Here is a 42,297-nt window from a genome sequence, read left to right as displayed (position 1 = left end):
GTTCCCGGTCAGTGGAGGCGCATTATAGGGAGTTCTCAGAAGGCCGCAACCCCTAAATGCAAAAAACTTTTCAAGCGTTCAAATATTCATCAACAAAGTCATTTTAGGATATTTATTAGACGAAATTGCGGGGTTTTAGCGCCATTGCCAGGGCAAACAGCTTAAACCCAACCAAAGCGGATAAAAAAAAGGGAGCGGTCGCCCGCTCCCTTTCATCGTAATCACTATATAGATAGTCGTTACTGTTTGGCGACGATATGTTCGTCTTCCACATCCAGCGTCACAGGGATACCCGGGATCAGCTTGCCGGAAAGGATTTGCTGCGCCAGCGGGTTTTCGATCTCCTGCTGAATAGCACGTTTCAATGGACGCGCCCCATACACAGGATCGAAACCGGTTTTGCCCAACAGCTCCAACGCCGGTTCGGTCATAGTCACTTCGTAACCACGTTCTTCCAGACGTTTGTACAGACGCGCCAACTGAATCTTGGCGATCTCGGCAATGTGTTTCTGGCCAAGCGGGTGGAACACCACCACCTCATCTATACGGTTGATGAATTCCGGACGGAAGTGATGTGTGACCATCTCCATGACCGATTCTTTCATCTGCGTATAGTTCATCTGACCAAAGTGTTCCTGGATCAGATCGGACCCCAGGTTAGAAGTCATGATCACCACAGTATTGCGGAAATCGACGGTACGGCCCTGCCCATCGGTCAGACGACCGTCATCCAATACCTGCAGCAGAATATTGAACACATCCGGGTGCGCCTTCTCCACTTCATCCAGCAGGATCACCGAATAAGGTCTGCGACGCACTGCCTCGGTCAGATAACCGCCCTCTTCATAACCCACATAGCCTGGAGGTGCCCCCACCAGCCGCGATACCGAATGTTTCTCCATAAACTCGGACATGTCGATACGCACCATAGCGTCGTCGCTGTCGAACAGGAACGAAGCCAGCGCTTTACACAGCTCGGTTTTCCCCACCCCGGTCGGGCCGAGGAACAGGAACGAACCGATAGGCCGGTTTGGATCTGAAAGCCCAGCACGGCTACGGCGGATTGCATTGGAAACCGCGCTCACCGCTTCATTCTGGCCAATGACCCGTGAATGCAGCTCTTGTTCCAGACGCAACAGCTTATCGCGTTCCCCTTCCAACATTCGGGCTACCGGAATGCCGGTGGCACGCGCCAACACTTCAGCAATTTCTGCGTCGGTCACCCGATTACGCAGCAGCTTCATGGTTTTGCCTTCGGCCAAGGTGGCCGCAGCCAGCTGTTTTTCCAGTTCCGGGATCTTGCCATACTGCAGCTCAGACATCCGCCCCAGATCGCCTACGCGACGCGCCTGCTCCAGGGTAATTTTGGCCTGCTCAAGATCCGCCTTAATATTCTGCGTACCGGAGAGGGAAGCTTTTTCCGCTTTCCACTCTTCTTCCAGCTCTGAATATTCACGTTCTTTCTGCTCCAGCTCACCGCTCAGCATTTCCAGGCGTTTCTTGCTGGCGTCGTCTGACTCTTTACTCAGCGCTTGCTGTTCCAGCTTGAGCTGAATAATGCGGCGCTCCAGGCGGTCGAGCGATTCCGGCTTAGAATCCATCTGCATACGGATGCTGGACGCCGCCTCATCGATCAGGTCAATGGCCTTATCCGGCAACTGACGATCGGAGATATAACGGTGCGACAGCGTCGCCGCAGCAACAATCGCCGGGTCAGTGATCTGCACATGGTGATGCAGTTCATAGCGTTCTTTCAGGCCGCGCAAGATAGCGATGGTGTCTTCAACACTGGGTTCTGCCACATAAACTTTCTGGAAACGACGTTCGAGCGCCGCATCCTTCTCTATATATTGGCGATATTCATCCAGCGTTGTAGCACCGACGCAGTGCAGCTCCCCGCGCGCCAGTGCCGGTTTCAACATATTACCGGCATCCATCGCACCATCGGCCTTACCCGCGCCGACCATAGTGTGCAATTCATCAATAAACAGAATGACGCTGCCTTCCTGTTTAGACAAATCGCTCAATACGGCTTTCAGACGCTCTTCGAATTCACCGCGATATTTAGCACCGGCGATCAATGCCCCCATATCGAGAGACAGTACGCGTTTATGCTTCAGGCCTTCCGGCACTTCACCATTGATAATACGTTGCGCCAAACCTTCGACGATGGCGGTTTTACCCACGCCAGGTTCACCGATCAATACCGGGTTGTTTTTGGTACGGCGTTGCAGTACCTGGATGGTACGACGGATCTCTTCATCACGGCCGATAACCGGGTCAAGTTTGCCCTGCTCAGCACGTTCGGTTAGATCGATAGTGTATTTCTTCAACGCCTGACGTTGATCTTCAGCACCCTGATCTTCCACGCTATCACCGCCTCGCATTTGCTCAATGGCCTTACTGATTTTATCTGTCGTCGCACCTGCAGCCTTCAACAGATCGGTCAAGTTACCGCGATCTTCAAGCACCGCCAGTACAAAGAGTTCGGATGAAATGAATTTGTCCGCCCGCTTTTGCGCCAGCTTGTCGCACAGGTTCAGGACACGCACCAGCTCATGGGACGGTTGAACGTCGCCACCGGTACCTTCAACTTGAGGCAGACGAGACAAGGCCTGTTCGATTTCGGTGCGCACGCGCCCGGCATCGATACCGGCAGAAGTTAATAATGGACGAACCGTGCCCCCATCCTGATTGAGCAGTGCGCTCATCAGATGTAACGGTTCAATAAATTGGTTGTCGCGCCCAAGGGCCAGAGATTGGGCATCGGCGAGGGCAAGCTGGAATTTGTTGGTAAGACGATCCAGACGCATAACACCTCCAAGATGGGTCGAAATTGCTACTGGAGATTAAATGAGGTCATCCCTCAAATTTTCAAGGTTATTTCGACTGTATATTTTCGGTACTACATCATGCGCCGTTGGACCGTCCTAATTCAATAGGTTATATCAGCCAGATTAAACTTGCCAGACGTCCGGTTATTCCATCGCGTCGATAGGAGAAAAAATGACTGATTTCGCTCACCGTACAGCGGTCGCCGCCGTAGATAGCCAGGACCCCGGCACGTTGCAGACGCTGGCGAGCCAATAGATAGATATCCGCCAGGTATTTATCGCCATGGGGAGTAAAAGCCAGTGCAGCGGCGGCATCGACGGCAATAAACGCCGTACGGACCTCCGGCCCCACTTCAAACTGTTGTGGGCCAATCGCCGGACCGAGCCAGGCGCTGATACCCGCAGGCTCAGCAGAAAACGCCGCCAGAGTTTGTTCCAACACACCGTTACACAGCCCGCGCCAACCGGCATGAGCAGCTGCGACCTCATCACCGGCCTGCGAGCAGAATAAAACCGGCAAGCAGTCCGCAGTCATCACGGCGCACACCTGCCCAGGCACATTACTGTAAACCGCATCCGCTTGCAGATCGGTCGGCATTTGCCCATCCAGCCGTACCACGCGAGTGCCATGCACTTGCTCCAGCCAAACCGGCATCTGCGGCAAGCCAGCGCCCACGACCAGACGTTGGCGGTTATCTTGCACCGTCTGAACCTCGTCACCCACATGAGTGCCGAGATTGAGCGAGTCATACGGCGGCAGGCTGACGCCGCCACTGCGCGTGGTGCTGCAGGCTTTTACCCCTGCAGGCAGGGGCCAATCGGGCAGGATGAGCGAATCCATTACCAGTTCATCTGATCTTTGAATTCTTCGGTATCGACCTTCAGCGCGTTAATCAAATCGACCATATCCTGAGGCAGCGGCGCATGCCACTCCATCTGAATACCGCTGATTGGATGATATAAACGCAGCATGGTGGCGTGCAGGGCCTGACGATCAAAGCCGCGCAACGCGGCAATAAATGCCTCCGATGCCCCTTTTGGCGGACGCGGACGGCCACCGTACAGCTGATCACCCACCAGCGGATGGTTAATGTGCGACATATGCACACGGATCTGGTGGGTACGGCCAGTTTCCAGACGCAGACGCAGACGGGTGTGCGCGCGGAAGTGCTCCATAATGCGGTAATGCGTCACCGCCGGTTTGCCCATTGGGTGCACCGCCATATGGGTGCGTTTGGTGGAATGGCGCGAAATGGGCTCTTCCACAGTGCCGCCTGCGGTCATGGTACCGATAGCGACGGCTTCGTATTCACGGGTAATTTCACGCGCCTGCAGCGCTTCTACCAGCCGGGTTTGCGCCGGAACGGTTTTCGCCACCACCATCAGACCGGTAGTGTCCTTATCCAAACGGTGCACAATGCCGGCTCGCGGCACGTCGGCAATTTCAGGATAGTAGTGCAGCAGCGCATTGAGCACCGTGCCGTCCGGGTTACCGGCGCCAGGGTGCACGACCAGGTCGCGCGGCTTGTTGATCACCAGAATGTCGCTGTCTTCGTAGACGATATTCAGCGCGATGTCCTGCGGTTCCCAACGGGCCTCTTCTTCTATCTGTGCATCAATGGCGACCGTCTCTCCCCCCAGCACCTTCTCTTTCGGTTTGTTTATCGTTTTGCCATTGACCTGCACCCGATTGTCCAGGATCCAATCTTTTATGCGAGATCGTGAATAATCAGGGAACAATTCGGCCAAAGCCTGATCTAAACGTTGTCCGAGTTGAGATTCGGCCACCGTTGCGGTGAGTTGTACTTGTTGTGCCATATGCAGCTTCTTCGTTAACGTTGGGTTTTCACGGCGATGCCGTTTAATATAATGTGCTATTGTAACTGGTCTTTGTCGGGAGCTTAACGGACAGTCTCCCGGAATAACACCCTGAGGATAATCAAAACGTCATGACGCGTATGAAATATCTGGTGGCGGCAGCCACGTTGAGCCTGGCGCTGGCAGGTTGCTCCACATCCAAGGATGCGGTTCCCGACAACCCACCTTCGGAAATCTATGCTACTGCCCAGCAAAAACTGCAGGACGGTAACTTTAAGGGCGCGATTACGCAACTCGAAGCGTTAGATAACCGCTATCCTTTCGGGCCGTACTCTCAGCAGGTTCAGTTGGACCTGATTTATGCTTACTACAAATCTGCCGATTTACCGCTGGCTCAGGCGTCTATCGATCGTTTCATGCGTCTGAACCCAACGCACCCGAACATCGACTACGTGATGTATATGCGTGGTCTGACCGATATGGCGTTGGATGACAGTGCACTGCAAGGCTTCTTCGGGGTCGATCGTTCAGACCGCGATCCACAGCATGCGCGCGCTGCATTTCGCGATTTCAGCCAGCTGATTCAGCAATACCCGAACAGCCAGTATGTGACCGATGCCAACAAGCGTCTGGTGTATCTGAAAGACCGCCTGGCCAAGTATGAGCTTTCGGTGGTGGAATACTACACTAAACGCGGTGCCTACGTCGCGGTCGTTAATCGTGCCGAACAGATGCTGCGTGAATTCCCGGATACCCAAGCGACGCGCGATGCGCTGCCGCTGATGGAAAATGCGTACAAACAGCTGCAACTGAACGGCCAGGCCGACAAAGTGGCTAAAGTGATTACCGCCAACCCGGCATAGTCCGATTGGCGATGGCAGGAAAACAAAACGGCAGCTTCGGCTGCCGTTTTTATTTGCTTAAGATTTAGCCTTTATCAGATAAATACACAAGCAAAAACACGATGTTAGCAAGACTGCGACACCGCTTATCCTTTCAATAATGCGCGTTCCGCTTCCAAGACTCAAGCGTTAGATGACCATTTCAAATCCTGAATCACAGATTGAACTAACTTTGCAAAAAGTGACAAAAAAACGTGATTTTCATCACGCATTTAAGCAAAAAGCGGGGTATGCTGAACTCATCCAAGACGGAAAGACAGAGAGGTAAGTTATATGACATTGAACATTACCAGCAAACAAATGGATATCACTCCCGCAATCCGCAGTCACGTCGAAGACCGTCTCACCAAACTGGAAAAATGGCAGGCCCAACTGATTAACCCGCATATCGTTTTATCCAAAGAACCGAAAGGGTTTGTTGCCGACGCCACCATTACCACCCCTAACGGCCCGCTGGTAGCCAGCGCCAAACATGAAGACATGTATACCGCCGTTAACGATCTGATCGCCAAGCTGGAGCGTCAGTTGAATAAAGTGCAGCACAAAGGCGAAGCACGCCGTGCCGCCACCAGCGTGAAAGACATCATTCCGGAAGTAGAGCCGGAACAGGAATAACCGTTTAGCGGCTGTTTCACATCAAACGCGCCTGAGGGCGCGTTTTTTGTCTGGTTTTTTTATTGACGAGACAAAAACCTGCGGTTACTTTAAAACCTGCCTCATACACTTTGGATAGCAAATGGTCCGTAAACCGTTTTTCTTCGCATTCTTTTTTACCTTCCCCTGATTGGGAGGCGTTTCGTCGTGTGATAAAGAATGCGAAGACGAACAGCAAAGCCTCCTGAAATCAGGGGGCTTTTTTTATGGCTATTTTACGACGTATAAAAATATAAGGCAGAAGCTGATTATGACCGATAACCCGTTACTCGTGCTGCGCAAACGCATCAGCGCACTGGATCTGAAACTGCTGTCTTTGCTGGCCGAGCGCCGTGAGCTGGCGATAGAAGTAGGAAAAACCAAGCTGCATTCTCATCGACCAATCCGTGATAAAGAGCGTGAACGGGATTTGCTGGACGCCCTGATCGCCGCAGCCAAGCCCTATGATCTGGACGGATTTTACGTCACGCGTCTGTTCCAATTGATTATCGAAGACTCCGTATTAACTCAGCAGGCGTTGCTGCAGCACCAGCTCAACCAAATCAGTCAACATTCGGCCCGCATCGCTTTCCTTGGCCCGAAAGGGTCTTACTCACACCTGGCGGCCCGCCAATACGCCGCTCGCCATTTCGATCAGTTGATCGAATGCGGTTGCCAAAAATTCCAGGACATTTTCACCCAGGTCGAAACCGGCCAGGCGGATTACGCCATCCTGCCAATCGAAAACACCAGCTCCGGCTCAATTAATGACGTTTACGATCTGCTGCAACACACCAGCCTGTCGATCGTCGGTGAACTGACCAACCCTATCGATCACTGTGTCCTGGTGGCCAGCGATACCGATCTTGCCCAGATCGAAACCGTGTATAGCCACCCGCAGCCGTTCCAGCAATGTAGCCAGTTCATTAATCGCTATCCGCACTGGAAAATCGAGTACTGCGAAAGCACCGCTGCGGCAATGGAAAAAGTCGCCAAATTGAACTCGCCAAAAGCGGCGGCATTGGGCAGCGAGGCCGGTGGTGCGCTCTACGGCCTGCAAGTGCTGGAACATAACCTGGCTAATCAACAACAGAACATTACCCGCTTCATCGTGCTGGCGCGCAAAGCTATCGAAGTTTCCGAGCAGGTACCGGCTAAAACCACGCTGATTATGGCCACCGGCCAACAATCAGGTGCGTTGGTTGAAGCGCTGCTGGTGCTGCGCGATAACGGCATCATCATGACCAAACTGGAATCTCGCCCGATTAACGGCAACCCTTGGGAAGAGATGTTTTATATCGATGTGCAGGCGAACCTGCGTTCTGAAGCGATGCAGAAAGCGTTGCGAGATCTGACGCCAATCACCCGCTCTCTGAAGGTCCTGGGCTGCTACCCCAGCGACACTGTGGTGCCGGTTAACCCGTCCTGAATGCAACAAAAAAGGGTTCGGCATGGCCGAACCCTCATAACTTATTGCCGACTGTCGTTCGCTTGACGCAACAGCGAGCGGCTTTCCACCAGGAAACGCTGCGCATAGTCGCCAAACCAATGCTCGACCTTCTGGAAGCTCTGGATAAACGCTTGTTTATCGCCCTGCTCCAGCAATTTTATCGCTTCGCCAAACCGCTGGTAGTAGCGTTTGATCAGCGCAATGTTCTCTTCGGACGACATGATGATATCCGCGTACAACTGCGGGTCCTGAGCGAACAACCGCCCGACCATCGCCAGTTCCAACCGATAGATCGGTGAAGAAAGTGCCAGCAACTGTTCCAACTGAACGTTTTCTTCCGCCAAATGCAAGCCATAGGCAAAGGTCGCAAAGTGGCGTAACGCCTGAATAAATGCCATGTTTTGATCGTGCTCAACCGCGCTGATACGGTGCAAACGTGCACCCCATACCTGCAGCTGTTCCAGCAACCATTGGTAAGCTTGTGGCTCGCGACCATCGCAATAGACCACCACCTGCTTGGCCACGCTGCCCACATCTGGACCAAACATCGGATGCAGCCCCACCACGGGACCGCTGTGCGCCGCCAACATGGCATTCAACGGGCGATTTTTTACCGAGGCCAGATCGACCAGAATACAATCTGCCGGCAGCGGGGGTAACCGTTCAATCACCTGTTCTGTCACGTGAATAGGTACGCTGACAATCACCATACCGGCATCGGCCAGCAAGGTGTCAGCCTGCGCCCAGTCTTCCTGATCCAATACTTTGACCTGGTAGCCGGACAACGTCAGCAAGCGATTAAACAACCGCCCCATTTGCCCATTGCCGCCGATAATGACAATCGGGCGCAGTTGCGGATGCAGGGTTTTAAAGCCTTTATCGTTCTCGCTGACGTAAGACTCACGCATCACCCGGCGCAACACGTCCTCGATCAGATCGGGCGGCACGCCGAGATTTTCCGCTTCTTTACGCCGTGAGGCCAGCATAGCCGCCTCACGCTCAGGAACATACACCGGTAAGCCGTGGTGGCTTTTAACCTCTCCTACTTCCGCCACCAGGTGCAGGCGTTTCGCCAGCAGCTCCAGCAGCGCTTTATCCACTTCGTCGATTTGATCGCGCAACGCGGTCAGTTCAGCCACCATAACTTACTACTCTCCAGTGCGTGCCGTCAGCGCGGCGCCGAGTTCCTGGTGCATATGACGCAACAACGTCTCTGTACTTTCCCAGTTAATGCAGGCGTCGGTAACAGAAACACCGTAGCGCATATCTGCACGCGGTTGCTCAGAAGACTGGCTGCCTTCGTGCAGGTGGCTTTCCAGCATGATGCCGGTGATCGAACGGTTACCCGCTTTGATCTGCTCAACCACGGACTCGGCAACCGCCGGCTGACGACGATAATCTTTATTCGAGTTGCCATGGCTGCAATCTATCATCAAGGACGGGTGGAGTCCCGCGTCCTGCATCTGTTTTTCACAGGCCGCCACGTCCTCGGCGCTATAATTTGGCGTTTTACCGCCACGCAGGATCACGTGGCCATCCGGGTTACCCTGCGTTTGCAGCAAACACACTTGCCCAGCCTGATTAATGCCGACAAAACGGTGCGGCATGGCCGCGGCGCGCATGGCGTTGATAGCCGTGCCCAGGCTGCCGTCGGTGCCGTTTTTGAAACCTACCGGCATTGACAGCCCTGAAGCCATCTCACGGTGAGTTTGTGATTCGGTGGTACGCGCACCAATCGCTGACCAACTGAACAAATCGCCCAGGTATTGCGGGCTGTTCGGATCCAACGCTTCTGTTGCCAACGGCAGCCCCATACCCACCAGATCCAGCAGCAGGCGACGCGCAATGTGCAGACCGGCCTCAACGTCAAACGAACCATCCATGTACGGGTCGTTAATCAGGCCTTTCCAGCCGACAGTGGTACGAGGTTTTTCAAAATAGACACGCATAACGATATACAGCTGATCGCTCAATTCAGCCGACAGGGTTTTCAAATGACGGGCGTAATCCAGTGCAGCATCCGGGTCATGAATAGAACAAGGCCCACACACCACCAGCAGGCGATGATCGCGGCCCTGCAGAATATCGGCGATGGTTTTGCGTGCAGTGGCGATTTCATTTTCGTCGCTGGCACTGAGCGGGAACTGGTTCTTCAGCTCTTCCGGAGTGATCAGAATTTGTTCTGCACTGATATGAACGTTATTGAGCGCGTCTTTTTGCATGATGCTATTCCTGTCGTTTGCCGTTATGCGTAAGCGTTGATAGAACATTGAGCGTTTCAGGTCCTTACCATATCATGCAATGTAAAGATTTCAATCCATTTACTGTAAATAAAAAATTACCATGAAAATTAAACTCTAAAAATACCGTAAAAATAAAAATCAACACATTGATTTAAAAGCATAATTTAAACATTAACGCCCAGAGCGTGCTGCGACAGACCCTCTCCCCGAAATCTCGCAAGATCGTAAACAATTCTATACACATAAGTTAAGGGTACGTCATCGGCAGCACTCAGCAAGCGCTGTAAAACGCTGTCACCTGATGTCTGGCGTACCGGACTACGCCTGACGGATAAATTAAATCACCGAAAAATTAAACAACTGAAATACAATTAACAAACAATTAATCGGTAATTCATTTTCAATTGCCTCGCCTTTATTTATTCAATACAGAAAGATGAAAAAAAACATTGAATAAATATTGCGGAATCTCACAGTTATCCCTCGCCAAATAAATAATTATGGTCTCATTCGTTCGCACCTCTTTAGGGGTAATCTGCGCAGACAGAGCCCGCACCACCTGCATTGAGAATGTATGAGCGTTAGCAGCCTTTCATTTCTTGACAAGGGACTATCATGATCACTTTGCAATTCTCAATTATTATTATCTGCTTATTAGTCGGTACCCGGTTTGGCGGTATGGGGCTGGGTCTAATAAGCGGTATTGGTTTATTCCTGCTGTGCTTTATATTTGGACTGGAGCCAGGAAAGCCCCCCGTTGAGGTTATGCTGACCATTCTTGCCGTCATCGGTTGTGCTTCGGTGTTACAAACCGCCGGCGGTTTGAACGTCATGATGCAATATGCCGAACGGCTATTGCGCCGTCACCCACAGCACATCACGCTGCTTGCCCCTTTCACCACCTGGACACTGACCTTCCTGTGCGGTACGGGTCATGTGGTGTACACCATGTTCCCGATCATTTCCGATATCGCCATCAAGAAAGGGATCCGGCCAGAACGCCCAATGGCCGTTGCTTCCGTCGCTTCTCAAATGGCCATCACCGCTTCACCGGTGTCCGTAGCCGTGGTGTCTCTGGTTTCCATCATTGCCGCAGGGCATGGGATTGGCAAAGCCTACACACTGGTAGAAATTCTCGCTGTCTCGATCCCTGCGTCCTTGGTCGGTGTATTGATGGCGGCATTGTGGAGCCTGCGCCGCGGAAAGGATCTGGATAAAGATGCTGAGTTCCAGGAGAAAATCAAAGATCCAGAGCAACGCGCCTATATTTTTGGCAGCACCGAAACCCTGCTCAATCAGACATTCCCCAAGCAAGCTTACTGGTCCACGGCTATCTTCTTCGCGGCTATCGCTATCGTCGTCCTATTAGGGGCTTTCGCCGACTTGCGCCCGTCCTTTGCAGACGCCAAAGGGGCACTGAAACCGCTGTCGATGAATCTGGTGATCCAGATGATGATGCTGATAGCCGGTGCCGTTATTCTGATGGGCTGCAGAGTCAAACCTGGTGATATTGCCAACGGTGCAGTATTCAAAGCCGGAATGGTGGCCATTTTTTCCGTATTCGGCGTGGCATGGATGAGTGATACCTTCTTCCAGGCACATATGGGAGATTTAAAGCTGCTGTTGGAAGATGTGGTCAAAAGCCAGCCGTGGACTTACGCGATCGTTCTGTTCCTGGTTTCCAAGTTGGTTAACAGCCAGGCAGCCGCACTGACCGCCATTGCCCCCATGGCTCTCCAATTGGGTGTCGACCCCAAAATGCTGCTGGCCTTCTTCCCTGCCGCTTACGGTTACTTCGTCTTGCCCACTTACCCGAGTGATTTAGCCTGTATCGGCTTTGACCGTTCCGGAACAACGCGCATCGGTAAATTTATCATCAACCATAGCTTCATTATTCCGGGCCTGATCGGCGTGCTGTGTTCTTGCATCACCGGGTATCTTCTGGTCACCACATTCCTGTAATTACTTTCCTAGCGGCAACGGGCCTCCCCCGTTGCCATCCATCCCCTTACCCCTGCAAATGGTGGTGACAATCAGCGTTTTATGCCGCTAACACGGTTAAAAATCAGTAGAAGAAAAGTGAATAAGTGAGGATGAAAAATTAAAAACTTAAGCTAATAGTCGCTATTTTGGTCGGAATGACGAACCGATATAATGTGACCGAAATCACTTATAATCACTCTTAACAACTGGATCAAAAATGCTCTCTTTACGCGCTCGCCGCGCTATTCCGCTGTTTATTAGCTGCTTAACGACTTTCACCAGTGTTTCAGCCCTTGCCGACAATACGCTTTTCACCGCGATGGACGATCCGGCCACCGCTAAAAAACCGTTTGAAGGCAACGTCCAGGCCGGTTACAACTCGCAGTCAGGTAACTCGCAAAGCTCGACCCTGTTGGCCAACACCAGCATGACCTGGTTCAACACCGATGCCGCTTACAGCCTGTGGGGAGCCGCCAATAACACCACGTCCTCCAACGTGCGCTCGTCAGAAAAGTACCAGGCCGGTGGCCGCACCCGTTATAACCTGTCCGATCGCAACTACCTGTTCGGTCAGGCGAGTTGGCTGAGCGACCGCTTCAACGGCTATGACTCCCGTTCCACGCTGACCGGCGGTTATGGTCGCCAGATCCTCAATGGGCCGCTCAGCGATCTGCGGGTTGAATTTGGTCCAGGTGTGCGTCACGACGAGTATCACGGCGGGGGGCGTTCAACCAAAGCGCTGGCTTATGGTGCCGCCAACTATTCGTACCAACTGACCGACAACACCAAATTCTCTGAAGGCGTTTCCGCGCTGGCTAACGAAGAAACTACGCTGAACTCCGAAACCGCATTGAGCGTTGCGATTAACGAAAAGTTTGCATTGCGCCTGGCTTACACCGTGACTTACAACAGCAAGCCACCAGCATCTGCACCGAAAAACACCGATACCACCACTTCGATCAGCCTGGTGTACGGTCTGTAATCGTTTCGCCGCTGCATGACGCGACTAAGCCCATCATTGATGGGCTCAGATTGCTGACAAAGTCCTTTGCGGTTAAAAGTCCCGATCTGAGGGTTAATAAAAACAAAGGATTATATCTTTTGATTTATCCCAAACATCCGAAAATCCCATTTTTCGGGTGTTTGTCATAAGACTAAGCCCATCATTGATGGGCTTTTTTTATTATGCCTGAGGTGTCAAGGTTAGCCAGACCATCCCCAAAGCTTTCAGCGCATCGGTAGAACATTGGAAATCCGCATTCCCCCCGCTGACCTGTACCTGGTTGCCCGGCAAACGCGCAATATCATAGACATCAAGGTTGCCGTCGATATCGATCAACCAACGGCCATTGGCAATGTGCGTCACCGCCAAATCCACCAGCCAAGAGACACGCCCGCCATCGACATAGGCCGGTTGCACCGTACCGGCCGGGATCAGCGAGCTGTCCGTCAGCCACTCTCCAGCCTCTTTCAACTGACCGGCGATAAGACGGTATTTCGGTAGTGTCTTCCCGCCCGCAGGTGCAGCCTCCGCCGTGCCGCCCCCCCACATTTCCCCCTGCCCGGTTGCCAGCCATAACAGAGAAACGCCGGTATCCAGAGCGCAGGTCACTACGATATCCCCTGGGAAATAGTTACGACGAACCCAGGTGCTCATGGTGCCTGATGAAATGCCCAGCAAATCCCCCAATTCTTTCTGCAAGCTGAATCCATAGGCATCGAGGATGCGGCGGAGAACACCTTTTCCACCGGAGGCCAGAACCCGATCGTAAAGCGCCTTGCCTTGAGCCGGCTGAATGGGCTTGCGTTCGTTTTTTGCTTTTGCGAGTTCACCTGTCATCAACCAGGCCAAATCAGCCCCCGTGGCCAGCGCACAGCTGATGATCACATAGCCGGGCACGCTGCCGCGCTGCTGCCAACTGCTGATGTTATTAGGGGCTATCCCTAAGATTTCACTCAGTTCTTTTTGCGTTCCAACACCATAAGATGAAAGGACTCTCTCAATCACTGCACCTACGGAGGCGTTATCGTTCACAGTCTCTTCACGCATATCATCACCGATTAAAATCAAAATCTGCATTTACAAGTCGCATTTTGCGATCTAAAGTGCCGTCATATCGTTACAGGAACGGTACCTATGTCACTTTAGTTAAGATGATGCGACATGATTGATGAAAATGCAAACACCATGGCGAGCCAATAGCGAGATTCACCGGCGGTTATCTGATGAAAAGAGAACAGATCCCGACGTTTCAGGATCAATCAGACGCCACTCCGGCTCGCTTTTGCAAGCCTGCTCATCAATCCGCATCCAGGGAGGTTGCCATGCTGCTGGCGAGTGAAGAGCAACGGGCTATCGGCCTGCGGCGCATTGCTGAAATCCGCCGTACGCTGTTCGCTCAACATAAAAATCAGGCCGAAGAGATTTACAACACGGCACCGCTGCATCTGCGTCATACGCTCTGTTTTCACGCCGGTCTGACTGAACATCACGTCATGCTGCGGTTCCACGAGATGAGCTATCCGCAACGGCAGAGGATTGTTGCAACGCTCAATGCATTCATTGAACTGGGTAAAGCGCTGCCTCGCTATATCAGCGAAGAAGACTGCCTGCTCAATCAGAAGAAATAGCCGTTCTGCGACTTATGGCGTGCAACCCGCCGAATGTCGCTCGGCCCAAATTCCCTCAATCAGGAGAACACACGATGGCTGATACCATTGATATGGCGCAAGAGCGCCAGGCGCTGATGCTTGAGAAGCAGATAGCGCATGCCAGACCCGTAGTCATCCAGGCTTCTGCGCTGTTTTGCGTAGAATGTGACGCAGCGATCCCGGAAGTACGGCGCAGAGCCATTGCCGGAGTCAGTCGCTGCGTAACCTGCCAGGAACTCGTCGAAGCTCAACAACGTCATTTTATCCGACGTTAAACGATGTCTGCTCCCCTCGCCATTGGCGGCAGTCAGCCCTCATCCTCCTTTGAAGGCACCTATCCCTGGAATGCTCCGCGGCCAGCCATTGGCCGCGAACCGGCGCTGAACCGTGACCGGCTGCGCCAGTGGCAGGCCGCACTGCAGCGCGTCAACACCCTGCCTTATTACCTGCGAACGCAGTTTATCGAGCGTCACCAGCACCTGCTGAGCCAACAGGGTCCGCAGGCCGCCTGGCGCTATCTGGTGCTGGTTTTCGAACGCCGAATGTGGCCGCGGATCCAGCAGGTAAACCTTAAATTCGGTCTGAAGCGGCAAACCTCAGAACGCTTTGGCAATGAGGCTGATTGTTATAACGCTTTGCCGGCACTGGGTGACAAGGCATTGGAGCAACTGGCAAAACGTATCGCAGGTCAGTTATTGGCGGTTTATCAAAGCGAGTGCGATACCCTCTTGGCGAGACATGCGGGGGATGTATCGGTGCTGCTGCAACCTGAAATTCAGACGCAGCTGTATGGCCAGATTGCTGGCATGGCACGCGCCTTCAACATTCAGCCCATGTATTGGCAGTGTTATCGCAAAGAGAGACTGGACAGCCACCGTGCAGTCGCGGCGCTGTCGAGACTGACCAGCGATCGCTGGTGGCTACGCCGTCTGAAGATGCAACGCATGCAGTGGAGAGAGGCGTTGCTGATTGCTATTGGCAACGTCAGTCGCAGCACTTCACCATACGCCAGCCGGCAAGCCATTCGCGACGTCAAGGCACGGCGCCAGTCAAACCTGGATTATCTACGCCGTTGTGATTTGGAAAATACCCTAACCGGCGAGCGAATTGATCTGATGGAAAAAGTGCTGGGCAGCATTGCCAACCCGGCGATTCGTCGTATGGAGCTAATGAACACCCTTGCAGGTATTGAAGCCTACGCTGCTCACAACCATCACGTCGGCCTGTTTGTCACTCTGACCCTCCCCGCCCGTTTTCATCCCACCCGCACAACTGGCGGCCATGGCAAGGCACGCTTTAATCACCGCTGGGATCGAGAGGATTTCACCCCTAAAGATGGTCAACGTTACCTGGTGGGACAATGGAGCAAAATGCGTACGGCCTTCAAGGATCGTCAACTCCAGGTCTACGGCATACGGGTGGTAGAACCGCACCACGACGGTACACCGCATTGGCATCTGCTGCTGTTTACTCCTCAGTCCCACCGCCAAGCGGTGATCGATATTCTGCTGCGCTACGCATTGCAGCAGGATGCCGAGGAACCCGGTGCGCAAGAGAATCGCTGCCACCACAAACACCTGAACCGCGGCGGCGCGGCAGCTTACATGGCCAAATACGTTGCCAAGAATCTCGATGGCTATGCGCTGGAAGGAGAGATCGACCACGAGACCGGTACCCCGTTGTGCGAAACCGCCTATGCGGTCAGCGCCTGGGCCAGCACCTGGCGTATTCCGCAATTTCACCCTTTTGGCCTGCCCAGCATAGGCGCGTATCGCGAATGCCGGCGCATTCGGGGACAAAGCTTGTCACAGCAGTTCGATGAACGGACAGAAGCCGTACGTGCGGCAGCCGATGCCGGGGATTTCGCCGGCTATATCGACGCTCAGGGCGGTGCCAACGTACCACGCAGCAACCAGTGGGTACGCGTAGCACGTGATGTTTCGCCAACGCTGAACAGCTACGACGAGCAGGTGCAAAAGGTAGTCGGCATTTATTCTCCCCATCTGGGTTCCGATCGGATATACCGCACTCGTACGCTGCAATGGCGAATTGTCGCCAAAAGTCACGCCCCATCGACACCTTGGAGTTCTGACAATAACTGTGGATCACTGATGATTAGCCGCCCACCTGCGGCGCCTTCCGCACGGCTAACCGCGACACAACAACAGCGTTGCCTGGTGATTGCTCGCGATTTACGGCAGCTAGGCATAGATCCTCAACGCTGGCAGCTAGAAGTACTGGTAAGGGGAGGAAAAATCACTTTCGACGGACGCCTTGTACAATTTCCGCTAATCAATGACTGGGCAAATTTTTACAGCACAAATGATAAATCCAATCATTGACGCCTTTAGCGTTTTGCTTAATACTGTATAAATAAACAGTATACTTATGAGAGGGCAAGAACAGTGGAAATTATGGATAAACAACAGGTAACACTGTCCCGCATCCAGTTCATCGCCGATGTTTCGCAGGCAGCACAGTGCAACGCCGCCGAGTTTCTGATCGCCATGTCGTTGATCTCGGATCTGGCCAGCCAGGTGCTGCCAGACAATGATTATCAAGAAATATTTTACCAGGCGGGCGGCCAGGACTCCCGCTAAGCCAGCGTCTGCTTGCGCTAAAAACCCATTCCGACACCCGCTCCCGGCGGGTGTTCTCGTTTCTGCCAGCGGCATTTCCTTCTCCCTCGGTTGTGCCAGCCCATCCACAACCTCATCGCGTTGTCGATGCCTGCACCGCGCGGGAAACTGGTTCCTATCCTGGGCCGTCATGCCTATATCACTCAATCACATCGCCGGAAGGTAACGATGAAAATTTATGCACAACAAGGTGACACCATTGACGCGATTTGCTGGCGCTATTACGGCAGCACGCAGCGCCTGGTGGAACAGGTTTATAGCGCGAATCGCGGCCTGGCCGACGTAGGCCCGCTACTGCCCCATGGTCATCCGGTCGAACTGCCGGACCTGCCGGCGGCCGCTCAACGAGAAACAGTAAAACTGTGGGACTAAGCGATGGAGAAACTCACCTCAACGCTTGCCTACCTCGTGGCAGCCTGTCTGGCCTGGATGGGACGACACTCCGCACAGGACATCGCCATTTTGGTCGGTGCGGCAGTCGGTGTCGGTACCTTCGCGGTGAATTGGTACTACCGACGTAAAAGTTACCAGCTGTTGAAATCGTTAAAAAAAAACGGTCTGAAACGCGGAGTCTACGATGAACTCACTCGCTAAACGCTGCAGCGTGGCGGCTATTTTAGCCCTCGTCGCCCTGCTGCCCCAGTTCAATACCCTGCACACTTCCGAACAGGGGTTACGTCTGATTGCCGATTTCGAAGGTTGCCAACTCGCCCCCTATCAGTGCAGCGCAGGTGTCTGGACCAACGGCATCGGCCATACCGCCGGCGTGAAACCGGGCTCCGTCATTAACCCACGTCAGGCGGCTGCCAATCTGCTCGAGGATGTCCGCGCCGTCGAACGTGGCATAGCGCGCTGTATGAACGTAGAGATGCCGCAACCGGTTTATGACGCGGTCAGCGCTTTTGCTTTCAATGTCGGCGTCAGCGCCGCCTGCAATTCCACGCTGGCCACCCTGATCAAACGCCAGCAGTGGCAAGCGGCTTGCGAACAATTGCCCCGTTGGATCTACGTCAACGGCGCCAAAAGCCAGGGGTTGGAACGCCGCCGCAACGCCGAACGAGCGCTGTGCCTGCAGGGCACCTAGCGCTACTCGCGGCTGCAGAAAACATCCCATGCGATTTAACCACCCAAACAGGCCCCACCTGCCAGGAGAGACACCATGTTAAAACCCGAACAATTACGTACGGCACTGATCAGTGCCCTGCCGGATCTGCAGGCACACCCCGACAAGCTCCACATCAGCCTCGATAATGGCCGCGTGGTTTCTACGTTGGGCCCCTCGTTGTCATTCGAATACCAATATCAGCTCAATCTGGCGCTAAGCGATCAATCAGCCGAGGAAGAGCTGGTGATGGTCACCGTACTGACTTGGTTGCGCAGCCACCAACCCGACATTCTCGCTAACGCGGAAAAACGTAAAAGCGGCTTTGCATTCAAGCGCGATGTCAGTGCTGCCGGCCAGCTTGATCTGCAGTTGCAATTGACCGAACGCATTCAGGTTGAACAACGCGAGGGGGCGTTGCACATCACGCCATTGGCAGAACCGCCAGAACCAGAAAACATCATTCGCTTCACTCAGGTGTATCTGCACGGCGAGCTGATCAGCCAATTTCAGCAGTCATAAACGGACTTTCGGGACGGCTTCGGTTGTGCTGGCGTCAGCTAAACGCCGCCACATTGTCGCTCCCCTCTTACGGCGGCATTCTTGAGAAATGAACACAGACAACTTCGATATTCAGCGCCTGGTGCGCAACCTGATACGTATCGGTACCGTCAGCGAGGTCGACCTTGACCGCGGACGCTGCCGCGTCGCCACCGGTGGCAACCTCACCGACTGGCTTAACTGGCTGACAGGCCGTGCCGGTGGCGCACGTTCCTGGTGGGCACCCAGCATTGGTGAGCAGGTTCTGGTGCTGTCGTTAGGTGGCGAACTCGAAACGGCCTTCGTCCTGCCCGGAGTTTTTTCCGATGCCCATCCAGCTCCGTCAGCCTCTGCCCAGGCGGCACACATCACCTTCCCTGACGGTGCCGTTATCGAATACGAGCCAGCAGAGGGAGCGCTGAAAGCGGTCGGCATCAAAAGCGCCACGATTGAAGCTACAGAGCAGGTCAATGTCATCGCACCGAGCATCACCTGCCGTGCAACAAGCAAGATCACGTTGGATGCGCCTGAAGTGGAATGCACCCAGCTGTTAACCACCGGCACCATCGCCATCCGTCAAGGCGGTTCGATGACCGGCGATCTCAACCACTCCGGCGGCAGCATCAGCTCGAACGGCATTGTGGTGCATACCCACACCCACGGCGGCGTGCAAAACGGCGGAGGCCAAACGGACAAACCAGCATGAATAACGCGAAATATCTTGGCATGAATCGCGGCTCGGGCCGCGCGCTCACCGACCTTGAACATATCCGTCAGTCAGTGAGCGACATTCTGATCACCCCGCTCGGCTCACGCATTATGCGCCGTAGTTATGGCTCACTGCTGTCCGAATTGCTGGATCAACCGCAAAACGATGTGCTGCGGCTGCAGATTATGGCCGCCTGCTACAGCGCATTGCTGCAGTGGGAACCACGCATTCGACTGAGCGGCATCACCTTTAACACCACCTTTGACGGAAAAATGGTGGTCGACATTACCGGCAATCGCACCGATACGCCGGATACCTTTTCTCTTTCTGTTTCTGTGAGCTGACACCATGGCAACCATTGACCTGAGCTTATTACCCGCCCCAACGGTGGTGGAACCCCTGGACTACGAGTCGCTGCTGGCCACTCGTAAAGCCACATTAATTTCCCTCTACCCGGAGGAACAACGAGAAGCTATCGCCCGTACGCTGACGTTGGACTCAGAGCCCATCGTCAAACTCCTGCAGGAGAACGCTTATCGCGAGTTGGTCCTGCGCCAACGCATTAACGAGGCCGCGCAGGCGGTGATGCTGGGTTATGCCGGCGGCGGCGATCTCGATCAACTTGGCGGCAATTTCCAGGTTGAACGCCTGGTGGTTCAGCAACCTGACGATACGGCCATTCCTCCGGTAGCGGCAATTATGGAGTCCGACAGTGATTTTCGCGTACGTATCCAGCAGGCTTTCGAAGGGCTGAGCGTCGCCGGTTCCAGCGGCTCCTACGAATACCACGGCCGTTCCGCCGACGGCCGAGTCGCCGACGTTTCCGCCACCAGTCCCAGCCCTGCCAACGTATTGATCTCGGTGCTGTCGCGTGAGGGCGATGGCACCGCCAGCGCCGAGTTGGTGGCTATCGTCGACAAGGCGCTGAACGATGAAGACGTACGCCCCGTGGCAGATCGCGTCAGCGTGCGTTCCGCCACCATCGTTAACTACAGTATCGATGCCGTGCTTTATCTCTACCCCGGCCCAGAAGCCGAGCCGATCCGCCGTGCCGCAGAAGCCAAGTTAAAAAGCTACATCAGCGCCCAACACCGTCTGGGGCGTGATATCCGCCTGTCGGCAATTTATGCGGCCCTGCATGCCGAGGGGGTTCAGCGAGTCGAGCTGAAAAGCCCACAGGCCGATATTGTGCTGGATAAAACCCAGGCGTCGTACTGCGCCAGCTATCTCCTGACCGTAGGGGGTTCCGATGAGTAACCGTCTGTTACCGGTCGGCTCCTCACCTCTTGAGGTCGCAGCAGCAGCGGCCTGCGCCGAGCTGGCCTCAATGCCGGTACCTCTGCGCGAGTTGTGGAACCCGGCCACCTGCCCGGTCAACCTGCTGCCGTATTTGGCCTGGGCATTTTCCGTCGATCATTGGGACGAGAGTTGGGCAGAGGAAGCCAAACGCAGCGTCGTTTCTTCTGCCTTCTTCGTGCATCGCCATAAAGGCACCATCGGCGCCATACGCCGCGTAGTGGAACCATTGGGCTATCTGATCAAACTGCGTGAATGGTGGGAAACCAATGCTGAACCCGGCACATTCTCTCTGGATATCGGCGTACTGGAGAGCGGTATCACCGAGGAAATGTACCTGGAAATGGAGCGGATGATCGCCGATGCCAAACCGGTTAGCCGTCACTTGAGCGGGTTGGCACTGAACCTGGAAGCCTCTGGCAGCATCGATGTAGCCGGCGGCAATTATGACGCAGAGATCACCACCGTCTACCCGGATTACGTCGAGTTTGCTCGCCAGATGTTGGACGGTCACTTCCAGTTTTTACAACGTAATACCGGCACCACTCTGGATTCGACCCAACAACATTTTGTCATCAACGAAGAGCATGTTCTTGCCGATTCACGACATGAACGTGAGCTCTCCCGCATGGCGGGATTGCCCAACGACGCCACCACCGAAGGGCAATCGCTGCAGATCCTCGGCTATGCCCACGCCTATCTGGCGACTCAGCAACAAAAGTACCTGGATCAGGCTATCGCCTGCTTCGATGCCTACGTGATGCATTTTTACGGCGGTGCCCCGATCCCGGAAAAACCTCAACGGTGGGTGGCCAACTGGATCGTCAATGCCAAGGAACCCGTGCCTGCCAACTGGCCGGTAGACAGCAAGGATCCGACGCACAGCGGTTTCAAAGGCATACCTATGACCTTTAATAAAGGTAGAACCCAGATCCCGCACGGCGCGCCTTATTGGGGGGAATATCTGGATATTGCGACCTTCGCTTTTGACGGTACGCTGGCATGGGACGCCATCAATGCGCAGGTACGGGCAGTTAACGCCGCCGGCAACGTGGATTGGAACAGCGACGGTAAACGCTACGATGTCGCGTGGGTCATTAATTGGCAGGGCTTTCAGATTAACGCCGACGGCGACATTATGGCCCGAGACCTTCCCGCCGAGCAGTTCGGTACCGTTCAACTGAAAGACGCTACGCTCAGCGGCAACCATAAATTGAACTTCGCCAATCGTCAGCCCGTTGAACACGGCGGCGTCATGATTGAACGTAATCAGATCCAGCACAATCGCCCACTGCACGTGCCGGTCCAGCACAATGCCATGGGCAATGCGGCAGATGCCGAGCTGTGGTTCGCCGATGCCTGCTATCTGCTGCACAAAATCACCCATGAAAAGCGCTATTACAACGCCTGGAAAAGCGTTGAATTCACCGCTATTGAATATACTGACATTGATGCACAGGATAAGTTTTTCCGCCAAAGCCTGCAGGCCAATACGCCGTTTACCGACGGTATCTCCTACGACTGGTCATATCCGGCCGATGCACCGGTCAACTATACGCGTAACGCCGATGGCATGATCGCCGTGCGCAAGGACGTTGCTTCACAGCAATCGCTGGAGCAGCAATCGGTGTGGTTTCGCATCAGCAATAAATCTAAAGTTCGCACCAGTTTCGGTGGCGTTGACGACCTAAACCAACCCATTTCCTGCAAATTGCAGCTGGCCATCTCGCCGGAGAAAAATGACACTCTGAGCTCCAACTGGGGGATCGGCCTACCGCAGTCCACCCAAGCTCAGGTAAAAACCTACGATATCGCGCTAACCAGTCTGGCGGCGTTGACTCGCAAGGACGGCAGCGATTATCTGCTGGCCGACCTGCGTGCAGTGACCGATTACGGCGGCTGCGTGATTAGCAGCCTGTTTGAGGAACAGGTTTACGATCAACGCAGTGCAACGGTGATTAACGCCCTTTTCCCCAATGATGACGCCGGAATGGTGATCGGTGCCTGGCTAACTGCCGAAGAGCGTTTTCCTGTCAACCAGCTGGTTTATCGTGCCGACGCCGACTTCAACCTGCGTATAGAGGATGACGATAAATGGCGCTGGTATTGGATGCTGCCCGCCACCGGCGATCAATGGATGCTGGCCACCTTCGATCCGGCTACAGCAGTACTAAGCGGCTATCAACCGGACCATCAGGATGGCGATGAGAAACCTGTCAGACCTAATTTCAGCTCGGTTGACCAGGTCACTGTTCTGCAAGATGCCGATACAACGAACGCCAACTTCAGTTACTACGTACTGAACGACATTCCGCCGACCTTCAGCGCCGACGACGGTTACACCATCAAATACCGCGTCACGCTACAAGCGGAGAATCCTTATACCGCACTGCTGGGTGATTGCACGATAGTGGGCCACCGCCAGGACAGTTTGTTCTGTGCTCCCGGCGTAATTCCCTTTTCCAATATCTACCAGGCAGATAGCCAACAGTTCGACGGCTGGCACGGCATGCCTTATCCGGGTTATCAGTATCCCTTTATTTTCGTGCACGCCGATGCCGATCCCGACGGTGTCATGCTCAACAACATGACCGAATTTCTATGGCAATCGCAGCAGTGGTATCAGCAGCAGTTTGGCGTGTTGGGTCCCGGAGCTTCCGCCTATATCTGGAATCGCTGGGACAACCTGAGCTATGGCAGCGCAGACAGCTGGACCATGTACCACTGGGGCGACAACACCGCCTGGTCCGGTTATCAGCCGCGAGCTTTCTTTGGCGCGGCTCGCGCCTGGCATGAGCTAACGCTGACGGGAAAAACACCGCCGCCCAAACTGGTCAACTATGTCGAAAATTGGCTGAATTGGTTGATTGGTTTTACCCAGGACTCCGGCGGTATTACACCCACTGACTTCCCGATGAGTGATCTCCCGCAACCCAACAAACATGACTTCACAGGCCATATGTGTGGCCTGTGGTTGGCAGGTGCCGTGATGGCGAAAATGGCCGGCAGCCATGTTATCGGTACAGAACACTTCATCGAGCAATGCGTTACAGAGTTACAGAAGAACTATCTCACCACCGGTGACGTAATGGATGGCGCCTGGTCCCCTGCCCCGCGTCCCGGTACCGACAACGGGATGTTCTTCGGTTTTTGGTCGGGTGAAATCCTGCGCGGATTGAGCCTGTATGTGATGTACAAGAACGGCCTCAACTATCTGGCCGACAAACAAAAGAGAGCAACGACATGACAGCAAAATACCGCGCCCTGCTCACCGAACAGGGCAAAGCGCTGCTGGCCAACGCCGCAGCAACCGGCCAGAAGCTGGAGATCACCCAGATGGCGGTCGGTGACGGCGGCGGCTCCGCAACCCAGCCCAGCGAAAACCAAACCAAACTGGTGAATGAAAAACGGCGCGCAGTGCTGAACTCCCTGCAGGTCAACGCAGATAGCAGCAACCAGGTGATCGCCGAACAGGTGATCCCCGAAGATACCGGCGGCTGGTGGATCCGTGAGCTGGGGCTGTACGATAAAAGCGGTGTGCTGGTGGCGGTGGCAAATACGCCCGACACCTACAAACCGCTACTGGCAGAAGGCGCCGGACGCACCCAAGTGGTACGCATGGTATTGTTGGTAAAAGGCGACGCCAGCGCAGTCATTGTGGCAGACAAAACTGCCGTGCTGGTTTCCCGCGATACGCTGGATGCCGCAATCGCCGAACATGCCCGCTCACGCAACCACCCAGACGCGACCCTACTCGCCAAGGGCTTTACCCAGTTAAGCAGTAACAGCAATAGCAGCAGCGAAACCCTGGCAGCTACGCCAAAAGCGGTGAAGGCGGTCAATGACACCTCATTGAAGATCGCCGCAAATTTGAAAGACCTGACGAATAAGTCCGTCGCCCGCGGCAACCTGGAATTGGGCACCGCCGCCACCCGTAACGTAGGGACTGAAGCTACAAATTTGATGGAGGTCGGCGCATTCGGCCTCGGCGCAGGCTCAAGACATCATGCAGATACCTACAGCAACCTTGGTGAAATTTATCGGGTCAACAGCACATCAAAAAATTCGCCAGGGGGTGGGGTCTATGGTGTACTGAATCTCCCTTGCGATGGGGGCCCTTCCAGCGGGTATCTGGCGGTGCAAAATAATGGAACGGCCTATATCGGCAATTCCAGTACCTCGGAGAAACCGCTGGCATGGTCCCGGATTTATACCACTGGTTTTAAACCCACAGCGGCAGATGTTGGGGCCTACAACAAGGCCGAGGCCGATGGCAAGTTTGTTAAACAGAGCGGCGACACCATTATCGGTGGCCTGACAGTTAATGGATCTATTGAAACCAAGTCAGGGCTGACCACGCCGTCATTATCGGTGAATGGTAACTCGGTTATTTCAGGTCAACTGACAGCTAAAGCCGGTGTTGAACTGTTTGGAACATCTCCTTATATAGACTTTCATTATGCAAATACCTCTGGGGATTATGACGTCCGTATTATCAATGAAAAACAGGGACAGCTAACCCTAGGAGCTAAAACTGTTCGAGTTAATGAGAACTTTTCTGTTGGTGTTGATGCTTATATTGATAGGAAATTATATGTAACAGGTGAATTCCATGCCGGAGATACATTATTTTCTGGCAGTGCCGCCTTTCAAACCAATGGCGATATCAATGGCAGCATTTGGGGGGGGTTCTTATATAACTACCTTAATCAAAACTTTGTAAGAGATATTCGCCTTGGAAATTTAGAAAGTGCAGCCTCGTGGAACGGACCTGGTTACTCTGATAGTGCAGGTTATGTACTTACTGGTGCAGCAAATAACAATCGCGATGAGTTGATAGATGTGATTTATCGTCGTCCGTTGCAAAAGAATATCAATGGTAACTGGGTTACCGTATGGAGCGTTTAAAATGAAGAACATAAAAAACTTCACTCTGACTGAGCCTGAAAGTTTAGAGCAAAAGTTACTGGCTGCCTCGCATGGTGTTTTATTTTTAAAGTCTGACGGCGGCGATGATTGGTATGAATGCCAAAAGACATTTCGCAATGACACAATCAAGATAATGTATGATCTGAATGGTATCATTCGCTCAATCTCCAACAAACCGAATACTGATGGTCATTTTGATGCATCTGGTTTTTTCCCGGAAAACATGAGCGTTGCCGAAATAGAGCAACTTCCGGAACATGCTGATATTGATGGCCGCTGGTTTTTTGACGGAACACAGGTTAAGCCTCGCACGTATTCAGTTACGGAATTACAGCAGCAAGCTACAAATAAAAAACAGGATCTGAGTAAACAGGCTTCACTGCAAATTGCAATGCTCAACGACGCCGTCGAGTTAGAAATGGCGAGTGAAGAGGAGCAAAAGCAATTAACCGCCTGGAAAACCTATCGCGTTTTGCTCAGCAGGGTCGATCCTGGCGCAGCCCCCGATATCGACTGGCCGCAGCCGCCTCAATAATCTTGCTAAACGCCCCGCCCGGGGCGTTTTTTTTATCTTGATTTTCCTGCTGTTGTACCAGTTCTGATACATACCCAATGAGATGCACGCCCCCATCGCGCAGGGCATTCTGTTATGACCAACCACAAACGGAGTAATGCTATGGGTGATTATCACCACGGCGTGCGTGTCCTCGAAATCAACGAAGGCACCCGCGTAATTTCCACCGTCTCGACGGCGATTGTCGGCATGGTTTGTACTGCAGAAGATGCCGATGCAACCCTGTTCCCCCTCAACACCCCCGTGTTGATCACTGACGTTTTGGCCGCCAGCGGCAAAGCCGGCAAGAAAGGTACCCTGGCGCGTTCGCTGCTGGCAATCGCCGAGCAGGCTAAACCGGTTACCGTCGTTGTACGCGTGGCAGAAGGTCAGGATGAGGCCGAAACCACCTCCAATATTATTGGCGGCGCGGATGAAAACGGCAAATACACCGGCATGAAAGCGTTGCTGGCGGCACAGGCCGAACTGGGTGTGAAACCACGCATCCTGGGTGTGCCGGGCCACGACAACCTGGAAGTGGCTACCGCACTGGCCAGCATTTGCCAGCAGCTGCGCGCCTTCGGGTATATCAGCGCTTACGGCTGCAAAACCGTATCCGACGCCATCAAATACCGCGAAGGTTTCAGCCAACGCGAATTGATGCTGATCTGGCCGGACTTTGTTAACTGGAACACCACCACCAACAGTAGCGATATCGCTTACGCCACCGCCCGTGCACTCGGCTTGCGAGCCAAGATTGACCAGGAAACCGGCTGGCATAAAACCCTGTCTAACGTCGGCGTCAACGGCGTCAGTGGCATCTCAGCCAGCGTATTCTGGGATTTGCAAACCGTCGGCACCGACGCTGACCTGCTGAACGAGGCTTGCGTCACCACCCTGATCCGCAAAGACGGTTTCAAATTCTGGGGCTCACGCACCTGCTCCGACGATCCGTTATTCCAGTTCGAGAACTACACCCGTACAGCCCAGGTATTGGCTGACACCATGGCCGAAGCGCATCTGTGGGCCGTTGACCGTCCGGTTACCCCTACGCTGATCCGCGACATGATCGACGGCATCAAAGCCAAGTTCCGCGAACTGAAGTCCGCCGGGCTGATCATTGACGGCGACTGCTGGTATGACGAAAGCGCCAACGACAAGGAAACCCTGAAGGCCGGCAAACTGTTTATCGACTACGACTTCACCCCGGTGCCACCGCTGGAAGATCTGACCCTGCGCCAGCGCATCACCGATCGTTACCTGGCGAACTTCGCCGCGTCCGTGAACAGCTAAGGAGACCTGAATCATGGCACTGCCAAAAAAACTGAAATACCTGAACCTGTTTAACGACGGCTTCAACTACATGGGCGTGGTCTCCGCCATGACCCTGCCAAAACTGACCCGCAAACTGGAGAAATTCCGTGGCGGCGGCATGAGCGGCGCAGCATCTGTGGACTTCGGCCTGGACGATGATGCGCTGGTAGTCGAATGGACCATGGGCGGCATCGATGAACTGGTGCTGAAACAATGGGGCCGTGTCGATGCGGTACCACTTCGCTTTACCGGTTCTTTCCAGCGTGATGACACCGGCGAAGTATCGGCACTCGAAGTCGTGATGCGCGGCCGCCACAAAGAAATCGACAGCGGCGACTTCAAGCAAGGCGAAGACACCGAGACCAAGGTTTCTACCGACTGCACCTACTTCAAATTGAGTATCGACGGTAAAGAACTGATCGAGATCGATACCGTCAACATGATCGAAAAAGTCGACGGTGTGGATCTGCTGGCAGCCCATCGCCGCGCCATCGGTCTGTAATTTATCACTTCAATGGCCAGCCGCTGTGCTGGCCCTCTTTCCCTGACAATAATTGGAATCCCCATGGAACTGAACACATCCCCAGAAAACACCGTAGTGCTGGAAACGCCGATCAAACGTGGCGATAGCGAGATCCGCGAAGTGCAAATCACCAAACCGAACGCAGGCAGCCTGCGCGGTATCGGTTTGGCCGCACTGGCTAACGCCGACGTCGATGCCTTGATCACCATCCTGCCGCGCGTCACCTATCCAAATCTGACCAAGGAAGAATGTGCACGCCTGGAGCTGCCGGATCTGATTGCTCTGGCTGGCCAGGTGATCGGTTTTTTGTCGCCGAAATCGGTCGGGTAAGCATCGACCCCGTTCTGACCGTGGACGATCTGATGGCGGATATCGCAGTGATTTTTCACTGGCCGCCATCGGAGATGAACGGCATGACGCTGACAGAGCTAATAGGCTGGCGCTACAGAGCGCTGCAACGCAGCGGAGTAAAAACAGATGAGTAATACCGACAGTAAAGAGGCGCTGGCAAATGCGAACACCACTGTCCGCAACCTCCGCCAGAAGCTTAAAACAGAACAGAAAAACCAGGCACAATTAACAAAGCTACTAAAAATAAGCACGGCACAGGCTGATGTGCTCGCGCAGTTGGATACAATTCAAAATACCCGTAAAACGTTGCCTGCGTTTTTGTCTTCACCTCAAGATATTGAAACGACACAACAGTCGAATCTCAATTACGTCGTGCAAAAGGCCCGCGGAACCTTGCTGTCTGCCCAACGGGGTCGTCTGGAAAAACGACTGCAGGGCCAAGGGATTGATACCGCCAATTTAAGCGGCGCCCAACAACAGGCCAAGCAAAAAATAGAGGCGACACAAGGCTATCTGGGCGCTGAGCAAGGTACCCGCCAAAAGCTGAGCCAGCAAAGGCGCACAGAAGTGATCGATGGTTTTCAAACCCGTCAGAACAAAATTGGAAAACTTGGCGGTGTCGCTTCACAAGGACTAACTCTGTCAGGCCAAGCTTTCAGCGCCGGCAAAAGTTTGTTCGCGCCGGGTATGGCGTTTGAACAGCAGATGTCCGATGTGCAAGCCCAGCTGGGATTGGACAATAACGACCCACGGCTACTTGCCCTACGCCAGCAGGCAACTGGCATGGCGGCCAAGGCGCAGTCCCCGCAGGACGCAGCTTTGGCTCAATCTGCCTTGGCGAACGCCGGTTACAACCCTCAGGAGGTTTTGACGGCAGCACCCGCCGCGCTAAATCTGGCCAAGGCCAGCGGTAGCAGCATCGACGAAACGGTCAAAACCTTGGCGGGGATCCAACAGGCCTTTCAGTTACCTGCCGATCAGGCAGGAAAGATCGCCGATGTGATGGCCAAAGCCAGCAGCAGCTATCAGCTGAGCCTGGGCGATCTCGATAAAAAACTGCAGGCCGCCGCACCTGCAGCCCTAAAAAATGGCATGGACCTGGAACAAACTGCTGCACAACTCGCCCCTCAGGGAAGTAGCTTGGGGAACGTCGATGGTGCGGCTCAGGCGATGGTTACCGTCAGGGGGGATAACCTGGATGGCGATATCCAAAAACTGTTCTCCTCTTGGGATAGCATTCGCATTGATCTGTTCGACGGTCAGAACTCATCCCTGCGCAAACTGACACAAACTGCGACCGGCTGGTTGACCACCCTCAGCCAATGGTCAACAGAAAACCCCGCGTTGGCCAATAGCCTGATGACAGTGGCCATAGCAATCACTGCGCTGATTGGCGGCCTATCAGCCATAGGAACCTTTATCGTGCCAGCGCTGAGTGCCATTAACATGCTGATGGCCGGTGCTGCCCTACTGGGCACCGTATTTACCGCCATTGGCGGAGTTATAGCCGGTGCCTTCGCCGCCCTGAGCCTGCCGATCATCGCGGTAGTCGCGGCGATTATCGGCGGTGCCGCCTTAATCTATAAATATTGGGAGCCTATCAGCGCCTTCATGGGTGGGGTAGCAGAGGGTTTTATTGCGGCTATCGCGCCGATAGTTGAAGGCTTCTCACCCTTGCTAAGCGTTTTTGACGCCATTATTGGCCTGGTTAAAAAGGGGTTCTCCGCCATTCAGGAGCTGCTGACTCCCGTCAAGATGACGCAGGAAGGACTAAACAGTGCCGCCAGCTACGGCAAAATCTTTGGCGAAGTCTTAACTACAGTGCTTACCTTGCCGATCGCGCTCTTCGCCAAACTGAGCGGCAGTATAGTGAAGTTGTTGAAAACGTTAGGTCTGCTAAGCACTACCCCCCCGGAGTTGGATGAGGATCAGATCAAGGCAGCCAAAAACGATCTGGCTTCATCGGCCTTGCAAGACAACGCCGCCGTGCAGAACTATCAACCGGCAATCGCCCCGGGCGCTGTCTCGACGGCGAATAACCGAAATATCACCAACCATATGACCATTAATACCACCCCTGGTATGGACCGTCAGGAAGTGGAGCAGATCATCGCCACTGTAAATCAAAGAAACCAGTTGGACAGCGAGAATGCGGCTTATTCCAACTATCACTTTACGTAAGGAGCCCAAACCATGATGCTAACGCTTGGGATGTTCGTCTTTATGCTGCGTACCGTCCCTTATCAGACCATGAACCGCCAGATTGGCTACCGCTGGCCGGAGAACAACCGCGTTGGCCAACGCGCAACCTCTCAATTTCTTGGTGTCGACGATGAAACCATAACGCTCAGTGGCCAATTGCTGCCCGAACTGACCGGTGGCCGCCTTTCGTTATTGTCACTGCAAACCATGGCGGAACAGGGGCGTGCCTGGCCCTTGATTGAGGGCAGTGGCACGATCTACGGCATGTTTGTGATCCAGAAGATCAGCCAAACCAGCACCAACTTCTTTCCAGATGGGCAACCCCGACAGATTAATTTCGACATTAGCCTCAAACGAGTAGATGAGTCTCTGCATGCCATGTTTGGTGATCTTCGCCAACAAACGGCGGAACTGATCGACAAAGCGCAGAAGACGATGGGGATAACGCTATGATCTCGGAGAACTACCAACCGATGGGGGCGAAACTCGCCCCTGATTTTATTCTCACGCTGGGCGAAAAGGACATTACCGAAAACATTCGCGATCGATTGATTACCTTAAAGATGGAGGATTTTAGCGGTTTCACGGCCGATACGCTGAACCTCACCCTGGATGACAGCGATGGACAATTGCGTATGCCCGAACGGGGGGCCGTCGTCGAATTGTTCCTCGGCTGGCAAGGATCGGCTCTGATTGGCCAGGGCAAATTTATCGTTGATACCATTACTCACAGCGGCGCTCCTGATACATTGCAAATTACCGCCCGCAGCGCTGATTTTCGCAATTCAATGACACTGCTGCGCAATAACTCTTACCACGATAAAACCGTCGGGCATATCGTGCAGCAAATTGCGGATCGCAATGGCTTCCCCGCCCCTTCTCTTGTTCCGGAAATTGCCGCCATCAAGGTTCCGCATATCGATCAGACCAATGAATCGGATTTGCAATTCCTGACTCGCCTGGCGAGCTTGAATGGCGCCCAGGCAAGTATTAAATATCAGCGGATCCTCTTCCTTACGCCAGGCATGGGACGCACTTCCTCCGGCGATCCCATCCCCATGATGACGCTGACTCGTGGCGATGGCGACAGGCATAGTTTTCAGCTAGCGGATGCCAAAGCCTACACTGGTGTGTCTGCTGTTTGGCTCAATACGAATAAGCCGGAGGAAGCGCAACGAAAAGTGAGTCTGCACCGTCAAGAGACCGCAGCCAAAGACAGGACACTGAAGCATCCGGCAGCCAAACCTGGCCCTGCCGTAGCCCAGAAGGAGGATCCAAATAACTATATGGTAGGTCAGCCCGATAAGGTCTATAACATTCCAAAAACCTTTCGCGACAAGATGTCCGCCATGCGTGCCGCTGATGCGCTATTCAAGCGCATTCAAAAAGGCGTCGCCAAGCTCAGCATCAATCTGGCCAAGGGTCACCCGGAGCTGTTCCCCGAACGCCCTATTCGAGTGCGCGGTTTCAAAAGCGTGATCGACAATCAAAATTGGGTGATCAGCAAAGTGACTCATAACCTGAGCGCCAGCGGCTACACCTGTGCCCTCGAGCTGGATATCCTGCTGACCGATTTGGAGTATCAAGCAACGGAGTCCTGATCTTTCATTTAAGTTTTAATCTTGCTTTTGCAAGTTAATGAGCTATTATAAGTCATATAACTTGATGCAGTCGAAAGAGGGATTCAACTATGATGCACTGTCCACTCTGCGGTAGCGTGGCCCATACTCGCTCCAGTCGTTATCTCAGTGAAGCGACTAAAGAGCGCTATCACCAATGCCAGAATATTAACTGTAGCTGTACCTTTGCCACGCATGAGTCCGTCGCGCGAGTGATTGTAAAGCCCGGTGATATTGTTCCGGCACAGCCACACCCGGAAAAAAGCAAACAGCGTGCCGCTGCGCTATAAGGTAAAAAGCCTGCAACCGCAGGCTTTTTTATGTCTGTTAAAGGGCTCTCTTAAGTAGCATTTCCAAACCAATATCTTGCAAATGCAAACACTGGTTTGCGAGCATAAAAAAAGGGGTTGGCATAATGCCAACCCCTTTATAGCTATTAACTTTTGGATGCAGCGTTAGCCGACGCGGTTCAGACGCTCTTTGATACGAGCAGACTTACCAGTACGCTCACGCAGATAGTACAGTTTGGCTTTACGAACGGCACCACGACGTTTAACAGCAATGCTGTCAATGACCGGTGAGTGAGTCTGGAATACACGCTCAACACCTTCGCCGTTGGAAATCTTACGAACAGTGAATGCAGAGTGCAGACCGCGGTTACGGATAGCGATAACCACGCCCTCGAATGCCTGCAGACGTTTTTTGCTACCTTCAACGACCCATACCTTAACTTCCACGGAATCACCCGGACGGAATGCAGGTACGTCTTGCTTCATCTGCTCTTGTTCAATTTGCTTAATAATGTTGCTCATAATATGTCTCTTACCCTAGGTAAACTGATATATCGGTCCCGTCGAGCCAGTTGCTCAGACGTTCCCTTCATAGTCCTGTTGCTTGGCCTGATGTTCCCGTTGGAACTCAGCCAGCAACACCGCTTGCTCGTCAGTCAGAGCTAGGCTTTCCAGAAGTTCAGGTCTTCTAAGCCAGGTACGGCCCAGCGACTGCTTTAAGCGCCAGCGACGTATCTCGGCATGGTTGCCCGACAGTAAAACTGGCGGAACCTCCATCCCTTCCAACACCTCAGGACGGGTATAGTGCGGGCAGTCCAGCAATCCATCGGCAAAAGAATCTTCTTCTGCTGAAGCCTGATGGCCCAGCACACCCGGTATAAAACGGGCGACTGAATCAATCAGGGTCATTGCCGGCAGTTCCCCGCCGCTGAGTACGTAATCGCCGATTGACCATTCTTCATCAATTTCGGTTTGGATCACGCGCTCATCTACCCCTTCATAACGACCGCACACCAGAATCATCTTCGGGTTGGCCGCCAGTTCGCACACGCCGGTTTGATCCAGCTTGCGCCCCTGAGGTGACAGATAAATCACCTTTGCTCCCTCGCCTGCCGCTGCTTTTGCTGCATGAATGGCTTCCCGCAAGGGTTGCACCATCATCAACATTCCCGGGCCGCCGCCATAAGGGCGATCGTCCACGGTACGATGCCGGTCGTAGGTGAAGTCACGCGGACTCCAACACTGCACGCTCAGCAGGCCATTTTTTACTGCCCGGCCAGTCACCCCGTAATCGGTGATCGCGCGGAACATCTCAGGAAACAGGCTTACAATACCAATGAACACAAGCCAATCCCCATACCGTCATTCCACTTGTTTCGACCGTTTAATTCGGAGGTCAAAAACCAGGATCCCAATCTGCTTCAATCACGCGAGCAGTGAGATCGACTTTCTTGATAACCTGCCCATGAAGAAACGGGACCAACCGCTCCTTCATGCCGAATGCATCTTTCAGGTTAGCTTTCACCACCATCACGTCATTCGAACCGGTTTCCATCATATCGACGACTTTACCCAGTTCGTAACCGGTGGTCGTGACTACCTGGCAGCCCATAAGGTCTTTCCAGTAGTAATCATCACCCACCAACGCAGGAAGTTGTTCCGAATCCACCAGGATCTCGCGATTGGTCAGTAGATTCGCAGCATCCCGATCATCAACGCCTTTGACTTTGATGATCAGATCCTGACTGTGGCGCTTCCAGTCTTCCAACTCGACAAGCTGCCATTGACCCGCCTGCTGGATAAACCACGGCTGATAGTCAAAAATGCTTTCGGCGTTCTCGGTGGATGAAAATACTCTGAGCCAACCACGAATGCCGTAAGTAGACCCCATTTTACCGAGTACAATCGGCTGCTTAGGTGCTACCGGTTTGAGTTGCTTGCTCATTGCCACCACCGCGACAGATTAAGCTGCTTTCTTAGCGTCTTTGATCAGCGCATGAACGCGATCAGAAACGGTTGCACCCAGGCCGACCCAATGTTCGATGCGGTCCAGGTCCAGACGCAGTGCTTCAGCCTGACCAGATGCGATCGGGTTGAAGAAGCCTACGCGCTCGATGAAGCGACCATCACGAGCATTGCGGCTGTCGGTCACTACTACTTGATAGAACGGACGCTTTTTAGCGCCGCCACGTGCCAAACGAATTGTTACCATAACATCCTCTTTAGTTAATAAAACAGCCGGGCCCCATTGAGGGAACGGGGCCCGGTTGCAATATAAAAAGCCCGAAAATTTTACTCATTTTGGCGCAAAAAGCAATCTAAAGCGTAGATCACCGTCAACTACTTTTTTCGGCCAGCAATATTTCGGGCGGTTTTCACCGCGAACGGCAAATGCTTAAACGCGCTCGCCCCAGAGGGCAAGCACCTGTCAGCGGCCTGGGAAGCCCGGCGGCATCATACCTTTCATGCCACGCATCATCTTCGCCATTCCGCCTTTCTTCATCTTTTTCATCATGCGCTGCATTTCGTCGAACTGCTTCAACAAGCGGTTAACATCCTGCACCTGCATGCCGGAACCCATCGCAATACGACGCTTGCGCGAACCTTTGATGATTTCCGGTTTGGCGCGCTCTTTCAGCGTCATCGAATTGATGATCGCTTCCATGCGCACCAGAACCTTGTCGTCCATTTGCGATTTCACATTGTCCGGCAGTTGGCCGGCACCAGGCAGTTTGCTCAGCATGCTGGCCATACCGCCCATGTTACGCATCTGCTTCAGCTGTTCCAGGAAGTCAGTCAGATCGAAACCGTCGCCTTTCTTCAGCTTGTTAGCCAGTTTCTCCGCCTGCTCGCGGTCAACCTTGCTTTCAATATCTTCGATCAGCGACAGCACATCGCCCATGCCGAGAATGCGTGATGCCACGCGGTCCGGATGGAAAGGCTCCAGCGCTTCGGTTTTCTCACCCACGCCGAGGAACTTGATCGGTTTACCGGTAATGTGGCGGATAGACAACGCGGCACCGCCACGCGCATCACCGTCGACCTTGGTCAGCACCACGCCGGTCAGCGGCAGCGCTTCGTTAAAGGCCTTGGCGGTGTTAGCCGCATCCTGACCGGTCATGGCGTCGACCACAAACAGGGTTTCCACCGGCTTGATCGCCGCGTGCACCTGTTTGATTTCGTCCATCATCGCTTCGTCAACGTGCAAACGGCCGGCGGTATCGACGATCAGTACGTCGTAAAACTTCAGCTTGGCCTGTTGCAGTGCACGGTTAACGATGTCGATCGGTTTTTCTTTAACATCGGACGGGAAGAAGTCGATACCGACGCTTTCCGCCAGGGTTTCCAGCTGTTTGATCGCCGCAGGGCGATAAACGTCAGCGGAAACCACCAGAACTTTTTTCTTCTGTTTTTCTTTCAGGAATTTGCCGAGCTTGGCAACGCTGGTGGTTTTACCGGCGCCCTGCAGGCCCGCCATCAGCACCACGGCCGGCGGTTGCGCCGCCAGGTTCAGCTCGGTATTCACTTCGCCCATTGCGGCAATCAGCTCGCCCTTGACGATCTTGACGAACTCCTGCCCCGGCGTCAGGCTTTTGTTGACTTCATGACCTACCGCGCTCTCTTTTACGCGGCTGATAAAGTCCCGCACTACCGGCAGCGCAACGTCCGCCTCCAGCAACGCCATGCGCACTTCGCGCAGGGTTTCCTTGATATTTTCTTCGGTCAGCCGCCCACGGCCGCTGATATTGCGCAGGGTGCGCGACAAACGATCGGTTAAATTTTCAAACATCGTCTCATGCTCAACGTGTAATGACAGGCCGCTCTGGCGACATAATTGCGGCGATTATAACACGAAGCGTAGAGGATCTCTGCCTCAGCGTTGGAGATCGGTTGGAGTGGGACGCGCTCGACGCTATACTGACAATCCAATTCACCACGTCGAAGCAAAATTAAACGCTATGCCAGTTTTCTCCATTGTGGCTTTGATCGCCTACCTGCTCAGCCTTGGACTGATTATTCCCAGCTTGTTGCGGAAGAACAGCGCATACCGTCGGCTTGCTCTCGTCTCGGCGGTGGTGGCGCTGATTTGTCACGCCATCGCACTGCAACAGCGTATCTTTGACGTCAGCGCCGGGCAAAACCTCAGCCTGCTCAATATAGGTTCGATAGTCAGCCTGATCATCTGCTCGGTCATGACTTTCGTGGCTTCGCGCGATCGCGGCTGGTTCCTGCTGCCGATCGTCTACAGCTTCGCGATGATCAATCTGGCCTTCGCCAGCTTTATGCCGGGTGAATTTATTACGCATCTGGAAGCCAGCCCGGAACTGATGGTGCATATCGGCCTGGCGCTGTTCTCCTACGCTACTCTGATCATTGCCGCGCTGTATGCGCTGCAGCTGGCCTGGCTGGATTACCTGCTGAAAAACAAAAAATTGTCCTTCAGCGCCGATATGCCGCCGCTGATGAGCATCGAACGCAAAATGTTCCACATCACCCAGATCGGCGTCGTGTTGCTCACGCTAACGCTGTGCACCGGTCTGCTTTATATGGATAACCTGTTCAGTAAAGAGAACGTGCATAAAGCCGTGCTGTCCATCATGGCGTGGTTTGTCTACATCGTCTTGCTGTGGGGCCATTATCACGAAGGTTGGCGTGGTCGTCGCGTCGTTTGGTTCAGCTTTGCCGGTGCCTTCCTGCTGACGCTGGCCTACTTCGGCAGCCGTCTGATTCAGCAAGTGATGGTTCGCTAAACCCTCAGGCTATCTTTCTCCATACATAAGGAATACCGCGTTGGAGCACGTTTCGACAGGGACCCTGATCATTATCCTGGTGATCATGATTGTGGTTTCCGCTTACTTCTCAGCATCCGAAACCGGCATGATGACGCTGAATCGCTATCGTCTGCGTCATCTCTCCAAGCAGGGCAACCGTTCTGCCCGCCGGGTCGAAAAACTGCTGCAAAAACCGGATCGCCTGATTGGCCTGGTGCTGATCGGCAATAACCTGGTCAATATTCTCGCCTCCGCGCTGGCGACCATTGTCGGTATGCGCCTGTATGGCGATTTTGGCGTGGCTATCGCCACCGGTGTATTGACCTTCGCCGTGTTGTTGTTCGCCGAAGTGCTGCCTAAAACCTTCGCCGCGCTGTATCCGGAACGCATCGCATTCCCCAGCAGCTTTTTGCTGGCACCGCTGCAGAAGGTGATGTTTCCGCTGGTGTGGCTGCTCAACGGCATCACCACGTTGCTCCTGCGCCTTTTCGGTATTCACACTAACGTGCGTGTCAGCGATGCCGTCAGCAAGGAGGAACTGCGCACTATCGTTAATGAATCCCACTCGCAGATTTCCCGCCGCAATCAGGACATGCTGATTTCAGTCCTGGATCTGGAGAAGGTGACGGTCAACGACATCATGGTGCCGCGCAACGAGATCGTCGGTATCGACGTCAATGACGACTGGAAGTCGATCATGCGTCAGCTCACTCACTCACCGCACGGTCGTATCGTGCTGTACCGCAGTTCTCTGGATGATGCCATCGGCATGCTCCGGGTGCGTGAAGCCTACCGCCTGATGACCGAGAAGAAAGAGTTCAACAAAGAGAACCTGCTGCGCGCCGCCGATGAAATTTACTACGTGCCCGAAGGCACGCCGCTGAACGTCCAACTGGTGAAGTTCCAGCGCAATAAAGAGAAAGTCGGGATCGTGGTGGACGAATACGGAGATATTCAGGGGCTGGTGACGGTCGAAGATATCCTGGAGGAGATCGTCGGTGACTTCACCACCTCCATGTCACCAACGCTGGCGGAAGAGGTTAATCCGCAAAGCGACGGCTCGGTGCTGATAGACGGCACCGCCAACGTACGCGAGTTAAACAAAGCGTTCAACTGGACGCTGCCGGCCATCGAGGCACGCACCATCAACGGCATGTTGCTGGAAGAACTGGAAGAGATCCCTGAGGTCGGTACCCGAGTCCGCATCGGCCATTACGATATCAGTATTCTCGACGTGCAGGACAACATGATCAAGCAGGTGCGGGTCACCCCGATAAAGTCTCTGCAATCGAGCGTTCAACAACGCTGACCGCCCGCCAGAAAGGAAAAAAGACGCGATATTCGCGTCTTTTTTTATCGCTGTACCCTGTGACGGACTAGATGTGCAGTTCCTGCAGCTTCTCTTTCGGCAGCGCCAGTTCTTCGTTGTGATTCACTACGACGTCGTGATCAAGAATGTGCTTAGCGATTTCCTGTGCTTCTTCCAGCGAGTGCATGTGGTAAGTCCCGCATTGGAATTCATTCAGCTCAGGAATTTTGCGCTGATCGGTCACTTTCAACACATCGGCCATCGCCGCTTTCCACGCGTCGGCAACACGCTGCTCTTCCGGCACACCAATCAGGCTCATGTAAAAGCCGGTACGGCATCCCATTGGGGAGATATCGATAATCTCAACGCCCTGACCATTCAGATGGTCACGCATAAAGCCGGCAAACAGATGTTCCAGCGTATGAATGCCGCGCTCTGGCATCACTTCCAGATTCGGTCGGCAGAAACGCAGATCGAACACGGTAATGGTATCGCCATGAGGAGTTTTCATGGTTTTCGCGACGCGGACAGCCGGGGCTGCCATGCGGGTATGGTCTACGGTGAAGCTATCCAGCAGTGGCATTTCGTTACCTCCTCGTAAAAGAGTATTTATTTCGAAACTTTTTTATCTAACCAGGAAACCTTTTCCAACCCAGCGAGTCTGAGTATGTGAAAGACGCGCATTTGTTATCATCATCCCTGTCATCAGAGATGCATATTTGGCCACATTGATGTGGCCTTTTCTTTTTTCAGCTCCCGCCGTGTTGTTTCAGGAACTCTTCAAAGCTTAGCGTATCGTTGGCTTCTATGTTGCGTTGACGCTGCCATGAGGCTTTCTGCTCTTCCGCCAGTTCGGCTTCCGTCAAAATTTCCAACGGCTCTTCCATCAGCATCTGACGATACTGTTCAGCCAATTGCAGGCCCACGCGGCCGGTGCCCTCTTCCTTCATCGCCTTCAGAATACGAGCGGAAAACGTCAGATCAGGATCGTCAAACGCGGCGACCAGTTCGTCACACACCTGTTGGTATTGACGATCGCCGGCTTCGCTATCTAAAACTTCCGCCACACGGCGTAGATCGTCAAACAGCGCTTTGCCCACTTTTGCCAGCGGCTCGCGGCTGTCATCACACCCGATACCGATGGTCTGACCCGGCTTACGCCCTTCGAGGATCACCCGGTTCCAGTTTTGACGCGTGCACAGCAATTCATCGCTGCTCATCTCCGGCGCATCGGCCAGCACGCACCACACCAGGAACAGGTCCAGGAAGCGCGCCTGTACCGCATCCACGCCAATTGGCGAGAACGGGTTGATGTCCAGCGAGCGAACTTCAATGTACTCGATACCGCCGCGCAGAAGCGCATCTGACGGGGTCTCGCCGCTTTTGGTCACACGCTTCGGCCGAATTGGCGCATAAAGTTCGTTTTCGATCTGCAGCACGTTGCTGTTCAACTGCAGATAACGATCGCCGTCCTTCACACCCAACTTGGCAAACTCTTCTGAAGGCGTGACGATCGCCCGTTTCAGGCCTTCGACATAGCTTTGCAGATCATTGAAGGTGATGCCCAAATTGCTCTGGGATTTATTGGTGTAGCCCAGGTCACTCAACCGCAGCGAGGTGGCATACGGCAGATAACACATGCCCTGCTCGGTACGCTCAAACGGCAGCGTGGTTTCCCGCCCTTTCAGGAACGAGGAGCAGATCGCCGGCGATGCGCCGAACAGATACGGGATCACCCAGCCAAAACGGTAATAGTTGCGGATCAGCCGGAAATAGCCCGCGGAAATCTGCTCTTTGCCGCTTTCGGCGTCTTTAACGCCGGCCCATGCCTGCCAGAACTCCAGCGGCAATGAGAAATTGTAGTGCACGCCGGAAATGGTCTGCATCAGCGCACCGTAGCGGTTCTTCAACCCTTCACGGTACAACGTCTTCATGCGGCCAATGTTCGACGAACCGAACTGCGCCAGCTCAATGTCCTGCTCGGCTTCAATAAAGCACGGCATGCTGAGCGGCCACATACGCTCATCACCCAGGTTACGCGCAACGTGACGATGAATATCACGCAAAAACGCCAGCAGGTGATCGAGGTTATCGTCAACCGGCGTAATAAACTCTAACAGCGCCTCAGCAAAGTCTGTGGTGATCCAGTGGTGCGTTAATGCCGCCCCCAGTTTCTCCGGATGTCCGGTTGTCGCCAGCGTTCCGTCTTCGGTGACACGCAGCGTTTCACGCTCAATGCCACGACGGATGCCTTTTAATGCATGGGGATGGGCTTCCAACCAAGAAAGCGCCTGGGATACGTCCGGGATCAAATTGACCTCCCGCTTCTAAAAACAATAACTCGTAAGCATACTGAATCCGCACCCGAGAGAATATTGAGTTATATTCACGTCGTTAATGCCACCAGGCCATTCCCTGTAGCGTTATCATAGTCAAAATGATGTAACGCAGCGCCTTTCCGATACACAGAAACAGCGCGACAGGGCCCCAGGGCATGCGCAGCCAACCTGCCAACACGCACAACAAATCGCCCACTACCGGTACCCAACTGAGCAACAGCGCAGCCGGGCCAAAGCGTTGCATCCACCCGAGCGCTGTATCCAGCCCCCGCTGCGGTTTCAACGCCGGTAACAGGCGCCCGATAATGACATTGGTCAGCCCGCCAAGGGTATTTCCCAACGTCGCGGCCAACACCAGCAACTCTGGTGAGACACGGCTGTTGGTCAGCAAGGCGACCAAAACAATTTCTGAATTTCCCGGCAGCAACGTCGAACTGAGGAAGCTGCTGCCAAATAACGACATTACGGCCAGCGTACTACTCACAGCGTACGGACGTCTACCACGGCCATATTGGCGCTTTTCGCCGCCTGAATGCCGAAATCGGCGTCTTCAAACACCACGCATTTCTCCGGCGGCACGCCAATCAGTTCGGCGCAGCGCAGGAAGGTATCCGGTTCAGGCTTGTGGCGTTGCACGTCATCGGCGCCGACGATCGCATCGAAGCAATGGAGCAGACCCAGATGGCGCAACAGGGTTTCCGCCATACGATGCTCACTGCCCGTGCCCACCGCCATTGGACGACGACCATGATAGGCTTTGACCACCTCGATCAACGGCAAAGGGCGCACGCTGTCCAACAGCATCGCTTCTACCGCACGGGTTTTCTCTGCAGCCAACTGATGGGGATCGAGATCGGCTTGATGGCTGGCAATAATCGCCTGGGCAATGCGCCAGGTCGGAGAACCGCTCAACGCCACCATTGCCGCCTCATCAAACGTCATACCGTAACGGGACAACACCTCGTGCCACGCCTTGCGGTGCGTTGGCTCGGTATCAAGAATAGTGCCGTCCATGTCGAAAATAAGACCCTGATAGCGGTCGTACATCGTTACTCCATGATCGTTGAGGAAAGAAAACTACTTTAGCGTAAAGCCGGAAGGTTGTCGCTGATCGCGTAATAGCGGAATGTGCTGTGCGGGAGAGTGAAGAGCCGGGGGTTCAATAATCTATGGCGGGGCCAGAAAGCGAAAAACCCGCCGAAGCGGGTTTTTCTTTAGATGGTGCATCCAGGAGGATTCGAACCTCCGACCGCTCGGTTCGTAGCCGAGTACTCTATCCAGCTGAGCTATGGATG

The 42,297-nt window shown here is 53.9% G+C and carries 44 protein-coding genes, 1 pseudogene and 1 other annotated feature; of the genes and pseudogenes, 30 read left to right on the top strand and 15 right to left on the bottom strand.

What is annotated here, in order from left to right:
- Positions 1-239: 239 nt before the first annotated feature.
- The 3 genes from clpB to rluD form a co-directional block, all read right to left on the bottom strand.
- Entirely contained in the window at positions 240-2,813 is a 2,574-nt protein-coding gene (gene clpB, locus ACGS9J_RS25970) for an ATP-dependent chaperone ClpB (protein WP_442233484.1), read from the bottom strand.
- Positions 2,814-2,943: 130 nt separating this feature from the next.
- On the bottom strand, positions 2,944-3,675 hold the full coding sequence (gene yfiH, locus ACGS9J_RS25965) for a purine nucleoside phosphorylase YfiH (RefSeq protein ID WP_442233483.1): 732 nt from the start codon (positions 3,673-3,675) through the stop codon (positions 2,944-2,946).
- Positions 3,675-4,652 (bottom strand): 23S rRNA pseudouridine(1911/1915/1917) synthase RluD, encoded by a 978-nt coding sequence (gene rluD / locus ACGS9J_RS25960; protein ID WP_442233482.1) that lies wholly within the window; start codon positions 4,650-4,652, stop codon positions 3,675-3,677. The genes yfiH and rluD overlap by 1 nt, the downstream gene beginning before the upstream one ends.
- A 131-nt stretch (positions 4,653-4,783) precedes the next feature.
- On the opposite strand from rluD, the gene bamD reads away from it, so the two are divergent.
- The 4 genes from bamD (at position 4,784) to pheA (ending at position 7,616) form a co-directional block, all read left to right on the top strand.
- The gene (bamD, locus tag ACGS9J_RS25955; protein ID WP_442233481.1) at positions 4,784-5,515 is read left to right on the top strand and encodes an outer membrane protein assembly factor BamD; all 732 of its coding nucleotides are present in this window, start codon (positions 4,784-4,786) and stop codon (positions 5,513-5,515) included.
- Between the two features lie 312 nt (positions 5,516-5,827).
- Positions 5,828-6,169 carry a ribosome-associated translation inhibitor RaiA gene (gene raiA / locus ACGS9J_RS25950; protein ID WP_012005327.1) on the top strand — a complete coding sequence of 114 codons (342 nt, stop codon included), beginning with the start codon at positions 5,828-5,830 and terminating at the stop codon, positions 6,167-6,169.
- A gap of 120 nt (positions 6,170-6,289) precedes the next feature.
- Positions 6,290-6,416 (top strand) — a sequence feature (Phe leader region).
- A complete protein-coding gene (gene pheL / locus ACGS9J_RS25945) occupies positions 6,291-6,338 on the top strand; it encodes a pheA operon leader peptide PheL (RefSeq protein WP_187962929.1) in 48 nt (15 codons plus the stop codon). It overlaps the preceding feature by 48 nt.
- Positions 6,417-6,458: 42 nt before the next feature.
- Positions 6,459-7,616, top strand: a complete 1,158-nt coding sequence (gene pheA, locus ACGS9J_RS25940; protein WP_442233480.1) for a bifunctional chorismate mutase/prephenate dehydratase — start codon at positions 6,459-6,461, stop codon at positions 7,614-7,616.
- A gap of 41 nt (positions 7,617-7,657) precedes the next feature.
- On the opposite strand, the gene tyrA is transcribed toward pheA, so the two are convergent.
- Together tyrA and ACGS9J_RS25930 are read right to left on the bottom strand one after the other, a co-directional pair.
- Positions 7,658-8,779: a bifunctional chorismate mutase/prephenate dehydrogenase gene (gene tyrA, locus ACGS9J_RS25935; protein WP_044554251.1), complete on the bottom strand. Its 1,122-nt coding sequence runs from the start codon at positions 8,777-8,779 to the stop codon at positions 7,658-7,660.
- 6 nt (positions 8,780-8,785) lie between these two features.
- Complete coding sequence (locus ACGS9J_RS25930; protein WP_037424883.1) at positions 8,786-9,859, bottom strand: 3-deoxy-7-phosphoheptulonate synthase; 1,074 nt, start codon at positions 9,857-9,859, stop codon at positions 8,786-8,788.
- A 636-nt stretch (positions 9,860-10,495) separates the two neighbouring features.
- Here ACGS9J_RS25930 and ACGS9J_RS25925 point away from each other — a divergent pair.
- Both ACGS9J_RS25925 and ACGS9J_RS25920 read left to right on the top strand, forming a co-directional pair.
- Positions 10,496-11,842, top strand: coding sequence for an anaerobic C4-dicarboxylate transporter (locus ACGS9J_RS25925; RefSeq protein WP_442233479.1), 1,347 nt, complete (start codon positions 10,496-10,498; stop codon positions 11,840-11,842).
- Between the two features lie 238 nt (positions 11,843-12,080).
- On the top strand, positions 12,081-12,845 hold the full coding sequence (locus ACGS9J_RS25920) for a DUF481 domain-containing protein (protein WP_442233478.1): 765 nt from the start codon (positions 12,081-12,083) through the stop codon (positions 12,843-12,845).
- A gap of 201 nt (positions 12,846-13,046) precedes the next feature.
- On the opposite strand, the gene ACGS9J_RS25915 is transcribed toward ACGS9J_RS25920, so the two are convergent.
- Positions 13,047-13,943 (bottom strand): helix-turn-helix domain-containing protein, encoded by an 897-nt coding sequence (locus tag ACGS9J_RS25915; protein WP_442233477.1) that lies wholly within the window; start codon positions 13,941-13,943, stop codon positions 13,047-13,049.
- A gap of 146 nt (positions 13,944-14,089) precedes the next feature.
- Here ACGS9J_RS25915 and ACGS9J_RS25910 point away from each other — a divergent pair, with 146 nt between their 5' ends.
- The 22 genes and pseudogenes from ACGS9J_RS25910 to ACGS9J_RS25805 all read left to right on the top strand — a co-directional run bounded on the left by ACGS9J_RS25910 (position 14,090) and on the right by ACGS9J_RS25805 (position 32,582).
- Positions 14,090-14,494 (top strand): hypothetical protein, encoded by a 405-nt coding sequence (locus ACGS9J_RS25910; RefSeq protein ID WP_442233476.1) that lies wholly within the window; start codon positions 14,090-14,092, stop codon positions 14,492-14,494.
- 74 nt (positions 14,495-14,568) lie between these two features.
- A complete protein-coding gene (locus ACGS9J_RS25905; RefSeq protein WP_442233475.1) occupies positions 14,569-14,790 on the top strand; it encodes a TraR/DksA C4-type zinc finger protein in 222 nt (73 codons plus the stop codon).
- Positions 14,791-14,793: 3 nt separating this feature from the next.
- Complete coding sequence (locus ACGS9J_RS25900) at positions 14,794-16,857, top strand: replication endonuclease (RefSeq protein ID WP_442233474.1); 2,064 nt, start codon at positions 14,794-14,796, stop codon at positions 16,855-16,857.
- A gap of 63 nt (positions 16,858-16,920) precedes the next feature.
- On the top strand, positions 16,921-17,115 hold the full coding sequence (locus ACGS9J_RS25895; RefSeq protein WP_442233473.1) for a hypothetical protein: 195 nt from the start codon (positions 16,921-16,923) through the stop codon (positions 17,113-17,115).
- 207 nt (positions 17,116-17,322) lie between these two features.
- Complete coding sequence (locus ACGS9J_RS25890) at positions 17,323-17,526, top strand: tail protein X (protein WP_442233472.1); 204 nt, start codon at positions 17,323-17,325, stop codon at positions 17,524-17,526.
- 3 nt (positions 17,527-17,529) lie between these two features.
- Positions 17,530-17,748 carry an HP1 family phage holin gene (locus ACGS9J_RS25885; protein WP_442233471.1) on the top strand — a complete coding sequence of 73 codons (219 nt, stop codon included), beginning with the start codon at positions 17,530-17,532 and terminating at the stop codon, positions 17,746-17,748.
- Positions 17,732-18,238 (top strand): lysozyme, encoded by a 507-nt coding sequence (locus ACGS9J_RS25880; protein ID WP_442233470.1) that lies wholly within the window; start codon positions 17,732-17,734, stop codon positions 18,236-18,238. Before ACGS9J_RS25885 ends, ACGS9J_RS25880 begins: the two co-directional genes overlap by 17 nt.
- Positions 18,239-18,313: 75 nt before the next feature.
- On the top strand, positions 18,314-18,778 hold the full coding sequence (locus tag ACGS9J_RS25875) for a phage tail protein (RefSeq protein WP_442233469.1): 465 nt from the start codon (positions 18,314-18,316) through the stop codon (positions 18,776-18,778).
- Between the two features lie 88 nt (positions 18,779-18,866).
- A complete protein-coding gene (locus ACGS9J_RS25870; protein WP_442233468.1) occupies positions 18,867-19,502 on the top strand; it encodes a phage baseplate assembly protein V in 636 nt (211 codons plus the stop codon).
- Complete coding sequence (locus tag ACGS9J_RS25865; protein WP_442233467.1) at positions 19,499-19,849, top strand: GPW/gp25 family protein; 351 nt, start codon at positions 19,499-19,501, stop codon at positions 19,847-19,849. The genes ACGS9J_RS25870 and ACGS9J_RS25865 overlap by 4 nt, the downstream gene beginning before the upstream one ends.
- A 4-nt stretch (positions 19,850-19,853) precedes the next feature.
- On the top strand, positions 19,854-20,762 hold the full coding sequence (locus ACGS9J_RS25860) for a baseplate assembly protein (protein ID WP_442233466.1): 909 nt from the start codon (positions 19,854-19,856) through the stop codon (positions 20,760-20,762).
- Positions 20,755-21,276: pseudogene (locus ACGS9J_RS25855) on the top strand (phage tail protein I); the annotation flags it as partial. The gene ACGS9J_RS25860 and the pseudogene ACGS9J_RS25855, both read left to right, overlap by 8 nt.
- Positions 21,277-24,044: 2,768 nt before the next feature.
- Positions 24,045-25,709, top strand: coding sequence for a phage tail protein (locus ACGS9J_RS25850; RefSeq protein ID WP_442233465.1), 1,665 nt, complete (start codon positions 24,045-24,047; stop codon positions 25,707-25,709).
- 1 nt (position 25,710) lies between these two features.
- The gene (locus ACGS9J_RS25845; protein ID WP_442233464.1) at positions 25,711-26,265 is read left to right on the top strand and encodes a tail fiber assembly protein; all 555 of its coding nucleotides are present in this window, start codon (positions 25,711-25,713) and stop codon (positions 26,263-26,265) included.
- A gap of 141 nt (positions 26,266-26,406) precedes the next feature.
- Positions 26,407-27,576, top strand: a complete 1,170-nt coding sequence (locus ACGS9J_RS25840; protein WP_442233463.1) for a phage tail sheath protein — start codon at positions 26,407-26,409, stop codon at positions 27,574-27,576.
- 13 nt (positions 27,577-27,589) lie between these two features.
- Positions 27,590-28,099 carry a phage major tail tube protein gene (locus tag ACGS9J_RS25835; protein ID WP_006323695.1) on the top strand — a complete coding sequence of 170 codons (510 nt, stop codon included), beginning with the start codon at positions 27,590-27,592 and terminating at the stop codon, positions 28,097-28,099.
- A 63-nt stretch (positions 28,100-28,162) separates the two neighbouring features.
- Entirely contained in the window at positions 28,163-28,450 is a 288-nt protein-coding gene (locus tag ACGS9J_RS25830) for a phage tail assembly protein (RefSeq protein WP_442233462.1), read from the top strand.
- 20 nt (positions 28,451-28,470) lie between these two features.
- Entirely contained in the window at positions 28,471-28,605 is a 135-nt protein-coding gene (locus ACGS9J_RS25825) for a GpE family phage tail protein (protein WP_442233461.1), read from the top strand.
- Positions 28,598-30,652 (top strand): phage tail tape measure protein, encoded by a 2,055-nt coding sequence (locus ACGS9J_RS25820; RefSeq protein ID WP_442233460.1) that lies wholly within the window; start codon positions 28,598-28,600, stop codon positions 30,650-30,652. The genes ACGS9J_RS25825 and ACGS9J_RS25820 overlap by 8 nt, the downstream gene beginning before the upstream one ends.
- Positions 30,653-30,664: 12 nt before the next feature.
- Positions 30,665-31,126: a phage tail protein gene (locus ACGS9J_RS25815; RefSeq protein ID WP_442233459.1), complete on the top strand. Its 462-nt coding sequence runs from the start codon at positions 30,665-30,667 to the stop codon at positions 31,124-31,126.
- Positions 31,123-32,274 (top strand): contractile injection system protein, VgrG/Pvc8 family, encoded by a 1,152-nt coding sequence (locus ACGS9J_RS25810; RefSeq protein WP_442233458.1) that lies wholly within the window; start codon positions 31,123-31,125, stop codon positions 32,272-32,274. Before ACGS9J_RS25815 ends, ACGS9J_RS25810 begins: the two co-directional genes overlap by 4 nt.
- Positions 32,275-32,363: 89 nt before the next feature.
- On the top strand, positions 32,364-32,582 hold the full coding sequence (locus ACGS9J_RS25805; RefSeq protein WP_020825293.1) for a DNA-binding transcriptional regulator: 219 nt from the start codon (positions 32,364-32,366) through the stop codon (positions 32,580-32,582).
- A gap of 165 nt (positions 32,583-32,747) precedes the next feature.
- On the opposite strand, the gene rplS is transcribed toward ACGS9J_RS25805, so the two are convergent.
- From rplS to ffh, 5 genes are all read right to left on the bottom strand, one after another.
- Complete coding sequence (gene rplS / locus ACGS9J_RS25800; protein ID WP_012005300.1) at positions 32,748-33,104, bottom strand: 50S ribosomal protein L19; 357 nt, start codon at positions 33,102-33,104, stop codon at positions 32,748-32,750.
- Between the two features lie 54 nt (positions 33,105-33,158).
- Positions 33,159-33,926, bottom strand: a complete 768-nt coding sequence (gene trmD / locus ACGS9J_RS25795; protein WP_442233457.1) for a tRNA (guanosine(37)-N1)-methyltransferase TrmD — start codon at positions 33,924-33,926, stop codon at positions 33,159-33,161.
- A 52-nt stretch (positions 33,927-33,978) separates the two neighbouring features.
- Positions 33,979-34,527 (bottom strand): ribosome maturation factor RimM, encoded by a 549-nt coding sequence (gene rimM, locus ACGS9J_RS25790; protein WP_442233456.1) that lies wholly within the window; start codon positions 34,525-34,527, stop codon positions 33,979-33,981.
- 18 nt (positions 34,528-34,545) lie between these two features.
- Positions 34,546-34,794, bottom strand: a complete 249-nt coding sequence (gene rpsP / locus ACGS9J_RS25785; RefSeq protein WP_004932501.1) for a 30S ribosomal protein S16 — start codon at positions 34,792-34,794, stop codon at positions 34,546-34,548.
- A gap of 216 nt (positions 34,795-35,010) precedes the next feature.
- Entirely contained in the window at positions 35,011-36,372 is a 1,362-nt protein-coding gene (gene ffh / locus ACGS9J_RS25780; protein ID WP_442233455.1) for a signal recognition particle protein, read from the bottom strand.
- A 169-nt stretch (positions 36,373-36,541) separates the two neighbouring features.
- On the opposite strand from ffh, the gene ACGS9J_RS25775 reads away from it, so the two are divergent.
- Entirely contained in the window at positions 36,542-37,333 is a 792-nt protein-coding gene (locus ACGS9J_RS25775; RefSeq protein WP_020825289.1) for a cytochrome C assembly family protein, read from the top strand.
- Positions 37,334-37,373: 40 nt separating this feature from the next.
- Positions 37,374-38,663, top strand: a complete 1,290-nt coding sequence (locus tag ACGS9J_RS25770) for an HlyC/CorC family transporter (protein WP_442233454.1) — start codon at positions 37,374-37,376, stop codon at positions 38,661-38,663.
- Between the two features lie 67 nt (positions 38,664-38,730).
- Here ACGS9J_RS25770 and luxS read toward each other — a convergent pair whose 3' ends face one another.
- The 4 genes from luxS to yqaB form a co-directional block, all read right to left on the bottom strand.
- The gene (gene luxS / locus ACGS9J_RS25765; RefSeq protein ID WP_020825287.1) at positions 38,731-39,246 is read right to left on the bottom strand and encodes an S-ribosylhomocysteine lyase; all 516 of its coding nucleotides are present in this window, start codon (positions 39,244-39,246) and stop codon (positions 38,731-38,733) included.
- Between the two features lie 166 nt (positions 39,247-39,412).
- On the bottom strand, positions 39,413-40,975 hold the full coding sequence (gene gshA, locus ACGS9J_RS25760) for a glutamate--cysteine ligase (RefSeq protein ID WP_442233453.1): 1,563 nt from the start codon (positions 40,973-40,975) through the stop codon (positions 39,413-39,415).
- Positions 40,976-41,057: 82 nt separating this feature from the next.
- Entirely contained in the window at positions 41,058-41,486 is a 429-nt protein-coding gene (locus ACGS9J_RS25755; RefSeq protein WP_442233452.1) for a YqaA family protein, read from the bottom strand.
- Entirely contained in the window at positions 41,483-42,049 is a 567-nt protein-coding gene (gene yqaB / locus ACGS9J_RS25750; RefSeq protein WP_442233451.1) for a fructose-1-phosphate/6-phosphogluconate phosphatase, read from the bottom strand. The genes ACGS9J_RS25755 and yqaB overlap by 4 nt, the downstream gene beginning before the upstream one ends.
- Between the last annotated feature and the right edge of the window lie 248 nt (positions 42,050-42,297).

The sequence above is a fragment of the Serratia quinivorans genome, assembly GCF_052113645.1.
GTDB lineage: Bacteria > Pseudomonadota > Gammaproteobacteria > Enterobacterales > Enterobacteriaceae > Serratia > Serratia quinivorans_B.
The sequence above is the reverse complement of the archived record's forward strand: the minus strand, read 5'-3'. Positions and strand labels throughout refer to the sequence as shown.

Excerpts from the sequence above, each read along its gene's own strand:
- ACGS9J_RS25810 (WP_442233458.1), top strand. The coding sequence starts at position 31,123 with ATGATCTCGGAGAACTACCAACCGATGGGGGCGAAACTCGCCCCTGAT.
- ACGS9J_RS25875 (WP_442233469.1), top strand. The coding sequence starts at position 18,314 with ATGTTAAAACCCGAACAATTACGTACGGCACTGATCAGTGCCCTGCCG.
- ACGS9J_RS25865 (WP_442233467.1), top strand. The coding sequence starts at position 19,499 with ATGAATAACGCGAAATATCTTGGCATGAATCGCGGCTCGGGCCGCGCG.
- raiA (WP_012005327.1), top strand. The coding sequence starts at position 5,828 with ATGACATTGAACATTACCAGCAAACAAATGGATATCACTCCCGCAATC.
- yfiH (WP_442233483.1), bottom strand. The coding sequence starts at position 3,675 with ATGGATTCGCTCATCCTGCCCGATTGGCCCCTGCCTGCAGGGGTAAAA.
- ACGS9J_RS25925 (WP_442233479.1), top strand. The coding sequence starts at position 10,496 with ATGATCACTTTGCAATTCTCAATTATTATTATCTGCTTATTAGTCGGT.
- clpB (WP_442233484.1), bottom strand. The coding sequence starts at position 2,813 with ATGCGTCTGGATCGTCTTACCAACAAATTCCAGCTTGCCCTCGCCGAT.
- ACGS9J_RS25910 (WP_442233476.1), top strand. The coding sequence starts at position 14,090 with ATGAAAAGAGAACAGATCCCGACGTTTCAGGATCAATCAGACGCCACT.
- ACGS9J_RS25805 (WP_020825293.1), top strand. The coding sequence starts at position 32,364 with ATGATGCACTGTCCACTCTGCGGTAGCGTGGCCCATACTCGCTCCAGT.
- pheA (WP_442233480.1), top strand. The coding sequence starts at position 6,459 with ATGACCGATAACCCGTTACTCGTGCTGCGCAAACGCATCAGCGCACTG.
- yqaB (WP_442233451.1), bottom strand. The coding sequence starts at position 42,049 with ATGTACGACCGCTATCAGGGTCTTATTTTCGACATGGACGGCACTATT.
- rluD (WP_442233482.1), bottom strand. The coding sequence starts at position 4,652 with ATGGCACAACAAGTACAACTCACCGCAACGGTGGCCGAATCTCAACTC.
- ACGS9J_RS25920 (WP_442233478.1), top strand. The coding sequence starts at position 12,081 with ATGCTCTCTTTACGCGCTCGCCGCGCTATTCCGCTGTTTATTAGCTGC.
- ffh (WP_442233455.1), bottom strand. The coding sequence starts at position 36,372 with ATGTTTGAAAATTTAACCGATCGTTTGTCGCGCACCCTGCGCAATATC.
- tyrA (WP_044554251.1), bottom strand. The coding sequence starts at position 8,779 with ATGGTGGCTGAACTGACCGCGTTGCGCGATCAAATCGACGAAGTGGAT.
- ACGS9J_RS25840 (WP_442233463.1), top strand. The coding sequence starts at position 26,407 with ATGGGTGATTATCACCACGGCGTGCGTGTCCTCGAAATCAACGAAGGC.
- ACGS9J_RS25835 (WP_006323695.1), top strand. The coding sequence starts at position 27,590 with ATGGCACTGCCAAAAAAACTGAAATACCTGAACCTGTTTAACGACGGC.
- ACGS9J_RS25930 (WP_037424883.1), bottom strand. The coding sequence starts at position 9,859 with ATGCAAAAAGACGCGCTCAATAACGTTCATATCAGTGCAGAACAAATT.
- ACGS9J_RS25905 (WP_442233475.1), top strand. The coding sequence starts at position 14,569 with ATGGCTGATACCATTGATATGGCGCAAGAGCGCCAGGCGCTGATGCTT.
- rplS (WP_012005300.1), bottom strand. The coding sequence starts at position 33,104 with ATGAGCAACATTATTAAGCAAATTGAACAAGAGCAGATGAAGCAAGAC.
- ACGS9J_RS25815 (WP_442233459.1), top strand. The coding sequence starts at position 30,665 with ATGATGCTAACGCTTGGGATGTTCGTCTTTATGCTGCGTACCGTCCCT.
- ACGS9J_RS25850 (WP_442233465.1), top strand. The coding sequence starts at position 24,045 with ATGACAGCAAAATACCGCGCCCTGCTCACCGAACAGGGCAAAGCGCTG.
- ACGS9J_RS25900 (WP_442233474.1), top strand. The coding sequence starts at position 14,794 with ATGTCTGCTCCCCTCGCCATTGGCGGCAGTCAGCCCTCATCCTCCTTT.
- bamD (WP_442233481.1), top strand. The coding sequence starts at position 4,784 with ATGACGCGTATGAAATATCTGGTGGCGGCAGCCACGTTGAGCCTGGCG.
- ACGS9J_RS25915 (WP_442233477.1), bottom strand. The coding sequence starts at position 13,943 with ATGCAGATTTTGATTTTAATCGGTGATGATATGCGTGAAGAGACTGTG.
- ACGS9J_RS25870 (WP_442233468.1), top strand. The coding sequence starts at position 18,867 with ATGAACACAGACAACTTCGATATTCAGCGCCTGGTGCGCAACCTGATA.
- ACGS9J_RS25830 (WP_442233462.1), top strand. The coding sequence starts at position 28,163 with ATGGAACTGAACACATCCCCAGAAAACACCGTAGTGCTGGAAACGCCG.
- ACGS9J_RS25860 (WP_442233466.1), top strand. The coding sequence starts at position 19,854 with ATGGCAACCATTGACCTGAGCTTATTACCCGCCCCAACGGTGGTGGAA.
- ACGS9J_RS25775 (WP_020825289.1), top strand. The coding sequence starts at position 36,542 with ATGCCAGTTTTCTCCATTGTGGCTTTGATCGCCTACCTGCTCAGCCTT.
- ACGS9J_RS25890 (WP_442233472.1), top strand. The coding sequence starts at position 17,323 with ATGAAAATTTATGCACAACAAGGTGACACCATTGACGCGATTTGCTGG.
- ACGS9J_RS25820 (WP_442233460.1), top strand. The coding sequence starts at position 28,598 with ATGAGTAATACCGACAGTAAAGAGGCGCTGGCAAATGCGAACACCACT.
- luxS (WP_020825287.1), bottom strand. The coding sequence starts at position 39,246 with ATGCCACTGCTGGATAGCTTCACCGTAGACCATACCCGCATGGCAGCC.
- ACGS9J_RS25885 (WP_442233471.1), top strand. The coding sequence starts at position 17,530 with ATGGAGAAACTCACCTCAACGCTTGCCTACCTCGTGGCAGCCTGTCTG.
- ACGS9J_RS25880 (WP_442233470.1), top strand. The coding sequence starts at position 17,732 with ATGAACTCACTCGCTAAACGCTGCAGCGTGGCGGCTATTTTAGCCCTC.
- ACGS9J_RS25845 (WP_442233464.1), top strand. The coding sequence starts at position 25,711 with ATGAAGAACATAAAAAACTTCACTCTGACTGAGCCTGAAAGTTTAGAG.
- rimM (WP_442233456.1), bottom strand. The coding sequence starts at position 34,527 with ATGAGCAAGCAACTCAAACCGGTAGCACCTAAGCAGCCGATTGTACTC.
- rpsP (WP_004932501.1), bottom strand. The coding sequence starts at position 34,794 with ATGGTAACAATTCGTTTGGCACGTGGCGGCGCTAAAAAGCGTCCGTTC.